Genomic DNA, 56532 nt, shown 5'->3' with positions numbered 1-56532 from the left:
CTGCCGATGCCGGTGATCCGCGACCTCGCCCGCAAGCACCGCGTGCGGGTGACGGACGTGGTGCTGTGCGCGCTGGCCGGCGGGCTGCGCCGGGTCATGCAGCCCGCGGGCGGGCCGGAGGGCGGGCGCGTCCTGCGGGTCGCGGTGCCGCTGATGACGGGCGGCCCGGTGGTGCCGCCCGAGGGCAACCACACCTCGGCGGTCATGGTGGACCTGCCGTACGGGCCGATGCCGGAGGTCGAGCGGCTGCGCGCGCTGGCCGCGGCGACGCGGCGGCTGCGGTCCGGGACCCGCGCGCTGGCGTCGGCCTTCGTGATGCAGCGGGCGTCGCGGGCGCTGCCGCCGGTGCTGCACGACGCGTTCGCGCGGGCCGTGTACGGCGGCCGGACGTTCCAGGCGATCGCCACGAACCTCCCCGGCTCGAACACGCCGACGCGGCTGGCCGGCGCCCCGCTGATCGCGGCGCACCCGATCGTCCCGACCGGGCCGGGCGCGCCGCTCGCGGTCGGCGCCCTCGGCTGGACCGGGATGCTGAACATGGGCGTCAGCACGGAGGCGACGCTGGTCGCCGACATCGACGCGCTGTGCGGGGCCATGCGGGACGTGATCGAGGAGCTGGGCGCCGCGGAGGCGCCGGAGCCGGCGGAGGCCGCCGACGCGCGGGCGGCCCGCCGCGGCCGCGGGCCGTCCGTCCGCGGCTGAGACGGGTTTTTGCGGCCGGGATGCCCGCGGCTTCCCGGCCGTTTGCCCGAAATGGATACGTATCAGGAATGGCCGAGATCGACCTGTCGGCGGTCTTCGACGCGTTGCCCGTCGGCTGCGCGGTGCTCACGCCCGATCTGCGGTACGTGATGGTCAACTGCACCTATGAACGGCTCTCGGGGCAATCCCGTGAGCACCTGATCGGCCGCCTGTTCTACGAGGTGTTCCCCGGCGGCCCCGCCGCGCAGGGTGTGTCCGAGGTGCGGACGTCCCTGGAACGGGTGCTGGCGGAGCGCGAGACCGACATCATGCCCCTGCAGCGTTACGACGTCGAGGCCGCCGACCGGCCCGGGGTCTACGAGGAGCGGTACTGGAGCATCCGGAACGCGCCGCTACTCGGCCCGGAGGGCACGGTCACCGCCCTCCTGCACCGCGTGGAGGAGGTGACCTCCTACATCCAGCAGCTGCGCGCCGCGCGGTCAGGGAAGACACCGTCGTCCGAGGCCGCGATCGAGGGAGTGGAGGCGGAGCTGTTCGCCCGGACGCGCGAGCTGCAGGAGGTCAACGACCGGCTGCACCGCGCGCGGCAGGACGAGCACCGGGCGACGGCCGCGATGCACGAAGCCCTGCGGCGGCAGCAGCAGGTGGTCGCCGACACCTCGCACGACCTGCGCGGGCCGCTCACCGGGCTGCAGACCCGGCTGCAGCTCGCGCTCGCCGACCCGGAGTCCGACTCGCGCGCGATCCTGCACGCGGCGCTGGACGACGCCGAGCGGCTCGGCGCCATCGTCTCGGACCTGCTGGAGCTGGCCCGGCTTGAGGCGGGCGCGCCGGTCAGGACCGGCACCGTGGACCTGACCCGGCTCGTGGAGGACGAGCTGGCCGGTCGTGAACCCGGCGTCGCCGTCACGTCGCGCCTGGAGCCCGGCCTGGAGGTGGAGGGGTCGGCCGTCCGGCTGGCGCGGCTGCTGCGCAACCTCGTGTCCAACGCCGAGCGGCACGCGAAGAGCCGGGTCGAGGTGCTGCTCGCCCGCGAGGGCGGCCAGGCGGTCCTCCAGGTCGTCGACGACGGGCCGGGCATCCCGCCGGAGGAGCGGGAGGCGGTCTTCCACCGGTTCTACCGCCGCCCCGACGCGCGCAGCCGCGAGCCGGAGGGCACCGGCCTGGGGCTCGCGATCGCCCGCCAGGTCGCCGCCGCCCACGGGGGGACCCTGAACATCGCCGACCGGCCGTCCGGCACGTGCATGGTCCTGCGCCTCCCCCTGTGCGGCCCGTAGTGGCGGCCTTCCGCCGAGCCCCGCACCCGCGATGGAACGGGACGGGGCGAACCCGGGATCAGGCCGCGTTACGGACGCGTCTGTGCGGGCACTCCTCCTTGACCGAGCCGGTAGGAGGACGGTGATGAAGTACGGGATCGACGAGGACAGCGTCGTGGTGATAACCGGCGCCAGCGGGGGCATCGGCCGCGCGGCCGCCCGGGCGTTCGGCGGGCGCGGCGCCAAGGTCGCGCTGCTGGCGCGCGGCGAGGAGGGCCTGGAGGGCGCCGCCGAGGACGTCGGCAAGGCCGGCGGGCGCGCGCTGCCGATCAGCGTCGACGTCGCCGACGACGGCGGGGTGGAGGCGGCGGCGCAGCGCGCCGAGGAGGAGCTCGGGCCCATCGACGTGTGGGTGAACGTGGCGTTCTCCTCGGTGTTCGCGCCGTTCTGGGAGATCGAGCCGGACGAGTTCAAGCGCATCACCGACGTCACCTACCTCGGCTACGCCAACGGCACGCGGGCGGCGCTCAAGCGGATGATGCCGCGCGGGCGCGGCGTGATCGTCCAGTGCGGGTCGGCGCTGGCCTACCGCGGGATCCCGCTGCAGAGCGGGTACTGCGGCGCCAAGCACGCCGTCCAGGGCCTCCACGACTCGCTGCGGGCCGAGCTGCTGCACGTGTGCCCTGGCGTGAAGGTGACGATGGTGGAGATGCCGGGCGTCAACACCCCGCAGTTCAGCTGGGTGCTGTCGCGGCTGCCGCGCCGCGCGCAGCCGGTCCCGCCCATCTACCAGCCGGAGATCGCGGCCGACGCCCTGCTGTACGCGGCGGAGCATCCGCGGCGCCGGGAGTACTGGGTCGGCGGGAGCACGGTCGGCACGCTGATCGCGAACAAGTTCGCCGCGGGGCTCCTCGACCGCTACCTGGCGAGGACCGCGTTCTCGTCGCAGCAGACCGAGCAGCCGCGCCCGCCGGACCAGGCCGCGAACCTGTGGGAGCCCGCGGACGGCACCGGCGGCCGCGACTACGGCGCGCACGGCCGGTTCGACGAGGAGGCCCATCCGCGCAGCCCGCAGCTGTGGGCGGCGAAGCACAAGTACCTGGTCGGAGCGGCGACGGCGGGCGCGGCCGCCACGGGAGCGGCCGTCGGCGCCGCCAGGCTGCTGCGCCACTGATCCCCTAGGGTTCCGGGGGAAGGGATCGGAGGTTGAGCGCATGGGGGCCGCTGGTGGCGCGCAGCGCGACGGCGCGAGTTTCGACGTCGCCGAGCACGAGGGCTGGACGGTGGTGTCGGTCGAGGGAGAGCTGGACCTCGCCACCGCCGGGACCTTGGACGAGCAGTTGTCGAAGGCGATCGGCGCGGAGGGGCGGCCGCGGATCGTCGTGGACGTCACCCGCATGACGTTCTGCGACTCGTCGGGGCTGAACGTCCTGATCCGGGCGAGCAAGCGGATCGCCGCGATGAAGGGCCGGTTCGTGCTGGTGCGCCCGACCGAGCGCGTCCGCAACGTGCTGCGGGTCACGGGGCTGGAGCGCGTCTTCGACATCCGCGACGAGCCGCCCGAACCCGCGTGACCGGGCCCGCGTGACCGGGCCCGGTGACAAGCCCGGGTGACCGTGGCCGGGCGCGGCCGGGGGCCGCGCCCGGAGGGACGGTCAGCCGACGCGGAGGGGCAGGGTGCGGGGGCCGCGGACCTGCCCGGCGGACCACGTCACCGCCGACGGGTCGTCGAGCGTGAAGCGCGGGAACCGCTCGAGCCAGACCTCGAGGGCGACGCGCAGCTCCATGCGGGCCAGGTGCGAGCCCACGCACCGGTGGATGCCGAGGCCGAACGCGGCGTGCCGGTTGACCTCGCGGTCGATGACGACCTCGCCCGCGCGGTCGAACTGCTCGGGGTCGCGGTTGGCGGCGGGGAACGACAGCAGGATCCAGTCCTCGGCCCTCATGTCGGCGCCGCGCCAGTGCATGTCCTGCTTCACCAGCCGCGCCATGGTGACCGGCGCGTAGGCGCGCAGGAACTCCTCCATCGCCGTCGGCAGCAGCTCCGGTTCGGCGACCAGCCGCTCCCGGTCGGCGGGCGTCCCGGCGAGGTGCCACAGCGACGCGCCGATCGCGCTCCACGTGGTGTCGATGCCCGCGATCAGCAGCAGCGCCATCGTCCCCGAGACGTGCGACGGGTCGAGCCTGCGGCCGTACAGCTCGGCGTTGATCAGGTAGGTGGTGAGGTCGTCGCGCGGGCGGTCGACGTGGTCGCGGATCTGGTCGAGCAGGTAGTCGAACAGCTTCTCCATCCGCGCGATGCGCTCGTCCGGCGGCCGGTTGACGCCCTCCAGCGCGTTCTCCACGAACTCGCGGAACTTCGGGCCGTCCTCCGGCGGGAACCCGAGCATGTCCGCGATCACCCGCATCGGGATGTGCTGGGCGTAGTCGCGGGCGGCGTCGACGACCTCGTCCCCCTGGAGGCCGTCGAGGAGCGAGTGGCAGAACGCGCGGGTCGCCGGCTCCAGCCGGGAGACGGCCGTCTTGGTGAAGGCCGGCAGCAGCAGCTTGCGCGCGTCGTGGTGGAACGGCGGGTCGGACGAGATCGGCGGCACCCCGCCCACCGGCGCCGCCTCCAGCGGCGGCCGGAAGTTGCTCATGACGATCGACCGGGACGAGAAGCGCTCGGTGTCGTAGGCGATCGCGCTGACGTCCTCGTAGCGCGTCGGCAGCCAGCCGCCGCCGAACCGGCCGGTGTGCGCGATCGGGCAGCGCCGCCGCAGGTCGTCCTGGATCGGGTAGGGGTCGGCCGCCCATTCGGGCTCCATGTGGGAGAAGTCGGTCGCCCAGTCCGCCACGGGGCCGGTGACGACCTCGTTGCGCGTGCCGAGCGGCCGGCTCTCGCGCATCTCCTCGAAGCCCTGGGTGAAGCGGTCGTCCTCGGTGGTCATGCCTCCGCCTCCTTCACGACGGTGATCGCGCGCTCGGGGCAGTTGGCCGCCGCGCGGCGCGCGTCCTGCTCCCCGTCCGCCGGGACGGTCCCGTCGCCGAGGACGGTGCCGTAGCCCTCGTCGTCCTCGCCGAACAGGCCGGGGGCCAGGTCGTAGCAGCGGCCGTGCCCCTGGCAGCGCCCGGGATCGATCCGCACCTTCATCGCGTTCCTCCTGTCTCCGCTTCGGAACCGGCCGGCTCCCCCGGTGCGGGACGGGCCGGCGCGGGATCGGCCGGCGCGGGATCGGCCGGCGCGAAGGCCGCCACCACGCGGGTGAGCAGCGCGGACCACTCCTCGTCGCCGACGCCGTGCATCTCCGGCGGGACCAGCACGCTGCCCATCGCCAGCAGCAGGCAGAAGTGCGCGACGGCCTCGGGCGAGAGCGCGCCGTCCATCTCCCCGCCGGCCTGCGCCGCGCGCACCAGCTCCTCCAGCACGGCGGCGCGCTCGCCCATGTAGTCGTGCATCGGCCGCGCCACGTCGGCGTCGCGGCGGGCCGCCACGAGCGCCTCGACGACGAGGTGGCCGCGCGCGTCCCGGCGCTTCGGCAGCCACCGCCCGATGATCAGCAGCGACTCGGTGATCGGGCGCTCCGGGTCGGCGGCGACGAGCTCGGCCAGCATCCGCCGGCCGTGCGTGCGCAGCGCCGCCACCAGCAGCTCGCCCTTCGAGCCGAAGTGGGCGTAGAGCGCGCCGTTGCTGACTCCGGCGGCGGCCGCGATGTCGGCGACGCGCGTGCCGTCGTAGCCGCGCTCGGCGAAGACACCGGCCGCCGCGCGCAGCAGCCGCTCCCGCGTCTCGGCGGCCGTGACGCCCGCGATCCGGCCCATGGACGAAATTAAACGACCGTTCATTCAGTACCGTCAAGGACTGGATTCTCGAATCAAGTTCTAGTATCAAGATCTAGAAAGAGGTTCGTTCCCTCGTCGGCCGGGAGGCCCGCATGGGCGACGACGGCGCACCCGCGTGACCGGGACGACGCCCGCCGTCCGGTGCCCGGAGCCCGCCGCCGGGCGGCCCGGCGACCCCTGGTGGACGCTGTCCGCGGTGAGCATGGCGAGCGTGCTGACCGGCCTCGGCGGCAACACCCTCAACGTCGCGCTGCCCTCGGTGGTGCGGCACTTCCACGCCGGGCCGCTCGCCGCGAACTGGATGCTGCTGGCGTTCCTGCTGGCCAACACCGTCCTCATCGTGGTGTTCGGGCGGTTCGCCGACATGTTCGGCCGCCGCGCGATGTACCTGTCCGGCCTCGGCGCCTACACCCTCGCGAGCCTGCTGCTCGGCTTCGCCCCGACCGCCTGGACGGTCGTCGGCCTGCGCGTACTGCAGGCCGCGGGCGGCGCGATGCTGCTGGCCAACAGCGCCGCCATCGTCACCGACGCGTTCCCGCGCGAGCGGCTCGGCCGCGCCATGGGCGTCTACACCGCCTCGTTCTCCATCGCGCAGCTGGCCGGGCCCACCCTCGGCGGCTACCTCACCGACGCCTTCGGCTGGCGCTGGGTGTTCTGGTACAACGTCCCGTTCGGCGTGCTGTGCCTGGTCTGGGGCGCCGTCGCGCTGCGGCCCGTGGAGGCGGCCTCGCGCGAGCGCGGCGTCGACGTGCCCGGCAACGTGCTCGTCCTCGCCGGGCTCGGCGGCCTGCTGTTCGGGCTGTCGCAGGTCAACGAGCGGGGATGGAGCAGCCCGGTCGTGCTCGGCGGCGTCGCCGCGTTCGCGGTGCTGCTGCCGGTCTTCCTCGCCGTCGAGCGGCGCTCCTCCCGTCCCGTCGTCGACATCGCGCTGTTCCGGGACGCGCCGTTCGCGCTCGGGCTGCTCGCCACGTTCCTCAACGCGACGGCGCGGATGGGCGCGGTCGTGCTGCTCGCGCTGTTCTTCCAGTCCGTGCAGGGCGACGACCCCGTCACGGCCGGGCTCAAGGTGCTGCCGATGTCGGCGGTCGCGGTCCTGGCGTCCACCGGCGCGGGCTTCCTCGAGAACCGCGTCGGCGCCCGGACCATGACGGTGCTCGCCGCCGCGCTGACGACGCTCGGGCTGCTCGAACTGCTGGCGGCGCTCGGGCGGGACGTCCCGTACGCGCCGGTGGCGGCGGGCCTGATGCTGCTGGGCGCCGGGTCGGGCGCGTTCCTGCCCTCCAACGCGACGGCCCTGCTGAGGGGCCTGCCGTCGCACCGGCTCGGCGTCGTCAACGCGATGCGGCTGATGGTGCAGAACACCGGCATCGTGGTGAGCACCGCCCTGGCCTTCTCGATCATCGCGGGCCCGGTGCCGGCGGCGCTGCGGGCGCACGTCTTCGCCGGGGACCTGTCGCGGGTGTCGGGGCAGGGCGTCCAGCAGCTCGTCACCGGCTACCGGTACGCGCTGGCCTGCATGGCGGCGCTGTCCGCGCTCGCCGTGCTGGCCTGCCTCGGCACCCGCCGCGCGGAACGGGCCCGCTAGGCGATGGCCTCCACCTCCTCGCGGGTCAGCTCGGGGTCGGGCGCCGACGGCGCGGTCACCGCGACGGGCGCCGAGGCGCCGCCGGCGACCCGGGCCTCGGCCTGCCGGAACTCCGGCAGCGGGCCGGTCGCGTCGTGCAGCCCGTTGAGCGCGACCCAGAGGGCGCTGCGGCGCATGCGCAGCACCAGCGGGTTGGGCCGCTGGTAGAGGGCCAGCTTCTGCGCCCATTCGGGGAGCATGTCGCGTGCGGCCCAGTCCATGAACGGGCTGCCCGGCTCCCACGGCTTGGTGCCGTTGCCGCGCAGGTTCGGGCCCGTCGCGAACGCCTTGATCGGCGTGACGGCCAGGCGCGGCAGGTAGGACTCCAGGCACTCGGCGACCTCCGCCTTCGTGGCGGGCAGGTCGGTGCCGCCGAGCGCCTCCCCCACCCGGACGAACTCGCCGTAGTAGCGCTCCAGGTCGGCGCCGCGCAGCGGCCTGCGGTGGTAGCGCTCGTGGGCCGTCGCGAGCCCCCACACGACGGTGGCGTAGTTCCAGCGCAGCCAGTCGGGGTCGTCGGCGTCGTACGGCAGGCCGTCCGGGCGGGTGCCCTTCACGGTGTGGTGCATCGCGCGGACCGTTCGGGCGAGCCGCTCGGCGGTCTTGGTGGAGCCGTAGGCGGTGCCGATGAAGAACGACAGCGAGTGGCCGAGCCGGACGGCGGCGCCCTCCGGGTCGACGCCGCCGGTCGGCACGCCGTCCACCCGCTCGGGGATGCGGGAGTGGTCGTAGGCCATCCAGCTGATGCTGGGGTCGAGGCCCTCGATGTAGGCGGCGCCGACCAGGCCGAGGACCAGGGTCGGCAGGTGCGAGTGGACGTACCAGACCGCGCTGTCCGGGCCGAACCAGCCCGGGTCGCCCTCGGGTCCGGCGAACTCCAGGCCCCGGAAGAACCGGGACCGGATCTCGGCGTCGAAGGCCCGCTCGAATCGTGCCGCGAGGATGTTCGTCCTGGGTGCCATCCCGGCGCTCCCGTCAGATTCTGGATACGTCTGTGTCCAGACCTCAGCGTAAGTGTTTGGGTACATGCGTGTCCAGACTTGGTATCGTGACGGCCATGGCGAACGCCCGGACGGCCGCGAACACCCGGTGGGCCGGGGTCCCCGCCGCCCGGCGCCGCGACGAGCGGCGCGACATGCTCGTCCGGGCCGCGTACCGGCTGTTCACCGCGGGCGGCGAGGCCGCCCTGGCCGTCCGCGCGGTGTGCCGCGAGGCCGAGCTGCACACGCGCTACTTCTACGAGAACTTCGCCGACACCGCCGAGCTGCTCGCGGCCGTGTACGACCAGCAGGCCACCGCGCTCGGCGACGTCCTCGCCCGCGCGGTCGAGGACGCCGCCCCGCGCCCCGACGCGCGCACCCGCGCCGGCATCCGCGCCGTCCTGCGGTTCATCAGCGACGACCCGGGCCGCGGGCGCGTGCTGTTCGCCGAGGCGCGCGGCAACGAGATCCTCGCCGCCCGCCGCCGCGCCGCGCAGACCGCGCTGCTGGAGGGCGTCCTCGCGATGACCCGCGAGCAGGACCCGCCGCTCCCCGTCGTCATCGCCGCCACCATGTTCACCGGTGCCATGACGGAGCTCGCCCAGCAGTGGGCCGACGGCCGGCTCGGCACCGACCTCGACGCCGTCGTCGACGGCGCCGTGACGCTCTCCCTCGCCCTGCGCTGTTAGATCTCAGGCCCGTGCGCCTCGGCGGGCCGCCGCCGTCCGGCGAAGGGCGAGGGCGGCCGTGCCGGTCGTCAGCGTGACCGCCAGCCCGGCCAGGACGTGCCGCTGCCGCCGTGTGCGCCGTTCGACCCGCGCATAGGGCTCCGTGGTGAACGAGACGAGTTCGTACCGGGACATCCAGCGGCCCGGCAGGGCGCGCTCCATCGCGTGGTCGGCCTTCCGCGCGAGCTTGAAGGCCGGCGAGGCGACCTTCTCCCGCATCTCCGCGAAGTTCTCGAGCGCCATCCTGCCGATGGCGCCCGCGTTGTCCTTGCGGCGCTCCTCGTACAGCGGCAGCGCACGGTCCCATCGGCCGGCGGTCTCGGTGAGGCAGCGATCGAGCTCGACGACGTCCTCGAAGGCGCAGTTGGCGCCCTGCCCGTAGAACGGGACGATCGCGTGGGCGGCGTCGCCGATCAGGGCGGCCGTGCGGCCCGGCACCAGCCACCCGTCGCAGTGCACGGTGCCGAGCCTGCCCACCGGGTTGCGGAGGTAGTCGTCCACCAGGCCGGGCGAGAGCGGCGGCACGTCGGGGTAGCGGGTGCGGAAGTGCCGTTCCACGGCCGCCGGGCCGTCGAGTGCGGCGAACCCGGACGCGCCGTCCCGCGGCCAGAACAGCGTGCAGGTGAACGACCGGTCGGGGTTCGGCAGCGCGATCATCATCGAGCCGCCGCGCGGCCAGATGTGCAGCGCACCGGGGTCGAGGGCGAACTCGCCGCCGACCGCGGGGATGGTCAGCTCCTTGTACCCGTGGTCGAGGAACGCGACCTTCTCCCGGACGGCGCCCGACGCCACCATCTCCGCCCGCACCGCCGATCCGGCGCCGTCGGCTCCCAGAACGATCGGCGCGTCGGCGTGCACCGTGCCGCCGGGGGTCGCGAACCGCAGCGCGCCGGTCGCGAAGTCGGCTCCGGTGAGCCGGTGGCCGAAGCGCACCCGCACTCCGGGCGCGGCCTCGGCGGCGTCGAGCAGCGCGGCGTTGAGCGCGCTCCGGCTGATCGAGTGGATCGCCTTGCCGCCGCCCCGGCTGTAGGGCTGGAAGTCCAGCCCTCCGGTCACGGGGTGGATCATCCGGCCGCTCATCGGCAGCGCGCCGGCCATGACCCGCCGTTCCAGGCCGATCCGGCGCAGCGCGTCCAGCCCTCGCTCGGACAGGGCGAGGTTGATGGAGCGGCCGCGCTCGCCGCCACCGGCCCGGGGGTCGGGCCGGCGCTCGTACAGGGTGACCCGGTGCCCACGCCTCGGGAGGTAGCAGGCGAGGAGGGAGCCGGTGAGACCGGCCCCGACCACGGCGATCTCCGGTGGTGTGCTCATCCGACCGCTGACCTTTCTAGATGTGGGTGCGCGCCGACCACAGCTCCGGGAAGACCTCGCGGTCCATGCTGCGCCGGAGCCACCGGACGCCGTTCGAGCCCCCGGTGCCGGCCTTGGCGCCCATCGCCCGCCGGACCGAGGCCAGATGGTGGCGGCGCCAGTCGCCGAACCCTTCGGAGATCCCGGTCAGCGCCTCGCCGAGCAGCCGCAGATGGTTGCCGGGTCCCGCGTCGCCGTAGATCTCCACCCAGGCGGCCTCCACCGCGGGGTGCGGCCGGTGCTCGTCCGAGAAGTCCCGGCCGAGGAGGTCCGCCGGGATGTCGTGCCCCGAGCGGGCGAGCAGCGCGACCACGTCGTCCCAGAGGCTGGGCGACCGCAGCGCCTCGGCCAGTTCGCCGTGCACGGCGGGTTGCCCCCGGAAGGGCCGGATGAGCGAGGCCGTCTTGAGCCCCAGGACGAACTCCAGCCGCCGGTACATCGCGGACTGGAAGCCGGAGCCCTCGCCGAGCAGGTCGCGGAACCGGTTGAAGTCGGCCGGTGTCATCCAGCGCAGGCACTGCCAGCCGGCGTTCAGCCCGTCGAGGTGCAGCGCCGCCCGGCGCGACGGCAGGAGGGCGCCCCACACGTCGTCGGCGCGCAGCAGGCGCTGGACCTCGCGCAGTTCGTGGTGGACGAGCCCGAAGTAGAGCTCCATCACCTGGCTGATCACCAGGAACGACATCTCCCCGGGGTCGTCGCTCAGCGTCCGCTGGAGCGTGTGCAGGGTGTCGGCGCGCACGTAGGCGTCGTAGGGGACGCGTTCCGCGAAGGCGAGCGTGGGCTCGCCCCCGCTCGCGGCGGCGCGGCCGGCGCGCTCCCGCTCGGACGCGGGCCGGATCGATGATGCGAGATCGGTGCTCCTCACCGCTGCCCCTCCTCGTGGCTCAACGATGTGACGTGGCGTTAATGATCTGATAGGAGATAGGCCGTAGTACATGCCGATTCAAAGGCATACAGCCAGATTCTGCATTGCATCAGACTCACTTCACTGGCTTGGCTTTCATATCGAGAGGATCGTGATGGACGAGACCGACTGGCTGCTCCTCGCGCAGCTCCAGGCGGACGCGCGCCTGTCGTTCAGCGAGCTGTCCCGGCGGGTCCACATGTCCCCGCCCGCGGTCGCCGAGCGCGTGCGCCGGCTGGAGGAGTCGGGCGTGCTGACCGGCTACCGGGCGCAGGTGGACCCGGCCCGCGTCGGGTGGTCCGTCGTCGCGTTCATCCAGATGTCCTGCTACGGGCCGCGGTGCGTGCTGCGCGCCCCCGAGGTGGCGGAGTGGCCCGAGATCCGCGAGATCCACCGCGTCACCGGCGCCGCGTGCAGCCTGCTGAAGATCGCGGCGGCCTCCATGGACGCCTTCGAGGCCCTGATCGACCGGCTCGCCCCCTTCGGGCAACCCACCAGCACGATGGTGCTGTCCACGCCGCTGGCCTGGTCGCCGATCACCTCCCCCGACGCCCCGGTGGCTCCCTGACCGGGAGCGGGAAGCGCGCCCCGGTGCGCGGTGACCTCGCGCACCGGGGCGCGCGGGGCGCCGCGCGGGCAGAGGAGTCACACGGCCCGCGCGGCCGGCTCGGGCTCGGGTTCACGAAGCGGGAAGTGGCACGCGGCGACGTGGCCGGGACCGAAGTCGCGCAGCAACGGCTCCTCCTCGGCGCACCTGGCCTGCGCGCGCGGGCAGCGCGTGCGGAAGCGGCAGCCGGACGGCGGGTCGAACGGGCTGGGCATCTCGGTCGCGCCGGGCTGGTCGGCGGCCCCGACGCCCGCCTCCCCCGCGTGTTCCGCGCCCGGCTCAGGCACGGGGATCGCGGCGATCAGCCCCGCGGTGTAGGGGTGCGCGGCGCGCAGGTAGACGTCGTCCGGCGAGCCGATCTCGACCAGCTTCCCCAGGTACATCACCCCGACCGTGTCCGCCAGGTAACGCACGACGGTGAGGTCATGGGAGATCACCACGAAGGTGAGGTCGTGCTTGGCCTGGAGCCGCCGCATGAGGTTGAGCACCTGCGACCGGATCGACACGTCCAGCGCGCTCACGGGCTCGTCGGCCACGATCACCCGCGGGTTGAGCGCCAGCGCCCGGGCCAGTGCGATGCGCTGGCGCTGACCGCCGGAGAACTCGTGCGGGTGCCGGTCCAGGACGTCGTGGGGCAGCCCGACCTCGTCCAGGAGGCCGCGGATCGCCGTGAGCCGCTCACCGGCCGTCCCGACGCCCTGCGCCGCGAACGGTTCCGCCAGGACGGCGCCGACGCGCATCCGCGGGTCGAGTGCGTCGAGGGAGTCCTGGAACATCATCTGCAGGTCGCGGCGGTGCCGGCGCAGCTCCCGCCCGCGCAGGCGGGCGAGGTCGCCGCCGAGCGCGGTGACGCCGCCGGACGAGGGCCGCTCCAGCGCGACGAGCATCCGGGCCAGCGTGCTCTTGCCGGAGCCGGACTCGCCCACGAGCCCGAAGGTCCGGCCGCGGGGCACCTCGAACGACACCCCGGAGACGGCCTTGACGCTCCGCGCCGGGCCGCGCAGCGACCGGCCAGCCGGATACTCCTTGACCAGGTCCGCGACGACCACCACGGGGTCGGCGGGGCCGGCCGCGGGCTCGTCCCGCGCGGTGCCCGCCGCGGGCCCGGGCGCCTTCGCGGGCCCGGCCGCCGCCGCGGGGAGCGGGCCGTCGACCGGGTTCCAGCACGCCACCGTGTGCCCGGGCCGCCGCTCGGTGAGCGCCGGCGCCTCCGTCCGGCAGCGGTCGTCGGCGCGCCCGCAGCGGGCGGCGAACCGGCACCCGGCGGGCGGGGCGGCCAGGTCCGGCGGGGAGCCGGGGATGGAGTACAGGACGTCCTCGCGCCGCTGGGTCAACCGCGGCGTGCACGCGAGCAGGCCCTGCGCGTACGGGTGGCGCATGCCCGTGAACAACTCGGCCGTGGAGGCGCTCTCGATGACGCCCCCGGCGTACATGACGCCGACCCGGTCGACCCACTGCGCGACGACCCCCATGTCATGGGTGATCAGCAGCATGGCCATGCCGAGACGCTCCTTGAGGTCGTGCAGCAGCCGCAGCACCTGCGCCTGCACGGTCACGTCGAGCGCCGTGGTCGGCTCGTCGGCGATCAGCACCTTCGGCTCGCAGGACAGCGCCATGGCGATCATGACCCGCTGCCGGAGCCCGCCGGACAGCTCGTGCGGGTACTGGCCGAGCCGTTCGGCGGGGCCGGCGATGCCGACCATCGCGAGCATCTCCAGGGCCCGGTCCCGCGCCTCCCTCCGGCTCGCACCGCGGTGCAGCCGCACCGGTTCGGCGATCTGCTCGCCGATGGTCTTGGTGGGGTTGAGGGACGTCATCGGGTCCTGGAAGACCATCGCGATCTCGTTGCCGCGGATCCGCTGGTAGCGCCGCTCCGGCAGGCCGGCCAGCTCGCGGCCCTCCAGCCTGATCGACCCCCCGGTGACCTGCCCGCCGGGCGGCAGCAGCCCCATCACCGACAGACCGGTCATCGACTTGCCGGAGCCCGACTCCCCCACCAGCCCGAGCGTCTCGCCGCGGCGCAGGGTCAGGTCGACCCCGTCGACGGCGCGGACCGCCGACCGGCTCGTCCGGATGCTCGTGCACAGCCCTTCGACCGCCAGCAGGGGCTCCTCGCCGGTCCTCACATCGCCACCTCTCGCGCCGGCGGCCATCAGCGCCGCCTCAGCCGTACGTCGATCGAGTCGCGCAGCGCGTCCCCGACGAAGTTGAACGCCATGACCACCAGGACCAGGCAGCCGCCGACCGGGTAGATCAGCCACCAGGAGCCGTCGAGCAGGGAGCTCACGCCCTTGGACAGCTGCGTGCCCCATTCGACCGCCGGGTAGTTGAGGCCGAATCCGAGGAACCCCAGCAGCGACACCGCGATGATCGCGTCGGCGACCTGGAAGGTGATGTTCACGATCACCACGCCGAGCGCGTTCGGGATCAGATGCCGGACGATGATCCGGGCCTTCGTCGCCCCCATCACCGTCGCGGCCGCGACGAACCCGCGCGAGCGCAGCGCCAGCACCTCGGCCCGCACCAGCCGGGCCGGCGCGAGCCAGGAGAACGCCCCGAGGGTCAGGCTGAGCGACAGCACCGTGGAGCTGAACCGGGTCGCGATGATCAGCACGATGAACAGGAACGGGATCGACAGCAGCGTGTCGACCACGCGCATCATGACCGCGTCCGCCAGGCCGCCGGCGAGGCCCGCGACCGTCCCGTACAGGGTGCCGATCGCGGTGGCGATCAGCGCCGCGAACAGACCGATCTGCAGGGACGCCTGGCCGCCCTTCATGATCCGTCCGAGCACGTCGAAGCCCTGCGCGTCGGTGCCGAGCGGGTGCCCGCCGCCGGGCGGCAGCATGCTGTTCACCGGGTCGACGGCGGTCTGCTCGGTGACGTAGAGGTGCGGCCCGACGAAGCAGAAGAGGACGAAGAACACGATGATGCCGCCGCCGAGGACGGCGAGCCGGTTCCCGGTGAACTCCCGCAGGGTGAGCCGCCCGCCGCGCGTCCTGCCCGGCGGGGGCGTCCCGCGCTCGTCGGGCGCGATGGGCGCCGCGGTCCGGTCGGCCGCCGATTCGGTCATGCCCGCCGCGTCCTCGGGTCGGTGACCGCCACGAGCAGGTCGGCCACGAGATTGCCCAGGACGGTCAGGGTCGCCGCGATCAGCGTGTAGCCCAGCAGCACCGGATAGTCCTGGTTGTTCAGGGCGTTGAAGAACAACAGCCCAAGCCCCGGGTAGTTGAAGACCGACTCGACCACGAGGTTGCCCGCGAGCAGCAGCGGGATCGACATGCCGATCAGGGTCACCAGCGGCGCGCAGGCGTTGCGGAGCAGGTGCCGGGTGAGGACCATGCGCATGGACAGGCCCTTCGACCGCGCCACGGTGATGTAGTCCTGCGCGAGCTGGTCGAGCGCCGCCGACCGCTGGTACCTGGAGAAGAGCGCGACCGTCACGCCGGTCAGCGTCAGCACCGGCAGCAGCATGGCGCGCGGATCGGTGAAGATCACGAGGGCGGAGCTGGACTGGGACGCCTGCGCGGGAAGGACGCCCAGTCCCATCGCGAAGACCTGGATCAGCAGCATCGCCAGCAGGAAGACGGGCATCGAGTAGGCGACGAAGGTGAGGGTCGTCAGCACGGTGTCGCCGACGCCGCCGCGCTTCACCGCCTGGAAGACGCCGAGGGGGACCGCGATGCCGATCGCCAGGATCAGCGCCACGGCGGACAGCAGGGCCGTCCGTCCGGCGTTCTCGGCCACCAGCGCGTTCACGCTCTGGTTCAGCTTGTAGGAGTACCCGAGGTCGCCGTGCAGCAGCTGCCCGAGGTAGCTGAGGTACTGCACGACGATCGAGCGGTCGTAGCCGTGCTCGTGCTCGAACGCGGCCACCGCCCCCGGGCTCGCCTGGACGCCGAGGATGGCGCGGCCGGGCGAGCCGGCCATCCCGTGCAGCAGGACGAAGGTGATCACCGAGACGCCCAGGATCACGATCACCGACGTCGCGAGCCGCCGCAGCACGTACTGGATCACGTTCCGCCTCCTTTCCCGTGTCGTGGTCCCGGGCGCGCCGGGACGCCGGCTAGTGCGTGTACCAGTACTCGGGGGTGAGCACGTTGGCCGGCAGGTTGGCGAAGGACGCGGTCGGGCCGGACAGCGTCTTCTTCCAGGCCCAGATGGTCTGCGCGGCCGGCAGCCACAGCACCGGCAGCTCGGTCCGCAGGTGCTCGACCTCCGCCTGGACGGCCTTGCGGTCCGCACCGTGCACCGAGGCGTCGATCAGCTTGTCGGTCTCAGGGTCGCTGAAGGCGCCCACGTTGCCCGAGCCCTTGGTGTCGAAGATCCCGGACGCGGTCGGGTAGGGCGGGGTGCTGAAGCCGCCCCAGGTCGACATGGCCCACTCGCCGGCCTTCGACGGCGCCGCCGGGACGTTGTAGTTCTGGATCAGGAAGCTGAAGGTCTTCGGCGCGACGGTGATCGTGATGCCGAGCTTGCGGGCCTCCGAGGCGAACGCGGTACTGACCGCGCTGTGCAGCTGCGGGCCGCTCCGGTAGAAGAGGTTGAACTTCATCGTCTGGCCCTGCGGGATCCCGGCCCCGCACTGCGAGGGTCCGGTGCCGGGGCGCACGCAGGTCGTGGCGCCGTTCGGCACGACCTTCCAGCCGTGGTCCTCCAGCAGCTTGCGGGCGGCGGCGGGGTCGTAGGGGTAGGGGGCGGTGGCGGTGCTTCCGGAGACGTAGGGCGACGTCGCGGGGGCCGTGCCGTAGCTCTCGACGGCCGCGCCGTTGTAGATGCCCTTGCTGGCGATGTATCCGGGCTGGTCGATCAGCCGCTGCAATGCCTGCCGTATGTAGAGCTGGGCGTAGAGCTTGCCGACGTTGTCGGTGGTGTCCTTGAAGTTGAGCATGATGAAGTTGAAGCCCAGGGCCGGAGCGCCGTAGACGTTGTAGCCCGCGGCCTTGAGCGCCGACACCTGCCCGACGTTGCTCTGGTCGACGGTGGCCATCGCCAGCCTGCCGCTGAGCAGCTGGTTGAACTTCGCGCTCTCGGAGGTGAACGGCCGGAAGTTCAGCGTCGCGAGGTGCGGCTTCTGCGGGCCGCCGTACGCCTTGTTGGCGGTCATCGAGTAGGCGTTCGTCGTCACGTCGAAGCTGCTCAGCCTGTACGGGCCGTCGACCGTCCGCCAGAGCGGGTCCTTGGCGAACGAGGCCGGCTTCCGCGACGCCTTGTCCAGGTAGGCGTAGATCTCCGCGGCGTCCTTCGGGGAGGCGTGGTCGAGGTTCCGGCCGCCGCCGGCGGCGCGCGACCACTGCTCGGCCGGCAGCGGGACGAGCGAGGTCAGCTCGTTGGCGGTGAACCACTCGGGGTTGTACGCCTCCTTGAGCTTCAGCGTCACCGTGTTCCGCGACGTCGCCTTCGCGTCGGCGACGTTGTCGGGGAACTGGCCCGGCGTGTAGCTGCCCCAGTTCGCCGGGCTCTTCTTCAGCGCGGCCTTCAACAGGTCGATGAAGAACACGACGTCGTCGGCGTCGACGGGCGTGCCGTCGGACCAGGTGTAGCCATCGCGCATGGTGATGGTGACCGTCTTGTTGCCCTCGGAGAACTGCGGCGCCGACGCCAGGCTGAGGCTCTCGTCGATCTGGGGGCTGCCGCCCTGCGGGAACCAGTAGAGCGGCCGGTACATGAGCCGCTGGAACTCGTACGTCACGTAGGTCGAATTGAAGGCGCCGGGGACGATCGGCAGCATGTAGAACGGCCCGGCTCCCGGCTGCTGCGCTATGTCGATGGCGCCGCCGTCCTTGGGCGTCCCCGCCTGGGCGGGGATGGAGCCGAAGGTCGGCGACCCCGACTTGTGCTTCGTGGCTCCACCGCCACCGCCGCACGCCGCCAGCGGCAGCACGGCGGCCAGTGCCCCGGCGAGCAGCGCGTACCGTGCCCGTCCGCCCCCGGCGCGTGCCGTGCGGCGGCCCGGTGTCCGTGCGCTGCCCCTGTCGATGCAGGTGTTGATGCCCATGCGCGCCCGCTCCTGTGTCGTGTCCGTGGCGGGGGGAATCGCGTGACTCCGCGTCTCGGCGGCCGTCAACTCCCCCAGACCGCCTTCGCGTAGTTGTGGAAGTTCAGGCCGAGGATCTTCTCGATCCGGGTAGAGGAGTAGCCGCGCTCGTCCAGCAGCCGCGCGAGCTCGCGGAACTGGTCGACGCCGCGCAGGTCGACGACGAAGGGGAAGGTGTCGGCGCGCTCGCCCGCGGCGGACGCGCCGGCGGCCTGCCGTCGCGCCACCTGCTCGGCGAGGAGCGCCCGGTAGCCGTCCAGATCGTCGATCGCCGTGATCGTCCCGTCGGTGCCGATGCCGACGTGGTCCTCGCCGCAGACGTCGACCGCGTGCGCGATGTGCTCCACCACGTCCGCGGCCGTGGCGTGCCCCGAGGCGTTGACGAACGGCATGAAGTAGATGCCGACGAACCCGCCCTTCGAGGCGACCAGCCGCAGCTCCTCGTCGGTCTTGTTGCGCGGCAGGTCGACCAGCGCGCGGCAGCCCGTGTGGTTGATCGAGATGGGCTGCGCGGACGCGCGCGCGGCTTCCAGACAGGTCCTCTCGCCGCTGTGGGAGAGGTCCACCATGACGCGGTGCTCGTTGAGCGCCTCCACGACCTGGCGTCCGAGCGGTGTCAGGCCCCGGTTGCCGGGCGCCATCGAGCCGTCGCCGATCTGGTTGGCCTGGTTGTAGGTGAGCTGGATGATCCGCACGCCCAGGCCGGCGAACTCGGCGACCCGTTCGGGGCGGTCCTCCACGGCGGCGGCGTTCTGGAAGCCGTAGATGATGCCGATCCTCCCCTGCCGCTTGGCCTCGGCGATGTCGGCGGCGGTGCCGATCCGCATCAGGTCGCGCGGATGGGCGTCGATGATCGCGTCCCAGGTGCGGATCTCGTCCAGGGTGTGCCGGTAGGGCGGGAAGTCGCCGAGGGTGTACCCCAGGGTCACGTTGATGGCCGTCACGCCGGAGGCGTGCGCGTCGGCGAGGGTCCGCTCGTCGATGGTCAGCCGGTCGCTGGTCGGGGCGAGCGCGCCGGACGCGGAGGCCGACGCCGGGGCGTTCGGGTTGTCCAGCCCGCCGAGCGCGTTGACGACGATGAGGTCCTCGATGTCAGCGCTCACGGGGCGCTCCTTCCTGGGTGCCGGCGCCGGCCCGGTCGTAGTCCGCCCGGTCGTAGCGGCGGCCGTGCTTGACAGTGGTGACGATGCGGCGCAGGTGGTCGATGTCCTCGCACGGGTCCGCCTCGACGATCACGAAGTCGGCCCGCCTGCCCGGCTCGACGGTGCCGGCGACCTCCTGGAGCCCGGCGGCGGCGGCGCCGGTGGAGGTGGCCGCGCGGATCACCTCGTGCGGCGGCATCCCCATGGCGTGGACGAGGAAGCGCAGCTCGTCGTGGAGCGAGGGCAAGGGGTCCGCCGGCCCTGTCTCGTAGTCGGTGCCGGCGCAGATCGCGACGCCCGCGTGCCGGGCCCGGTCGATGAGCCTTCTCAGCACGTCGGGGGCGAGCTCGGCCGCGCCGGGCGCGCTCGACGGCAGCCGGGTCACGAGGCTCGCGGTGGCGTCGAGGATCGTGCCGCGGCGCCGCATGTCGGCGAAGAGCGCGTCGAGGGCGTCCACCGGCGCGTCGAGGAGGCGCCGGTAGGTGTCCGCGAGCTGCCCGCGCTGCCGCCGGTACTCGCCGGGCCGGTCGCCGGGAATCTCGTGGGCCAGCATGTGGGCGTGCGAGACCACGTCGGTGCCCGCCGCGACGACCTCGCCGGGCATGGCGGGGAACACCGCCGCGTGCGCCCAGACGAGCATCCCCTGCCGGTGGGCCTCCTCGGCGATCCGGGTGACCGTCGCGGCGTCGAGGTCGGCGTAGATCTTGATGGCGACGGCGCCGGTGCCGCGCGCCGCGGCGACCGCCAGCCGCAGGTCGGTGTCCGCGTCGACCGCCTGCATCCAGGGGACGGTGCCGGGCGTCGCGCCCTGGGTCACCTGCCATGTGCGCGGGTCGTCGAAGAACCCCGGGCCCGCCATCAGCGCCGCGCAGCGCACGTCCGGGCCGGGGATCTCGCCGACCAGTGACGCCCGCGCGAGGTCGGCCATCTGCCGCAGGTCACCGGCCATCTCGCGGATCGCGGTGACGCCGCCGTAGATCTGCCGCCGCATGAGCGCCTCCGCCTGCGCGCGGTTGGGCGGGGTCGACAGGTGCTGGTGCGCGTCGACCAGCCCGGGAAGCAGGAACGCGCCCTGCAGGTCGACCGTCTCCGCACCGGACGGCACCGAGGCGCCGAGGTCGGCCTCGGGAACGACCGCGATGATCGTCGGCCCGTCGGTCACCACCGCCATGCCGTGCCGGACGGGGCCGCCGGTCCCGTCGATCAGCGAGACGCCGCGGTAGGCCGTCGCACGGCCGGGTTCGGGGGCGGCGAAGGGGGCGGGGGCGGGGTCGTTGCCCGCGACCGGTGGCTCGTCCTTGTCCGTCATGGCGATCGCACGGTCTCCGTTCTCGGTCCCGGGTGGCTGGCCCACCCCGCAGACCAGGTGTGTTACATACAGCGCAACAAGTGTTACAACATTAGCAACGTCTGCTAATGTGCGTCAAGAATCGGAAAACCCGCCCAGCGACCGTGGAGGGAAGTTGTCCAGACCGGCGAGCTCTGCCGTGGACAAGGCTCTGGATCTCATCGAGTCCGTCGTGCGGGCCGACCGCCCGCTCCGGCTGAGCGAGGTGGCGAACGAGGCGGGGATGCACCGCGCCACCGCCTACCGCATCCTGGTGGACCTGGTCAGGCGCGGCTGGATCATGCGCAGCGAGGACCACTACCTGCCGGGGCCCGTGGTGCTGCAGTTCTCCGAGGCCGCGGCCGCCAACTCGCTGGTCGTGCTGGGCCGGCCCGTGCTGCAGGAGCTGGCGGACCGGACGGCGATGATGGTGAACCTGCAGGTCCTCGAGCCCGAGGGCGCCCGGGTGATCGACGTCGTCCGGCCGCCCCGGCTGGCGATGATCAACGACCTGCTGGGCGAGCTGCTCCCCGTCCACAAGTTCGCCGGGCCCATGGCGCTCGTCTCCGCACTGGACGAGGCCGCGCAGATCCCCTACCTGCGCGCCGCAGAGCAGCAGGGGCATCCGCCGGCGCGCCGGGCCGAGCTGCTGGCCGACATCGAGCGGACCCGGCGCACGGGCTTCGCGCTCGAGCGCGGGCGCAACGAGGAGGTGATCGCCTCGCTCGGCCGCGCGGTGCTGGCCGGCAACGGCCGGCCGCTGTGCGCGATCACGATCGTCGGCCTGGACAGCGAGTTCGACGATCCCACGCTGACCAGGCTCCAGGACCACCTGACCGCGGCCACGGCGGAGCTTCAACATGCCCTGACCGGTCCGGCCGCCGGAGCCGACGTTGGCTGACCCCGCAGGCGGCGTGCTCGTCCTCGACCGGGAGGCGACCAGAGCGGCCGCACCGCCGGAGGCGGTGCTGGAGGCGGTGCGCACCGCCCTCATCGCCGTCGCCGCCGGCGAGGTCTCCGCGCCGCCGCGCGTCGCGGCCCGCTCGGAGCACGGCCTGCTCGGGGCGATGCCGGGCTACGTGCCCCGGCTGGGCCTGTCCGCCAAGCTCGTGTCGGTCTTCCCGCCCGCCGCGGCGGGCGGCCACGGCTCCCACCGCGGCATCGTCGCCCACTTCGACGCCGAGACCGGGCGGCCGCTGGCCGTCATGGACGCCGAGGCGATCACCGCGGTGCGGACGGCGGCCGCCGCGACGGTCGCCATGCGCGCGCTCGCGCGGCCGGCCACGTCCCGGATCGCCGTGATCGGCACCGGTGTTCAGGCCCGCGCCCAGATCGCTCTCATCGCGCCGATGGACGGCGTGGACCTCGTGGTCGGCGCACGCGATCCCGGCAAGGCCGAGCGACTCGCAGCCGACCTGCCCGGTGCGTCCGCGGCCGAGATCGAGGCGGCGATCCGGTCGGCGGACGTCGTCTTCTGCTGCACGTCCAGCCGGGAGCCGGTCCTCCGGCGCTCGTGGCTGCGCGAGGGGGCCCATCTCAGCTCGGTCGGCGGCTCCGACGGCCCGGAGTTCGGCGCCGGGACGCTGGAGGACGCGTCGCTGTTCGTCGAGTGGCCCGGCGCCGTGACCGAGCCGCCCCCGGCCGGCGCCTGGGAGCTGCAGGGGACCGACCCGGCACGCGCCCGGCTCATCGGCGACGTCCTCGCGGGAAGGCGTCCGGGCCGCCGCTCGGCGGCGGAGCTGACGCTCTTCAAGTCCACCGGGCACGCCGCCCTCGACGTCGCGGCGGCCTCCGTGGTGTACCGCGCGGCCCGCGAGCGCGGGCTGGGCATCGCCGTCGACCTCTAGCCGGGACCGACCACCCGTCTCGGGCGCGGCGCCGGCCCGGCACATTCGGATGGGCGCGCGGCGCATAACAGTCGTCCCGTTTCCGGGTGCGCTCGTTCGCGCCCGCAGCCGCACGGAAGGACGGGGCGCCCCCCTTCTCCCCCGCGTTCGACGTGCGCCGGGAGGCGCTCCTCCTCGCTTTCGGAACGCGCCTCCCCACGGCCCGCGCCGTACCCGGAAATGTGTTCGCCCGCCCCTGAGGGTTCGGGGCAGCATGAAGTCCGCGGCGGCGTGGGGAGGGCGCGTGGTTCTGGCAGATGCACGGAGCGGTCTTCAGGACGGACGGGCGCCCCGCAGGCGGGCGGTGCTGCTCGCGTTGCGGTACTACACCGCCGTGCTGCGCCGCGACTGGCGGGTCTCGATCCCGGCGATGGTCTTCCCCGCCCTCGGGAACACCTGCCTGTACTACCTGACGCCGCTGGTGGTGGCCGCCCTGATCGGGCACCTGGCGGGCGGCGGGGACGGCGCCCTCGGCACGATGCTCCCCTTCCTGCTCGGTTTCGCCGGCCTGATGGCGGCGGGCGAGGCGTTCTGGCGGGCCGGCCTGCACTGCCTGAACCGGACGGACGGCCGCGGCATCGAATGGCTCGGCATCGTCGGCATGGACGAGCTGCTCGCCAAGGAGACCGCCTTCTACCACGACAACTTCGCCGGCGCGCTCACAAAGCGGATCCTGAACTTCTCCAGCGGGTTCGAGGACTTCGCCGACACGCTCGCCTTCTCGATCATGGCCAACGTGATCCCGCTGTCGTTCGCCTCGGTGGTCCTGTGGCGGTACCACCCGCTGCTGGTCCTGGTGCTCCTCGGCATGATCGTCCTGACCGGCCTGCTCGTCGCGCCGCTCATCCGCCGCCGGCAGGCGCTGGTGGACGCGCGCGAGGCCGCCAAGGTGCGGGTGTCGGGCCACGTCGCCGACGTGGTGACGAACATGGAGACGGTCCGCGCGTTCGCCGCCGAGGAGCGGGAGGCCGCGGAGTACCGGACCCGCGTCGTCGAGCAGCGCCGGCTGTCGCTGCGCTCCTGGGACTACGCCAACCTGCGGGTCGACATGATCGTCGCGCCGATGTCGATCCTGACGAGCGTCCTCGGCCTGCTGGCCGCGGTGGCGCTGCGCGGCGGGCTCGGGGTGGAGGCCGTCGTGGTGACGTTCACCTACTACACCAACGCCACCCGGATCATGTTCGAGTTCAACCAGGTCTACCGGCGGATCGAGAGCACGCTCACCGAGGCCGCGCAGTTCACCGAGCTGCTCCTGGCGCCGCCGGCCGTCGTCGACCCGCCCGATCCGGAGCCGCCGGCGCCGGCCGACGCCTCGGTCCGCTTCGAGGGGGTGCGGTTCGCGCACGGCGACGGCCCGCCCCTGTTCGACGAGCTGGACCTGGAGATCCCCGGGGGCGCCCGGATCGGGCTGGTGGGACGGTCCGGCGGCGGCAAGACCACCCTCACCCGGCTGCTGCTGCGCCTGATGGACGTCGACGGCGGGCGCATCCTGGTCGGCGGCCAGGACATCGCGCGGCTGCGCCAGGCCGACCTGCGCGCCCTGATCGCGTACGTGCCGCAGGAGCCCGCGATGTTCCACCGGTCGGTGCGCGACAACATCGCCTTCGCCCGGCCGGACGCCACCGAGGACGAGATCCTCCGGGCCGCGCGGGCGGCGCACGTCACCGAGTTCACCGACGGGCTTCCGGACGGGCTCGGCACCCTGGTCGGCGAGCGCGGGGTCAAGCTCTCCGGCGGGCAGCGGCAGCGCGTCGCGCTCGCCCGCGCCATCCTCCGGGACGCGCCGATCCTGCTGCTGGACGAGGCCACCAGCGCCCTCGACTCCGAGAGCGAGATCCTCGTGCAGGAGGCGCTGTGGCGCCTGATGCGCGACCGCACCGCCCTGGTCGTCGCGCACCGCCTGAGCACGGTCGTCCGGATGGACCGGCTGGTCGTCCTCGACCGGGGCCGCGTCCTGGAGCAGGGCTCGCACCGGGAGCTGCTCCAGGCGAACGGCGCGTACGCCCGGCTGTGGCACCACCAGTCCGGCGGCTTCCTCACCGACGACGACGCGGACGCCGAGGCGCTCGACCGCCGTCCGGCCTGAGCGGGCGCCGTCCGGCCCGAGCGCGCGGCGGCGAACACCTCCCACGATAAGCGCCAGAATTGTTGACAATTTGGGCGACAGGTTTCAGGATCGTGGTGATCGGCCCTGGTTCGGGGGTGGTTCTGTGTGTCGATGGAGGAATCTGAATGAGCACCGATGCCGTCGGTCCGCTGCTCGTCGTGAGCGCGCACGCCGGTGACTTCGTGTGGCGGGCGGCAGGGGCGATCGCGCTGGCCGCCGAGCGCGGGGACCCGGCGAAGGTCGTGTGCCTGAGCTACGGCGAGCGCGGTGAGTCCGCGCGGGCCTGGCGCGAGGGCAAGGGCCTCGACGAGATCAAGGCGCTGCGCCGCGGCGAGGCGGAGGCCGCGGCGGCCGAGCTGGGCGCCGAGATCGAGTTCCTGGACGCCGGCGACTACCCGCTGCGGGAAACGCCTGAGCTGGTGGACCGCCTCGTCCGGGTGTACCGGGAGTTCGAGCCGGCGGTGGTGCTGACCCACACGCTCGCCGACCCCTACAACGGCGACCACCCGGCGGCGGCGCGGATGGCGATGCAGGCGCGCGTGCTCGCGCAGGCCATCGGGTACGACGCGCCGGGCGAGCCGCTGGGCGCGCCGCCGGTGTTCCTCTTCGAGCCGCACCAGCCGGAGCAGTGCGACTTCAAGCCGGACGTCCTGCTGGACATCACGCCGGTCTTCGAGCGCAAGCGCAAGGCGATGGAGTGCCTGCCCGCACAGGTGCACATGTGGGACTACTACACCGAGCTGGCGAAGCGGCGCGGCGTCCAGCTGAAGCGGAACGCGGGCCCGAACCTGGGCCTCCCCCACGAGACGATGGCCGAGGCGTACGTCCGCGTGTACCCGCAGACGACGGGGGTGCTGGCGTGAGGACCGTGGTGGTGACGGACCCGCCGCGCGCGGACGCCGCGGCGGTCGACCGGCTGGGCGGCTTCGGCGTCGCGACCGTGCACGAGGCCATGGGGCGGACCGGCTACCTCGGCCCCGCGATCCGCCCGGTGCACTTCGGCGCGCGGATGGCGGGGACGGCGGTGACGGTGCTGTCGTGGCCGGGCGACAACCTGATGATCCATGTCGCGGTCGAGCAGTGCCGCCCCGGGGACGTGCTGGTGGTGGCGACGACGTCGCCGTCGACCGACGGGATGTTCGGCGAGCTGTTCGCGACGGCGCTGCAGTTCCGGGGCGTGCGCGGGCTGGTGATCGACGCCGGGGTGCGCGACGTCGCCGACCTGCACGCGATGGGCTTCCCGGTGTGGTCGGCGGCGGTCAGCGCGCAGGGCACGGTGAAGGCGACGCCGGGCGCGGTCAACGTGCCGGTGACCATCGGAGGGCAGGTCATCAGGCCGGGCGACGCGATCCTCGCCGACGACGACGGCGTGGTGCGCGTCCCGCGCGAGCAGGTCGCCGACGCGGTGGAAGCGGCGCGCACGCGTGAGGAGAAGGAGCAGGCGACCCGCGCGGCGTTCCAGAAGGGCGAGCTCGGGCTCGACCGCTACGGGCTGCGCGACCGGCTGCCCGGGATGGGCGTCGAGTACGTCCCCTACAGCGAGTACGGCGGGTCATGAGCGCCGGGATCCGCTGCATGATGATGCGGGGCGGGACGTCCAAGGGCGCCTACTTCCTCGCCGACGACCTGCCCGCCGACCCCGCGGAGCGGGACGACCTGCTGCTGCGGGTCATGGGCACGCCGGACCCCCGGCAGATCGACGGGATCGGCGGCGCGCACCCGCTCACCAGCAAGGTCGCGGTGGTCTCCCCCTCGACGCGGCCGGACGTCGACGTCGACTACCTGTTCCTGCAGCTCGGCGTCGAGGAGCCGGCCGTCTCCGACCGGCAGAACTGCGGGAACCTGCTCGCCGGGATCGGCCCGTTCGCGGTCGAGCGCGGCCTCGTCGCAGCGGGGCCCGACCGCAGCGGCGTGCGGATCCGGATGGTCAACTCCGACAGCGTCGCGACCGCGACGTTCGCGACGCCGGGCGGCGCCGTCGACTACGACGGGGACACCGCGATCTCGGGGGTGCCCGGCACCGCCGCCCCGATCGTCCTGGACTTCGAGGACACGGAGGGGTCGGCGTGCGGGGCGCTGCTGCCGACCGGCAACGTCCGGGACGTCGTCGACGGCGTCGAGGTGACGTGCGTCGACAACGGGATGCCGGTCGTGGTCGCCGCCGCGTCCGACCTCGGCGCCACCGGCTACGAGGACCCCGCCGACCTGGCCCGGCTGCGCGACCGCGTCCAGTCGCTGCGGCTGGCCGCCGGGAGGCTGATGGGCCTCGGCGACGTCTCGGACGCGTCCGTGCCGAAGACCACGCTCGTCGCGCCGCCCCGCGACGGCGGCGCGATCTGCACCCGGACCTTCATCCCGCTGCGCGTGCACGCCTCGATCGGCGTGCTGGGCGCCGTCACCGTGGCGACCGCGCTGCTGATGGACGGCGCGGTCGGCCACGACCTCGCCGACCTCCCGGCGCCGGGCGCGCCGATGGGCATCGAGCACCCCACCGGCCGGCTGGACGTCGCGGTCGAGCTCGACGGCGCGTCCGTGCGCCGGTCCAGCATCGTCCGCACCGCCCGCAAGCTCTTCGACGGAACCGTCTTCCCCCGGAGGTCCCTTTGATCACGCATGAGATCGCGCACGTCGGGAGCGTCGAGCTGCTGACGCCCGTCCCGGACGAGAGCCTGCGGTTCTTCACCCGCGTCATGGGCCTGACCGAGGTCGGCTCCGAAGGCGACTCGGTGTACCTGCGGACGTGGGACGACTACGAGCACCACACCGTCAAGCTCACCGCGCACGGCACGTCCGGCATCCGCCGGACCGCGCTGCGGACCTGGTCGCAGGAGGCCCTCGAACGGCGCGTCAGGGCGATCGAGGAGGCGGGGCTCGGCGTCGGCTGGCGCGACGGCGATCCGGGGGTCGGCCCGACGTACGTGTTCCGCGACCCCGACGGCCACGAGCTGGAGCTGTACTGGGAGAGCGAGTGGTACGAGGCGCCGCCGGAGCTGCGTCCGTCGCTGAAGAACCAGGCGCAGGCGTACCCGGCGCGCGGCGTGTGCGTCCGCCGCCTCGACCACGTGAACTTCCTGTCCGCCGAGGTGGAGCCGAGCACCGAGTTCCTGATGGAGACGCTCGGCGGGCGCACCACGGAGCAGATCCGGCTCGACAGCGGCGACATCGCCGGACGCTGGCTGCACTTCACCAACAAGTCCTACGACATCGTCTACACCCGCGACTGGACGGGCGCCAACGGGCGGCTGCACCACGTCGCCTTCGCCACCGACACCCGCGAGGACATCCTCCGCGCCGCCGACATCTTCCTCGACCACGGCGTCTTCATCGAGACGGGGCCGCACAAGCACGCCATCCAGCAGACGTTCTTCCTGTACGTCTACGAGCCGGGCGGCAACCGGATCGAGCTGTGCAACCCCTGCGCGCGGCTGGTCCTGGCGCCCGACTGGAAGCCCATCACCTGGACGGAGGCGGAGCGCGCCAAGGGCCAGGCGTGGGGCCTGAAGACCATCGAGTCCTTCCACACCCACGGCACCCCGCCCCTCTGACGGGAGGGTCAGGGGGCGAGGCGGCGGAGGAGGTCGCGGCTGGCGGCGGCCATCGTGGGCGGGACGTCCAGTTCGACCAGCATGTCCGCCGCGGCGGCCATCTCGGCGGCGCGGCGGACGGCGTGCCGGTGCGTCCCGGCGACGAGGCGGTCCACCGTCGGCTCCCCCGCCGCCACCAGTTCCTCGACGATGTTGGCGCGCAGCCAGTCCTCGCAGCCCGCCGCGCGCGCCGCCTCCAGCGCCTCCACGACCGACGCGGCGAGGCCCTTGAAGAAGACGCTGCGCAGCAGCTTGCGGGTCGCGGCGGCGCCCGCCCCGGCGTCCATCACCTCGACGGAGGCGCCCAGCCCGGTGAGGATCGCGGCGGCGTCCGCCGCCGCGTCCCCGCTGGCCAGCATGGGGGTGGACAGACCGCGGCCGGGCACCGGCGCCATGATCGCGATGTCGGCGAACCGCACGCCGGCCGCCGCCGCGGTCGCCGCCAGCTCCCGCTTCAGGCCGGGCGAGGCGGTGTTCATCTCAGCCCAGACGGCGCCGCCCGCGCCCGGGATCCCGGCGCGCAGCGCGGCGGCGGCGTCGTGCGCGCTGTTCACGCTGAGCACCAGGTCGGAGCCGGCGGCTGCGTCGGCCTCGTCGGCGGCGGCGACCGTCCCGTCCGGTGCCGGGACGGCGGGATCGTAGGCCCGGACGGCGGCGCCCGCGGCGACCAGGTCGCGCGCGATCGCCCCGCCGGCCTCCCCCAGCCCGAGCACGGCGACGACGGGCGGCCGCCCGGTACCCTGCGACATTCGAGCCTCCTCGGCCACGGGGGCGCGGCCCCACCGCTAGACTGGGGATCGCGCCAAAATTGGCGACAATATCTTCGCACGGGTTCCACGGGAGGGACAGTGCCGACTGCCGACGACCAGGACACCGGGCGCCCGGTGGCGACCGGGATCCGGGACGCGATCCTCTCCGGGGAGTTCGTGCCCAACCAGCGGCTGGTCGAGGCGGACCTCGCCGAGCGGTTCGGCGCCAGCCGCGCCGCGGTCCGCGCCGCGCTGCTGGAGCTGGCCAACGAGGGGCTGATCGAGCGGGTCCAGAACCGGGGCGCCCGGGTCCGGGCGATCTCCCTGGAGGAGGCCATCGAGATCAGCGAGCTGCGCATGGTCATCGAGGGGCTGTGCGCCGCCAAGGCCGCCGAGCGGGTCACCGAGGACGGCGTCCGGCTGCTGACCGGGATCGCCGAGGACATGCGCGCCGCCGTCGCGTCCGGCGACGTGTTCGGCTACTCCCGGCTGAACGAGCGGCTGCACCGCGAGATCCGCGAGATCAGCGGCCAGCGCACCGCCGCCGAGGTGCTGGAGCGGCTGCGCGCGCAGAGCGTCCGGCACCAGTTCAAGCTGGCGATGCACCCCGGCCGGCCGGCGGTGTCGCTGCCCGAGCATCTGGCGATCATCGAGGCGATCCGCGCCCGCGACCCCGAGGCCGCCGAGCGGGCCGCCCGCGAGCACCTGCGCAGCGTCATCCGCACCCTGCCCGAGGCGGACCGCACCCGGCCACACGGCAACGGCCTCGCGCCCTGACCCCGGCAGCCGTCGCCGGGACGGCCCCGCACCCGCCCCCGCGCCGTGGCGGTGGGCCCTCGCGCGGCCGGCGGTCGCGGCCGGTCAGGGGCATTCCTGGGCGTCCGATTGATCGCCGTCGCCGGAGTGCCTAGGGTTGGCGGTGGAGCCCGTTCCGGCAGCACCGTCTCGGTCAGGGAGCCGCCATGTCCCCGCGCACACGCCCGCCCTTCCGCGCCGACCACGTCGGGAGCCTGCTGCGCCCGCCCGACCTGCTGGCCGCGCGCGACGACCACGCCCGCGGCCGCATCGACGACCGGCGCCTCGCCGAGGTGGAGGACGCCGCGATCCGCGACGCCGTCGCGATGCAGCGCCAGGCCGGGCTGCGGACCGCCACCGACGGCGAGTTCCGCCGCACGTCCTGGCACATGGACTTCATCTACCGGCTCGGCGGGATCAGCCCGGCCGACGAGCAGATCAAGGTCAGGTTCCGCAACGAGTCGGGCGACCTGGAGTTCAGCACGGCCGCGCTGCGGGTGCACGACCGGGTCCGCCTCGAGGAGACGATCTTCGCCGACCACTTCCGCTTCCTGCGGGACGCGGCGGGCGACGGCGCGACGCCGAAGCTGACGATCCCGTCGCCGAACATGGTCCACTACCGGGGCGGGCCCGCGGCGATCGACCCGGAGGTGTACCCGGACGTCGAGGAGTTCTGGTCCGACCTGGCCGCCGCGTACGCCGAGCAGGTGCGGCGGATCGCCGATCTCGGCTGCCGGTACCTGCAGCTCGACGACACCAGCCTGGCCTACCTCAACGACCCGAAGCAGCGCGCGATGATCGCCGAGCGCGGCGACGACCCCGACCACCTCCACCTGCGCTACATCAGGCAGATCAACGCGGCGCTGGCGGGCCGTCCCGCGGACCTCGCCGTCACCACGCACATGTGCCGCGGCAACTTCCGCTCGTCGTGGACGGCCGAGGGCGGCTACGACTTCGTCGCCGAGGCGCTGTTCTCCGAGCTGGACGTGGACGGGTTCTTCCTGGAGTACGACGACCCGCGCTCCGGGGGCTTCGAGCCGCTGCGGTTCGTCCCGCCCGGCAAGACCGTCGTGCTCGGGCTGGTCACGACCAAGCGCGGCGCGCTGGAGTCGAAGGACGAGCTGAAGCGCCGCATCGACGAGGCCGCCCGGTTCGTCCCGCTGGAGCAGATCTGCCTGTCGCCGCAGTGCGGGTTCTCCTCCACCGTCGAGGGGAACGTGCTCACGGCGAGCGAGCAGTTCGCCAAGCTGCGGCTGATCGCGGAGACCGCCGAGGAGGTCTGGGGCTGAGCCCGGCGGCTCGGCGGGCTAGCCGGGCCTGGCGGGGGCGGCGGGCTAGCCGGGCCTGGCGGGGGCGGCGGGCTCGGCCATGAGGTGTTCGAGGGCCGTGACCGCGTGCGCGCGGTGCACGTCGAGGACGCGGACGGCCTCGTCGGCGTCCCCGGCGCGCAGCGCCGCGAGGGCCGCGCGGTGCTCGCCGACGACGCGTTCCCGGTTGACGCCCTCGCCGTAGTAGATGGAGCGGTAGGCGTCGGTGGCGTCCCACAGCGTGCGGATGAGCCGGACGAGCCGGGGCATCGCGGCGTACTCGTAGAGCGCCATGTGGAACGCCCGGTTCGCCGCCGCCATCGCGAGCACGTCGCCGCCCCCCGCGGCGCGCTCCACCTCGTCTTCGGCGCGGTCGAGGGCGGCGAGGTCGGCGGCCGTCATCAGGGCGGCCGCGCGGCGCACCGCCTCCTCTTCGAGGAGGGTGCGGATGCGGTACACCTCGCGCAGGTCGTCGAGGGACAGCTCCTCGACGTAGTAGCCGCGGTGCGCGCGGTAGGTGACCAGTCCCTCGCCCTGCAGGGTCTTCAGCGCCTCGCGCAGCGGGACGCGGCTGACGCCGAACTCCTCGGCCACCACGTCCTGCCGGATCGGGGCGCCCGGGCGGAGCCGGCCGCTGGTGATGGCGCGCCGCAGCTCGTCGAGGACGAACTGCTGGGCCGTCGGCGGCCGGCTGCGCTGCACGGTCATCGGGCCACCATCTCACGCGGGGGTCACTGGATCACGGATATTGGATCCAATACTAGACTCCCGCGCATGACGACCTCACCGCGCCCCAGGACCGTCCACCCCACCGCCCTGTTCGGCATCGACGGCCTCCTCGGCGACGAGGAGCGCGAGATCCGCGCCACGGTCCGCAAGCTCTGCGACAAGGAGCTGCGCCCGCACCTCCCCGAGTGGTTCGACAAGGGCGCCATCCCGGCGCGGGAGCTCGCCAGGCGGTTCGGCTCCATCGGCGTGCTGGGCATGCACCTGGAGGGCTACGGCTGCGCCGGGATGGGCGCCGTCTCCTACGGCCTGGCCTGCCTGGAGCTGGAGGCCGCCGACTCGGGCCTGCGCAGCCTGGTGTCCGTGCAGGGCTCCCTCGCGATGTTCGCGATCTGGAAGCACGGCAGCGAGGAGCAGAAGCGGCAGTGGCTGCCCGCGATGGCGCGCGGCGAGGCGATCGGCTGCTTCGGCCTCACCGAGCCCGACTTCGGCTCCGACCCCGCCGGGATGCGGACCCGGGCCCGCCGCGACGGCGCCGACTGGATCCTGTCCGGCACCAAGATGTGGATCACCAATGGGTCGGTCGCGGACGTCGCGGTCGTGTGGGCCCGCACCGACGACGGGATCCGCGGCTTCCTCGTCCCCGCCGGCACCCCCGGCTTCCAGGACCGCGACATCGAGCGCAAGCTGTCGCTGCGCGCCAGCGTCACCAGCGAGCTGGTGCTGGACGAGGTGCGCCTGCCCGCGGACGCGGTGCTGCCGGAGGCGCGCGGCCTGTCGGGGCCGCTGAGCTGCCTGAACGAGGCGCGCTTCGGCATCGTGTTCGGCGCGGTCGGCGCCGCCCTGGACTGCCTGGAGACCACCCTCGACTACGTCGGCGAGCGGCGGGTGTTCGACCGCCCCCTCGCCTCGTACCAGCTCACCCAGCAGAAGCTGGCCGACATGGCGCTGGAGGCGGGCAAGGGGCTGCTGCTGGCGATCCACCTCGGCCGTCTGAAGGAGGCCGGGACGCTCACGCCCGAGCAGGTCAGCGTCGGCAAGCTCAACAACGTTCGCGAGGCGATCGACATCGCCCGCACCTGCCGGACGCTGCTCGGCGCCAACGGCATCACGCTGGAGTACCCCGTCATCCGGCACGCGGCCAACCTGGAGTCGGTGCTGACCTACGAGGGCACCTCCGAGGTGCACTCGCTCGTCATCGGCCGCGCGCTCACCGGCGAGTCCGCCTTCCAGTAGCCGCGGTCGCGGGCGTCAGTGGGCGGCGGCCGCCCAGTCGGCGCCGATGCCGATCGCCACGTCCAGGCCGACCGCGAGCGGGTACGCGGCGCTCATCTGCGCGCGCACGAGGTCGCGGACGGCGTCGTGCTCCCCGGGCGCGACCTCCAGGACGATCTCGTCGTGGAGCTGCAGCAGCAGCCGGCTGCGCGCCCCGGCGCCGGTGAGCGCCGCGTCCACCCGCAGCATCGCGATCTTGACGATGTCGGCGGCCGAGCCCTGCACCGGCGCGTTCAGCGCCATCCGCTCGGCCGTCTCGCGCCGCTGCCTATTGTCGCTGGTCAGGTGCGGCAGGTAGCGGCGGCGGCCGAGGAGCGTGCGGGTGTAGCCGGTGACGCGGGCCTCCGCGACGACCTCCTCCAGGTAGTCGCGGACGCCGCCGAGCCGCGCGAAGTAGGCGTCCATCAGCGGCCGCGCCTCCGCCATCGGGACGCCGAGCTGCTTGGCCAGCCCGAACGCCGACAGCCCGTAGGCCAGCCCGTACGACATCGCCTTGATCTTGCGGCGCATGTCCGGGGTCACCGCCTCCGGGGCGACCTGGAAGACCCGCGCCGCCATCGTGCCGTGCAGGTCCTCCCCCGACGCGAACGCGGCGAGCAGGGTGGGGTCCTCGGACAGGTGCGCCATGACGCGCAGCTCCAGCTGCCCGTAGTCGGCGGTCAGCAGCGCGTCGAAGCCGTCGCCGGGCCGGAACGCGCGGCGGATCCGCAGCCCCTCCTCGGTGCGGACGGGGATGACCTGGAGGTTCGGCTCGGCGGAGGTGAGCCGCCCGGTCGCCGCGACGGTCTGCTGGAAGGTGGTGTGGACGCGCCCGTCCGCGCCGATCTCCCGGACGAGCCCCGCGACCGTGGCGCGCAGCCGGGCCTGGTCGCGGTGGTACAGCAGGATCTCCGGGAGGCCGTTGTCGGTCTGCGTCGCCAGCCAGGTCAGCGCGTCCAGGTCGGTGGAGTGCCCCGACTTGATCTTCTTGGTCCTCGGCAGCCCCAGCTCGCCGAACAGCACCTCCTGGAGCTGCTTGGTGGAGCCGGGGTTGAAGCGGTGCCCGGCGATCCCGGCGGCGTCGTCGGCGGCGCGCTCCATGCCGTCGGCGAAGTGCCGCTCCAGCTCGCGCAGGAGCCCGGCGTCCACGGCGACGCCGGTGCGCTCGGCGCGGGCGAGCAGGCCGGACAGCGGCAGCTCGACGTCCCTGAGCAGCTCGTCCATCCCGGTGGACGCGAGGTCGGGGGCGAGCCTCTCGGCCAGGTCGAGGACGGCGCCGGCCTGCAGCATCAGCCCCTCGGGGCCCTCCTCGGGCGGGCGGCGGCCGAGGTAGCGGGCCGCGACGTCGGCGATCCCGTACGCGGCGAGGCCGGGCAGCAGCAGGTAGGCGGCCATGGCCGTGTCCGTGGTGACGCCGCCGAGCCGCCATCCGCGCTCGGGCAGCACGCGCAGCAGCGCTTTGACGTCGTGCACCGCCTTGGGACGGTCCGGATCCGCGAGCCACCCCGCGAACGCGGCCTCGTCGGCGGCGGTGAGGGCGTCCGGCTCGAACGCGGCGGCGAACCCGTCGGCGGTGGCCAGCGCGATCCGGTGGACGTCGCCGGAACCGCGGGCCCATGTGCCGTCCGCGGCGAGCCCGACCAGGCCGGTCGCCCTGGTGGCGAGCCACGGGGCCAGCTCGTCCGGGCCGGGTTCGTGGCCGCGCAGCACGGGCCCGGCGGGTTCCGCGGAGCGGCCGCCGCCGGGGTCGGCGGCGAACAGGCGCTGCCGCAGGCTCGCGTTGCGGAACTCCAGGTCGTCCAGGAGCGAGGTGAAGGCGGCGATGTCGTAGGGCCGGCGCCGCAGGTCGCCGACGTGCACGGGGAGGTCGACGTCGCGGACCAGCTCGGTGAGCCGCCGGTTCAGCCGGACGGTGTCGAGCGCGGCGCGCAGCCGCTCCCCCGCCTTGCCCTTCACCTCGTCCGCCCGCTCCAGCAGCGCGGCGAGCGACCCGTACTCGCGGATCCACTTCGCGGCGGTCTTCTCGCCGATGCCGGGGATGCCCGGCAGGTTGTCGGACGGGTCGCCGCGCAGCGCCGCGAAGTCGGGGTACTGCGCGGGCGTCAGCCCGTACTTCGCCTCGACCGCCTCCGGCGTGTACCGGATCATCTCCGACGCCGTCCGGTAGAAGTACAGGACGGTCACGTCGTCGCCGACGAGCTGGAGCGCGTCGCGATCGCCGGTGACGACCAGGACGTCGAGGCCGTCCGCCACGGCCTTCGTCGCGAGCGTGGCGATGACGTCGTCCGCCTCGTAGCCGGGCGCCCGCAGCACGGGGACGTTCATCGCGCCGAGCAGCTCGTCGAGGACGGCGAGCTGGCCGCCGAACTCCTCGGGCGAGCGCGCCCGCGTTGCCTTGTACCCGGGGAACGCCTCGGTGCGGAACGAGCGGCGCGAGACGTCGAACGCGACCGCGAAGTGCGTCGGGCGCTCGTCGCGCAGCACGTTGGCCAGCATGTTCGCGAACCCGTAGACGGCGTTGGTGGGCTGTCCCGCCGTCGTGCTGAAGTTCTCGACCGGCAGGGCGTAGAACGCCCGGTAGGCCAGCGAGTGGCCGTCCAGGAGCAGCAGGCGGGGCCGGTCGGTCATGCCCCCATCCTCGCAGCCGCGCGCGCTCGCCAGCGGCGCGGCCGGGCCGGGCCGCGGGAAGCGGAGGCTCCTTCCGCGAAGCCCTTGCGGCGACCGCCGGGCGCGCGAAATGATCATGTCTGTACGATTCAGCGCCCCTCGTCACGATTCACCGAGCGCCCTCGGGAGGCGGAGGACGTGAACGCCGAATCCGAGCCCGCCCGGCTCCGGCTGCTGAGCGCCGCGAGCACCCGGATGGCCGGCGTCCTGGACATGGAGCGGGTCGCGCGGCACCTGGTCGCGGTCGCGCTCGGCGGGTTCGCCGACACGGTCGGGGTGTACGTCGCCGAGCAGCTGATCGTCGGGGACGAGCCGCCCCGCCCGCCCGGCGGCCGGGCCGTGGAGGCGCGCCGGATCGCGGTCGGCGCGACCGGCGCCGACCTGGAGCCGCTGTTCCCCGCCGGGGAGATGGTGGTGTTCGCGGCCGGCAGCGCCTACGCCGCCTGCATCGCCGACGGGGCGCCGCAGCGGTTCGGCGAGCCGGACCGGCACCTCGTCCTCGAGCCGCGGGTGCCGCCGCCGCGCCCGGCCCGCGAGCGGCTCGCCGACCTGGCGGACTTCCTGCTCGTCCCGCTGCGGACGGGCGAGGCCGTGCTCGGGCTCGTCGGGTTCGCGCGCGGGTCGGCGGCGGGGCCGTTCACCGACGCCGACGCCGCGCTGGCGAGCGAACTGGCCGCCCTCACCGCACGCTGCCTGGACGGCGCGCGCCGCTACCAGCGCGAGCACGCGGCGGCGCGGACGCTGCAGGCGGGGCTGCTGCCGCTGCCGCCGGGCGCCGTCCCGGGCGTGCGGGTCGCGCACCGGTCCGTGCCCGCCGGGCGGGCCAACCTCGTCGGCGGCGACTGGTGCGACGTCGTCCCGCTGCCCGCCGGGCGGCTCGCGCTCGTCATCGGCGACGCCATGGGCCACGGCTCGGCCGCCGCCGCGGCCATGGTGCAGCTGCGCGCCGCCGCGCGCACGCTGGCGATGCTCGGGAAGGACCCGGCGCAGATCCTCACCTGGCTGGACCGCATCGCGCCCGACATCGGGCCCGTCCAGTTCGCGACCTGCGCGTGCGCCGTCCTCGACCCCGCCGCGGGCACCGCCGAGATCTGCCGCGCCGGGCATCCGCCGCCGATCCTGCTGCACCCGGACGGCGGCTGCGACGTCCTCGACCTGCCGCCGGGCCTGCCGCTCGGCCTGGACGGCGCCGACTACGAGAACACCCGGGTGGCGGTCCCCGACGGGTCCACCCTGGTGCTCTACACCGACGGGCTGATCGAGACCCGCACCCGCGACCTGGAGGCCGGGATCGCGGCGCTGCGGTCCGCGCTCGCGGGCCGGGCGGACCCGCTGGAGGACGCCTGCGCCGACGTCGTGGCGAAGCTGGTCGTCCCGCCGAACCACGACGACGTCACCGTGATGCTCGTCCGGACCGGCACCTGACCGGCGCGGGCGCGCGACCGCACGACGAGAGGGGACCCGTTGAACGACCCGGACTGGGCGACCGGCATCGACCCGAGCCAGGCGAGCGTCGCGCGCGTGTACGACTACCTGCTGGGCGGCGCGCACAACTTCTCCGCCGACCGCGACATCGCCCGGACGCTGGAGGCCATCGAGCCGCAGGCCCGCGCGATCGCGGCGGCGAACCGGGCGTTCCTCGTGCGGGCGGTCCGGTACCTCGCCGCCGAGGCCGGCGTCCGGCAGTTCCTCGACATCGGCTCGGGCATCCCCACGCAGGGCAACGTGCACGAGATCGTCCGCCGGGTGGACCCGGCGGCGCGGGTCGTCTACGTCGACCGCGACCCGGTGGCGGTCGCGCACAGCACCGCCCTGCTGGACGGCGACCCGAACGCCGCCGTGATCCAGGCGGACCTGACCCGCCCGGCGGACGTCCTCGGCCACCCGACCGTGCGGAAGATGATCGATTTCGACGAGCCGGTGGGGCTGCTGCTGGTGGCCGTCCTGCACTTCGTCACCGACGCGCAGGACCCGGGCGGCGTGCTGGCCGAGCTGACCGCGCCGCTGGCGCCCGGCAGCCACCTCGCCGTCAGCCACGGCACGCACAAGCGGGAGACCGGCGAGGCGGTCGCGAAGGTGTACCGGCGGGCCGTGGCGCAGGGCGAGCCGACGCTGCGCACCGCCGAGGAGATCGGCGCCTTCTTCACCGGCTTCGACCTGGTCGAGCCCGGTCTCGTGCACGGCCCGCTGTGGCGCCCCGACTCGCCGGACGACGTGCCGGACGACCCGTCCCGCTTCTGGTTCCTGGTCGGCGTCGCCCGCAAGCCCTGACCCCGTCGGCCTTTCGGCGGCGTGCGGCGAGCCGTCGTCGAATTCCACGAAGCGTGACATGTGGGCTTACCTCCAACAAGATCGAGAGTTGCCAATCCGCGGCCGTTGCCGGAAGCGGCCAGCGCCGCCCGCGCTCCCCCGTTTCCGCCCATTTCCGCGCCGATGTCGAGGTCACCACGTGTACACATCCGATAAATAACAGTTGATACCCCTGGTCAGCGATAAATCCGACTCAGTATGCTGCGGGCCTTTGCAGCTCGGCGACGGAGCGAGCTCCACGACGCACGACACAGGGAGTGAACCGGTGACGCGACCCGACCAGGCGCCCGCGACGCCGCGGCGTCCGGGCATCCGGACCGGCCGGCCGCGCACCCGCAGCATCAGGCGCCGGATCGCGCTGCTGCTGGCCGTCCCGCTGGCCTCGCTGCTGGTCCTGTGGCTCGTCCCGACCGGCGTCACGCTGTCGAACGCCTTCGAGCGGTACGACTTCGCGACGGTCTACGACAAGGTCGGGCTGCCCGCCACCACCGTCATCGAGGCGATGCAGCAGGAGCGCTCCGCGGCCGTCGCGTCGCTGGCCCACCCGAAGGCCGCGAACGAGACGCGGTTCCAGGGGCAGGCGGCCCGGACGGACGCGATGGTCGCGGCGTTCCGCAAGTCGGCCTTCTCCTCCGGCGCCGCGGACGCCATGGACGACGCCGTCGAGCGGCGCGTCCGCACGCTCAGCGGCGCGTTCGACGCGCTGGACTCGCTGCGCGCGCAGATCCGCGTCGACGGCACCACCCCGCTCGGGGCGATCGGCGGCTACAGCAAGATCATCGACGGCACGATCCGGGTGCTCACCACGCTGGTCAGCGTCAACGCCGTCACGGTGTACCAGCAGACCAACGCGCTGCTGGACAACTACTGGGCGCGCGAGTTCATGCTGCGCGAGGCCGACCTCGTGTCCGGGCTGCAGCGCGGCACGCTGGGCTCCGACGAACGGACCACGTTCGCCGGCTGGGCGAGCACCCGCGCCCAGTTCTTCGAGCTCGGCCGCGCCGCCGGGAACGGCCCGATCGCCAGGATCATGGACGGCCTGGCGAACTCGTCGCAGTACACCGCCTACACGGCGCTCGAGAACGCCGTGGTCGACAACGGGTTCGCCCCGTCCCAGCGCGAGTGGCGCACCACGATCGCGGCGCTGTCGCCGGTCTGGCTCCAGGCCGCGGCGAAGGCCGGCGACCAGGTGAGCAACAAGGACGTCAAGCCCGCCGGCCGCCGGATCATGCTCACCTTCTACCTGATCGGCGGGCTCGGGCTGCTGGCCGTGGCGGCCTCGGTGGTCCTGTCGCTGCTGTTCGCCCGCCGCCTCACCGAGGAGCTGCGGCACCTGCAGCGGACCGCGCAGGAGCTGGCGCACGAGCGGCTGCCTCGGGTAGTGGCCCGGCTGCGGCGCGGCGACGCCGTCGACGTCGAGGCCGAGGCGCCGCCGCCGGTCATCGGCGGCACCCGCGAGATCGCGCTCGTCGGCGAGGCGTTCGACGCCGTCCAGCGGACCGCGGTGAGCACCGCGGTCGGCGAGGCCGACCTGCGCGCCGCCATCAACCGGGTGTTCGTCAACCTGTCGTGGCGGAGCCAGTCGCTGCTGCACCGCCAGCTCCGGCTGCTGGACCAGATGGAGCGCCGCGCCGCCAGCCCCGAGGAGCTGGACGACCTGTTCCGGCTGGACCACCTCACCACCCGCATGCGCCGGCACGCCGAGGGCCTGGTCATCCTGTCCGGGTCGCCGACCGTCCGCGCCTGGGACCACCCCGTGTCCGCCGAGGACGTCATCCGCGCGGCGATCGCCGAGGTCGAGGACTACACCCGGGTCGAGGTGACCGGCGCGTCGTCGGCCGCGGTGACCGGCACCGTCGTCGCCGACGTGATCCACCTGCTCGCCGAGCTGATCGAGAACGCCGCGTCGTTCTCCCCGCCGACCACCGAGGTCACCGTCAAGCTCGACACGGTGGCGAACGGGCTGGCCGTCGAGATCGTCGACCGCGGCGTCGGGCTCGACCCGGACGAGCGCGACGAGCTGAACCGGCGGCTGTCCAGCACCGTGGAGTTCGACCTGGTCGACACCGAGCGGCTCGGGCTGTTCGTCGTCGCGCGGCTCGCCGACCGGCACGGCATCGGCGTGTCGCTGCAGCCGTCCCCGTACGGCGGGACGACCGCGATCGTGCTCGTCCCGCACTCGCTGGTGGTGCTGGACGAGCCGCACGAGCTGCTCAGCGGCGCCGAGCCGCCGCTGGTCGCGCACCCGGTCGGGTCCGCCACGGGGGCGCCGCGCGGCCTGGCCCGTCCGGGGCGTCCCGCGCTGCCGGGCCCGGCGTACCCGGCGCCCGGCGAGCCGCCCGCCGGACCGGCCGGTCAGGAGCCGCACGAGCCGAGCGGCGGCCGGGCGGGGCCGTCCGCCGCGGACCCGGAGGCGGTCGCGGCCGAGTCGAGCGAGGTGACGGGCCGGCTCCCCCGCCGGGTGCGGCAGCGCAACATGGCGCCGCAGCTGCGCGCGCGGCCCGCGCCGAGACCCGCCGACCCCGGCGGGGCGTGGGACGGGCCGGCCGAGGAGTACGAGGAGCCGAGCCCGGAGGTCAACCGGGACCTGATGTCATCGCTACAGTCGGGATGGCTTCGGGGCAGGGACGACGACGATCCGGACGATCGCGATCCACGCGATGAATGGGGGCAGGGATGACGCAGCAGGGCCACGCCACCGGAGAGCTGGACTGGCTGCTGGACGATCTGGTCGAGCGGGTCGGAGAGGTCCACCAGGCCGTGCTGCTGTCGCGGGACGGGCTGGTCATGGGCGCCTCCGGCGGGGTCACCCGCAAGGACGCCGAGTTCCTCGCCGCGCTGTCGTCGGGCTTCCACAGCCTGGCCAACGGCGCCCGCGAGCACTTCCAGGCCAAGCAGGTCCGGCAGACCGTCGTCGAGCTGGACGGGCTGCTGTTCTTCGTGATGCCGGCCGGCAACGGGAGCTGCCTGGCGGTGCTGAGCGACGCGGGCGGCAACGCCGGGCTGGTCGCCTACGAGACCACCATGCTGATCAAACGGGTGCGGCGCCAGCTGGGCACGGCGCCGCGGGCGCAGGACGCGGCCGACCCGTCGCAGGCCGGCGCCCCGGGCTGAGCCGGCCGTGGAGACTCCGAGAGAGCGCTGGGTCGGCGCGGACGCCGGCCCGATCGTGCGTCCCTACGCGGTGACGCGCGGACGCACCCGTCCCCACGGGATCGCCGTCGACATGGTCACGCTGCTCGTCGCGACCGGCCGCACGCCCGGCGAGCGGGTGTGGCTGTCGCGCGAGCAGCGGCGGCTGCTCGAGCTGTGCCAACGCCCCTCCACCCCCGCCGACCTGGCCTCCGACACCGACCTGCCGCTGCGGGTCGTGCAGATCCTGCTGACGGACCTGCACCACTACGGCCTCGTCGAAGAAGTCCCGCAGGCCGGTCCGTCCCGGCAGGGCACCGGCCGTCCCGACCCGAAGATCCTGATGAGAGTGCTCGATGAACTCCGCCGCCTATGACCCCACCGCGCCCGCCGAGGACCTCCCCGCGCACACGCTGAAGATCCTGGTGGCGGGGGGGTTCGGCGTCGGCAAGACGACCCTCGTCGGCGCGGTCAGCGAGATCCGCCCGCTGCGCACCGAGGAGGTCCTCACCGACGCGTCCGTCGGCGTGGACGACCTCGGCGGCGTCGAGCGCAAGACCACCACGACCGTCGCCATGGACTTCGGCCGGCTCACCTTCACCGGCGGCGTCCGGCTGTACCTGTTCGGCACGCCGGGGCAGGAGCGGTTCTGGTTCATGTGGGACCAGATCGCCTACGGCGCCGTCGGCGCGATCGTGCTGGTCGACACGCGGCGGCTGCCGACGAGCTTCGCCTCCATCGACTTCTTCGAGAACCGGGGGATCCCGTTCGTCGTCGCGGCGAACGTCTTCGAGGGCGCGCGCCGCTACACCCCCGAGCAGATCGCCGACGCCCTCGACCTCGACCCGGACGTCCCGGTCGTGCTGTGCGACGTCCGGCACTACGACTCGGCCAAGAACGTCCTGATCCGGCTGGTCGAGCACGCCCTGCAGTCGGCGACGGCCTGATCAGGCGGTCGTCCGGGCGACGATGAGGGAGGCGAGCGCCGCGTAGGCGGCGGAGTCGTCCAGGCCCGTCTGCGCCTTGATCTCGCCCCGGTGGATCGACTCCATCACCTGGCCGGCGACGGCGCCGACGAACGCGGCGTCCGCGCCGGGCGCGGCCTCGCGGACGAGCTCCTGCACGCGCCGCGCGGCGATCAGGGTGTTGCGCTTGTAGATCTCGCGGGCGGGGGCGAAGGCGTCCAGGTCGGCGAAGAAGGCGGGCGAGGCGGGCGCGAGCTCGGCGGAGATGGCCCGCAGGTAGGCGCCGACCCGCTCGCGGGGCGCGGCGCTCGCGTCCACGACCGCCTCGACGCGCTCGGTGGCGCGGCGGAAGAACGCCCGCACCACGGTCACGATGATCTGCTCGCGGCTGGCCGCGACGGCGTACAGGGTGCTCTTGGAGCAGTGCAGGACGGCCGCCAGCTCGGCGACGCTCAGCTCGGCGAACCCCCGGTCGAGGAACACCTCGATGAGCCGGTCGACCAGCTCCGCGCGCCGCCGCGCCGCCCGGGTCTCCGTCATCCCGTGACAGTACCAAAAAGGGTTCCTCGGTACCCGTTCTGGTACCGTGCAGGTGGCGAAAGGAGTCGCGCATGCCCGCCACCCGGCACCTGCCCACGTCCGAGTCCGAGGACCTCCTCGCGCTCACCCGCGAGATCGCCGCCAAGGAGCTGGCGCCGCGCGTCGCGGACGCCGAGCGCGCCGGCGCCTTCCCCCGCGACGCGTTCACCACGCTCGGCCGGGCGGGCCTGCTCACGCTCCCCTACCCCGAGGAGTTCGGCGGCGGCGACCAGCCGTACGAGATCTACCTGCAGGTGCTGGAGGAGATCGGCGCGGTGTGGGCCAGCGTCGGGGTCGGCGTCAGCGTGCACGCGCTGTCCTGCTTCCCGCTGTTCGCGTTCGGCTCCGACGAGCAGCGCGCGCGGTGGCTGCCGGACATGCTGTCGGGCGAGCGGCTCGGCGCGTACTGCCTGTCGGAGGCGCACGCCGGGTCCGACCCGGCCGCGATGCGCGCCAAGGCCGTCCGGGACGGCGACTCCTACGTCCTCAACGGCGCCAAGGCGTGGACGACCCACGGCGGCAAGGCCGACTTCTACACCGTCATGGCCCGCACCTCCGACGAGGGCTCGCGCGGCATCTCCTGCTTCCACGTCCCGGCGGACACCCCCGGCCTGGAGTTCGACCAGCCCGAGGACAAGATGGGCCTGATGGGCTCCACCACCGCGACCGTCCGGCTGGTCGACGCGCGGATCCCCGCGGACCACCTCATCGGCCGCGAGGGGCAGGGCCTGTCCATCGCGCTCGCCGGCCTGGACGCGGGCCGCCTCGGCATCGCCGCCGTCGCCACCGGCCTCGCCCAGGGCGCCCTCGACCACGCGGTCGCCTACGCCAAGGAGCGCGAGGCGTTCGGCAGGCCGATCATCGACCACCAGGGCCTGGCGTTCGTCCTCGCCGACATGGCCGCCGCGGTCGAGTCGGCCCGCGCCACCTACCTGGCGGCCGCCCGGCTGAAGGACGCCGGCCGCCCCTACGGCCGCGAGGCGTCCATCGCCAAGCTGGTCGCCACCGACAACGCGATGAAGGTGACCACCGACGCCGTCCAGGTCCTCGGCGGCGCCGGCTACACCCGCGACTTCCCGGTGGAGCGCTTCATGCGCGAGGCCAAGGTCATGCAGATCTTCGAGGGCACCAACCAGATCCAGCGCCTGGTGATCTCCCGCCACCTCGCCCGCTGAGTCCGCCTGTCTCTGGACGGAGTTCCCGTTCTGTACGACGTGTCACAGTCCGTCCCCGCGTGGGCGCCTAGCGTCGGAGCATGTGGCAGTTCGTCCTGTGGGGACTCATGGGATCCGTGGCGAACCGCACGCTGGCCTTCCTGGAGGCGAACCGGCGCGTCGCGCGGCCGCCGTGGAAGTACCCCGGCGGGCCGGGCGGCGGGTACTACCTGTTCGCCTGCGCGCTGCACTGCATGCTCGCCGCGATGGTGACCTCCGCCGCCGCCGCCAGCGACATGATCACCGCGCCCTGGGCGGCGTTCGCGCTCGGCGCGGGGGCCCCGGCGGTCCTGGCCAAGCTCGGCCGGTACGCGCTGCTGGCCTTCCCGCCCGGGCGCGTCGACGAGGCCGGCGAGGACGGCGGCCACGAGGACGACGACGGGCCTGACCGGGCCGGACTGACTGGGGGACGCAATGCCGAGTCCTGACCGTGCCTGGCGGCGGCTGCTGGAGGCCTTCTCCGACGGTCCGGGCGGCACCGCCGCCCGGCGGGCCGCCGCCGTGCCCGCCGGGGAGCCCGCCGTCGGGCGCGGGCCCGGCCGCCGCCTGCTGGAGGCGTTCTCCGACGCCTCCCCGGCCTTCGCCGCGGCGGGTCCGCCGCCGGTCTCGGCGGGCGGGCCCGCCGCAGGCCGCGCTCTCGTGTGGGGCCTGGTGGTGGTCGGCGTCCTCGGCGCGGTGTGCACGGCGTGGGCCGCCGCCGCGACGGGGACGCTCGCCGCCGCGCTGGTCGCCGCCCTCACGCTCGCGGTGCTCGCCCTGTTCGCCGCACCGCTGGTGGAGCTCGCGCGCGCACGGGCGGCGTCGGCCGCCGGGGCGCGGGACCGCGACGCCGCGGCCGCCGAGCAGCGGGACAGCTTCTGGCACGCGCTCGCCCCCGACGACCGGCGCGCCGTCCGCGCCGCCGCGCGCCCGCGCACCTACGGTCCCGGCACGCCGATCCTGCGGCAGGGGCACACGGCCGACTACGTCGTCGTCCTCCGGTCCGGCTGGACGAAGGTCCGCGTCGACCGGGCGGGCGAGGAGCGGATCGTCGCCGTCCGCGGTCCCGGCGACCTCGTCGGCGAGCGGGCGCTGTTCGCCGACGACACCTGGTCCGCCACGGTCATCGCGCTGGACACGGTGCGGGCCCTCGTCGTCGCGGCGGAGGACTTCCGGCCGCTGGTGGAGAGCCGTCCGGGCGTGCAGTCCGTCCTGGAGAAGCAGGCGTACGACCGCGCCGCCGAGGAGGCCGGCCGCGCGACGAGCACGGAGCTGGCCGACACCCAGCGGCGGCTGGCCGCTCTGTTCACCACGCTGTCGCGGGCGCGGGGCCGCACGCTCCCGGTGACGGGCGGGGAACTGGCCGGCTGGACGTCGTCGTCGCCGGCGGCCGTCGACAGCGTGCTCGCCCGGTGGGACGGCGAGGGCCTCGTCCGCGCCGGGTCCGCGACGATCGACGTCCTCGCCCCGGACCGGCTGGAACGCCTCACCGAGGCGGGCGCGCCCCCGGGCCCGCCGTCCGGCGCCCCCTTCCTGACCGGCCAGGACTGCACGGTGCTGTTCGCCGACGTGGTGGGCTTCGGCTCGCCGGAGCGGACCGAGTCGGACCGCGCGGCCATCCGCAGCGTCCTGTTCCGGTCGCTGGAGGACGCGTTCGCCGCCGCCGGGATCCCGTGGGCGGCGTGCCATCACGAGGACCGCGGGGACGGCGCGCTGCTCGTCATCCCGCCGGGCGTTCCCGCCGCGGCGCCCGCGGGCCCGCTGGCCAGGGCGCTCGCCGACCGCATCGCCCGGCACGACGGCGGGGCGGACGCGCCCCGGCGGTTCCAGGTGCGGGTCGCGGTGGACACCGGCCCGGTGCACGCGGGGCCGGGCGGGATCACGGGGGCGGTGCTGGGCCGCGCCGCCCGGCTGCTGGACGCGGACGTGCTGCGGCGGCGGCTGTCGCCGGGCGCGGCCGTGCTCGGGGTGATCGTCTCGCCGCTCGTGCACCGCGCGGCGGGCGGGACCGCCCCGGGCTTCGAACCCGTCGAGGTGCGCGGGGCGAAGGACGGCGGTACCGCCACGGCCTGGCTGCGGCTGTTCCCGGCTCCCCCCGGGGCGGCGGCGACCTGACCCGGACCGCCTGCGGGACAATGGCCGGGTGGTACGTGACTCCGTCCTGACCAGGGCGGTCCGGATCTTCGACGCGTTCGATCCCGACCATCCGTCGCTGTCGGTGTCGGAGATCGCGCGGCGCACCGGCCTGCACGTCGCGACCGCGTCGCGGCTCGTCGAGGAGCTGGTGCGGCACGGGCTGCTGGCGCGCGACGAGCGGCGCCGCGTCCGGGTCGGCATGCGCATGTGGGAGCTGGCGTCGCGGGCCGCGCCGACGCTAGGGCTGCGCGAGTCCGCGATGCCGTTCATGGAGGACCTGCACGCGGTGACCGGCCACCACACCCAACTCGGGGTCCTCGACGGCCGCGAGGTGCTGTTCGTGGAGCGGCTGTCGATGCCGAACGCGGTGATCAACGTGACGCGGATCGCGGGGCGGCTGCCGCTGCACGCCTCGTCCAGCGGCCTGGTGCTGCTTGCGCACGCCCCGGCCGAGGTGCGGGAGGACGTGCTCGCCGGGGACCTCGCCGCGTTCACGCCGGGCACCGTGGTGGACCCGCGCCGGCTGCGCGCGCTGCTCGCCGACGTGCGCCGCGGCGGCGTCGCGTTCTGTCCCGGCCACATCGACGAGCGCGCGACCGGCATCGCCGTGCCGGTCCGCGGAGCGGGCGGCGAGGTCATCGCGTCGCTGTCGGTCGTCGTCCCCAACGACGGCAACGCGCGGGCGCCGATCCCCGCGCTGAAGGCGGCGGCGCGGGGCATCTCACGGGCCCTGGGCGCCGGCGCGCCGTGAGCGGAGGCGCATTCGTCTCTCATCAGATGAGAAGGCCGTGGCCGGGGCGCCGCGCCGGAGGCGATTCTCGAGGCCGTATCCGGACCTTGAGGAGGCCCCATGGCGGACACGGCCCTCGAACTCCGCGTCGCCGCCAAGGACCGGGCGGCCGACGGCGTCGTGACGCTGACGCTCGCCCGTCCCGACGGCGGCCGGCTGCCGGACTGGGCGCCGGGCGCGCACGTCGACCTGATCCTCCCGAACGGCCTGACCAGGCAGTACTCGCTCTGCGGCGACCGCTGGGACGCGCGGACGTACCGGGTCGGGGTGCTCCGGGAGCCCGGCGGGCGCGGCGGGTCGGCGTTCGTCCACGACGAGCTCGGCGTCGGCGACCCGGTCGGGATCGGCGGGCCGCGCAACGCCTTCCGGCTCGTCCCGTCGGACCGGTACCTGTTCATCGCGGGCGGGATCGGGATCACGCCGCTGCTGCCGATGGTGCGGCAGGCGGAGATGCTCGGCGCGGACTGGCGGCTGCTCTACGGCGGCCGGTCGCGGGCGTCGATGGCGTTCCTGGACGAACTGGAACCGTACGGCGCGAAGGTCGCCGTCGTCCCGCAGGACGAGCAGGGCCTTCTCGACCTGCGCGCGTGGCTGCCCGGCGAGGACCCGGCCACCAAGGTCTACTGCTGCGGCCCGGCACCGCTCCTGGAGGCGGTGGAGGAGCGCTGCGCGGGCTGGCGGCGCGGGCTGCTGCGCACCGAGCGGTTCGCCGCCCGCGAGAGCGGCGCCGTCCGCGACGAGCCGTTCGAGCTGGAACTGCGCCGCACCGGGGTGACGGTCGCGGTCCCGCCGGGCCGGTCGGTGCTGGACGCCGCCGGCGCCGCCGGGGCGAGCGTGCTGTCGTCCTGCCGCCAGGGGCTGTGCGGGACGTGCGAGACCGCCGTCCTCGACGGTGTGCCCGACCACCGCGACTCGATCCTCGACGACGACGAGCGGGAGGCCGGCGACTGCATGTTCGTGTGCGTCTCCCGGTCACGCAGCGAACGCCTCGTCCTGGACCTGTGAGAGGAAACGCCATGAGCACCGTGCAGGCTCCGCCCGCGATCGACGCCGACCCGTTCGGGCACGAGCACCTCGAAGACCCGCTGCCGCTGCACGAGGCGCTGCGGGAGGCCGGTCCCGTCACCTATCTGACCAGGTACGACGTGTTCGCGCTGGCCCGCTACGAGCACGTGCACGCCGCGCTGACCGACTGGCAGGGCCTCCAGTCCGCCGCGGGCGTGGGGCTCAGCAACTTCCGGCACGAGAGGCCGTGGCGGCCGCCGAGCCTGCTGCTGGAGGCCGACCCGCCGCGCCACGACGCGCCGCGCGCCGTCCTCGCCAAGGTCCTCGGCCCGCGCGCGCTGCGGCGCCTGCGCGACGGCTGGTTCGCCGACGCCGAGCGGCTCGTCGACGAGGTCCTGTCCGACGCCGAGTTCGACGCCGTGCCGCGCCTGGCGGAGGCGTTCCCGCTCCGCGTCTTCCCCGACGCCGTCGGCCTCGGACGCGACGGGCGCGAGAACCTCCTCCCCTACGGCGACCACCTGTTCAACACGTTCGGCCCGGAGAACGACCTCGTCGTGCAGGGCCGCCCCCGCATGACCGACGTGTCGGGCTGGGTGAACGCCCAGTGCGCACGCGACCGGCTGTCACCCGACGGGTTCGGCGCGCAGATCTGGGCGGCGGCCGACCGGGGCGACATCACGCCCGAGCAGGCCCCGCTGATCGTGCGGTCGCTGCTGTCGGCGGGCGTCGACACGACCGTCCACGGCCTCGCCGCCGTCCTCTACGCCTTCGCGGTGAACCCCGGCCAGTGGCGGAGCCTCCGCGCCGAACCGCACCTGGCCCGCACCGCGTTCGACGAGGCCGTCCGGTGGCAGTCGCCCGTCCAGACGTTCTTCCGGACGGCCGTGGGCGACCAGGAGATCGGCGGCGCGGTGATCCCGGACGGCCGCAAGATCCTCATGTTCCTCGGCGCCGCCAACCGCGACCCGCGCCGCTGGCACGCCCCGGACGCGTTCGACCTGTCGCGCGACCCGTCCGGCCACGTCGGCTTCGGCATGGGCCTGCACCAGTGCGTCGGCCAGCACGTGGCCCGCCTGGAGTCCGAGGCCCTCCTGACGGCCCTGGCCCGCCGCGCGGTCCGCATCGAACCGGCCGGAACGCCGATCCGCCACCACAACAACACCCTCCGCGCCTGGAAGTCCCTCCCCCTCCGCGTCCAACGAGCCTGACCGAACTTCCGGCTGAACAAACGCACGGAGGGCCAGACCCCAGCCCCCGCTCACGGGCAGGCACGCGGAGCGAGCCCCAGCGAGCGCAGCGGGCCTGCCCGCCGGTCGGGAGGCCGTTTCACGCGGAGCTCTAGCGGAGCGGGAAACGGCCTCCCGACCGTGACGGGGGTTCCAGGGGGTCGCCCCCCTGGGAAGACACGGGCAGGCACGCGGAGCGAGCGCCAGCGAGCGCAGCGGGCCTGCCCGACGACTGGCGGGCTGTTTCGCCGCGGAGCGCCAGCGGAGCGGGGAAACAGCCCGCCAGTCGCAACGGGGGTTCCAGGGGGTCGCCCCCCTGGAAAAATGGGTCAAGCGAGCCGAACGTACTCGTAGTCGAAGGGCTGGCCGTTGATGCCGTTGCGGGGCGGGGCGATCCAGGAGGCGATCTTGCCGCGCTCGTACACCGGCCGCATGAGGGAGCGGACGTGCGTCTTGTCGACCTCGGTCGGCAGCCAGGCGCCCTTGCGGGCCTCCCATTCGTCGGCGGTGAGGCGCTCGCCCCGCGGGGTGGCCTCGATGCCGGCGAAGGCGCCGACCTTGCGGTTGAAGGCGACGCTGGGGAGGTAGAGGCGCTGCGGGAGCCCGGCGTCGGCGAGGATGCGGTTCCAGCGGTTGACGCCGCTCTGGCAGTCGGAGACGTACTCGCGGCGCAGGTCGGTGTTGAGGCCGACGAGGGCGGCGACCTCGGTCCGGCCGATCTCGCCGTCGACGAGGGCGTCCACCATGATGGAGTCGTCGGTGAGGCGGTGGTCGTCCTTGCGGCGGCTCTCCATCCAGCGGCCCTTGAGCCCGGCGGTGTAGTAGTTGGCGACGTTGCTGGACGTCTCGGAGCCGAACAGGTCGAGCGACACCGAGTAGTGGAAGTTCAGGTACTTCTGGACCATGTCCAGCGGGATCGCGCCGTAGGGGGCGACGTCGTCGGTGTCGTGCTCGATCATCAGCTGCGCGGTGCGCTCGACGACGCGGTCGATGCCGGTGGTGCCCACCATCATGTGGTGGGCCTCCTCCTTGAGCATGAACTCGCAGGTGCGCGACAGCGGGTCGAAGCCCGACTCCTTGAGGGTGCCGAGCTGGTACTTGCCGTCCCGGTCGGTGAAGTAGGTGAACATGAAGAAGGAGAGCCAGTCGGGCGTCTCCTCGTTGAAGGCGCCGAGGATGCGCGGCGACTCCTCGCTGCCGGAGTTGCGGTGCAGCAGCTGCTCGGCCTCCTCGCGGCCCTCGCGTCCGAAGAAGGCGTGCAGGAGGTACACCATCGCCCACAGGTGGCGGCCCTCCTCGACGTTCACCTGGAACAGGTTCCGCAGGTCGTAGAGGCTCGGGGCGGTGGCGCCGAGGTTGCGCTGCTGCTCGACGGACGCGGGTTCGGTGTCGCCCTGGATGACGATGAGCCGCTGCAGTTCGGCGCGGTACTCGCCGGGGACCTTCTGCCAGGCGGGCTCGCCCTTGTGCGCGCCGAAGCCGATGCGGCGGTCGCCGTCGCGTTCGGCGAGGAAGATGCCCCAGCGGTAGTCCTTCATGGCGACGTGCCCGAAGTGCGCCCAGCCCTCGCGGCCGACGTTGACGGCGGTGCGCAGGTAGACGTCCTGGGTGGGCAGGGTCGGGCCCATCGACTCCCACCAGGACAGGAAGTTCGGCTGCCACGACTCCAGAGCCCGCTGCAGGCGCCGGTCCTCGTGCAGGTCGACGTTGTTGGGGATCTTCTCGGAGTAGTCCGCGGAGACGGGCATGCTCAGACTCGCTTTCGGTCGAAGTCGGCGCGCCGTCCGGTGCCGTAGCGGCGCAGCGCGCCGTCCGGGCCGGACGCGTTCGGCCGGTTGAAGATCCAGTTCTGCCAGGCGGTGAGCCGGCCGAAGATCTTGGTCTCCAGGGTCTCGGGGCCGGGGAAGCGGTAGTTGGCCTCCAGGCCGGTGAGGGCGTCGGGCGAGAATCCCGCGCGCTCCTCGACGGCGATGCGGACCTCCTCGTCCCAGTCGATGTCGTCGGGCGCGAAGGTGACCAGGCCGAGGCGTTCGGCGTCGCCGGCATCGAGGGGCTTGGCGGCGGCGTCGCGGACGGCGGCCAGGCCCTCGTCGTCGCCGAGGAAGCGGGTCTCCAGGCGGGTGAGGCCGTTGCCCATCGGGAGGGGCCCGAGGTTCATCGCGTCGACGGCGACGGTGGCGGGCTCGGCGTCCGGGTCGACGTCCTCGAAGACGCCTTCCAGCTGGTAGGAGCGGTCGGCGGCGAGCGCGAGCTCCAGGAGGGAGCCGGCGAAGCAGCTGCCGGGCTCGATCAGCGCGATGAGGCTGCGGCTGGTGACGTCGAGGCGCTTCAGGGTCCGCTTGAGGTACAGGACGATCTCGTTGGCGAGCCAGTCGGCGGCGTTGTCGAGCAGCAGGCGGTCGTGGTCGAGGACCTTCAGCGGGTCGCCGGCGGTGCGGAGGATCCAGGTGCCGAGGGACGGCTCGTTGGTGCGCAGGTCGAGGATCAGGTCGTCCAGCTCGCGGGTCGTCGCGAGCGTCCAGAGCTCCGCGCCCTGGGCGTGGACGCCGGCGATGTCCTCGGGGGCGTCGGCGGCCGGGCCGTTGACGGTGATCTCGACGGCGGCGGCCTCGCGGTCGAGCTTCGCCGTCACGTACCGGTAGGCGATCTCGTCGCCGGTGCGGGTCTTGTCAAGCGGGGTGAGCGCGACGCCGCGCGCGGCGGCGGGACGGGTCGAGCGGGCGGCGAGCTCGCGGGCGCGTTCCGCGACGGTCGTGTCCCACGCGGTGCGGGACACGGCCTCGTCGACCAGCCGCCACGCGACGGCCTTCCTGCCGCCGAGCCCCTCGGCCTTGGTGGCGAAGTAGTCGGCGCGGTCGCGGCGGACGTGCCGCTTGTCGGTGACGCGGGTCAGCCCGCCGGTGCCGGGCAGCACGCCGAGCAGCGGCAGCTCGGGCAGCGAGACGGTGGACGACCGGTCGTCCACGAGCATGATGTGGTCGCAGGCGAGCGCCAGCTCGTAGCCGCCGCCGGACGCGGTGCCGTTGCACGCCGCGAGGTAGGTCTGGCCCGAGTTGGCGGTCGCGTCCTCGATGCCGTTGCGGGTCTCGTTGGTGAACTTGCAGAAGTTCACCTTCCACGCGTGCTCGGACGCGGCCAGCATCCGGATGTTCGCGCCGGCGCAGAAGATCTTCTCCTTGCCGCTGGTCACCACCACCGTCCGCACCCCGGGGTGCTCGAACCGCAGCCGCTGGACGGCGTCGTACAGCTCGATGTCCACGCCGAGGTCGTAGGAGTTGAGCTTCAGCTCGTAGCCGGGGACCAGGCCCCCCTGTTCGTCGACGTCCATCGTCAGCGTGGCGACCGGACCGTCGACCTCGACCCTCCAGTGCCGGTAGCGGGCCGGATCCGTCCGGAACTCGACGTGCATGGGGTGCTCCTCCAGTCTGTCCGTTGCTCCCATGCTCCACAGAACACGGTCATCACGTCAAGAGTTTGTAGCATATCGGCGCGCGGCGGGCCGCCGCGGGGCCCGGGGCGCGCGGGTCAGTCGCGGCCGAGCAGCGCGGCGGCCAGGTCGCGGACGGCGAAGCGGCGCAGCTTCCCGCTGGCCGTGGTCGGCAGCACGTCCATGATCAGCACCTCGCGGGGGCGCTTGAACGCGGCGAGCCCGGCCCGGCAGAAGTCGATCAGCTCCTCCGGCTCGGCCTTCGCGCCGTCCGCGAGGACGACGCAGGCGATCGGCTTGTCCAGGCCGTCGCCGTCCGGCAGTCCGACGACGGCGACCATCGCGACCGCCGGGTGCTCCAGGAGCCGCGCCTCCACCTCGGCGGGCGACACCCAGATGCCGCCCGCCTTGAGCATGTCGCCGGTGCGGCCGAGGCAGGTGTAGTAGCCGTCCTCGTCCACCACGTAGGTGTCGCCGGTGCGCAGCCACGCGCCCTGGAACACCTGCCGGGTCGTCTCCGTCCGGCACCAGTAGCCGGTGGCGATCGACTCGCCCTTCACGAGCAGCGAGCCGGGCGTGCCGGGCGGGACGTCGGCGCCGGCGGAGTCGACGACCCGCAGCTCGTAGCCGGGGACGGCGACGCCGGTGGTGCCGGGCCGCACCTCCCCCGGGCGGTTCGACAGGAAGATGTGCAGGCATTCGGTGGAGCCGATGCCGTCGATGATCTCCACGCCGTACCGCTCGGTGAAGCGGCGGCACAGCTCGGCGGGCAGCGGCTCGCCCGCCGACACCGCGAGCCGCACCGACGCGAACGCGTCGGCCGGCACGTCCGCGTTGAGCAGCGCGGCGTAGAAGGTGGGGACGGCGAAGAACAGCGTGGGCCGGTACTCGCGCAGCCGCTCGGCGACGGACGCGGGCGTCGGCCGGTCCGGGTCGAGGATCGTCGCGGCGCCGACGGCGAGCGGGAAGAACAGCGAGTTGCCGATGCCGTACGCGAAGAACAGCTTGGCGACCGAGTAGCAGCGGTCGTCCGGGGTGATGCCGAGGACCTGCCGGCCGTAGGTCTCCACGACGTGCCGGATGTTGGCGTGCCGGTGCATCGCGCCCTTGGGCTTGCCGGTCGTCCCCGACGTGTAGAGCCACAGCGCGCTCGAGTCGCCGGAGGTGGCGTACGGGTCGCGGACCTCCCCGCCCTGCGCCGCGCCCTCCGCGACGAGGTCGGCGAAGCGGTTCAGCCGGGCGCCCTCCGGCACGCGCGGCGCCGCGTCGCCCTCGACCGCGACGCGCCGGACGCCCGGCGCGAGCGCGAGGGCCTCCTCGGCGGGCCCGGCGAACCGGTCGCTGACGATCAGGACGCGGGCGCGCGCGTCGTTCAGCAGGGCGGCCAGTTCGGCGCCGGTCAGCATCGTGGACACCGGGACGGGCACGGCGCCGAGCCGCATCGCGCCGAGGACCGCGCCCGCCATGGCCGGGCCGTCCGCCATGAAGAGCACGACCCGCTCCTCGGGACGCAGCCCCCACGCCTCCAGCCCGGCGGCGACGTTCCCGGCCAGGGCGTCGAGGTCGGCGTAGGTAAGGTCGCCGTTGGGGCCGGTGAGGGCCGTCCGGCCGGCCGTCTCGGGGTCCCGCGCCGCCCGCAGCAGATAATCGGAGGCGTTGAACGTGTCCGGCCGCGCCTGGCCGGTCGCCGCGTCAGCGGTCATCGGGGGCTCCCCTCGCCGTGAACCGTGGCACATATGTTCTACAGTCTCAAAACGCCAGTCAATAGTTATGTGGAATGATGAGGGACCGGATGCAGACGCCCGCGGAGGGAGAGCCGATGAGCCGGACCGGCGGCGCGGACGCGGGGACGTCCGCGGACGCGGGGACGTCCCCGCGGGAGAAGGCGGACGGCGATGAGGGCCCGGCGGCGGGCCCCCGCTTCCGGCGGCGCCGCGAGCTCGGGGCGGCGAGCGCGCGCTCGCTGCTGCTGACGGTCCTCGGCGAGTTCGTCCTGCCCGCGGGCGAGCCGGTGTGGACGGCCGCGTTCCTGGAGGCGCTCGGACTGGTCGGGGTGGAGGAGAAGGCCGTCCGGCAGGCGCTCGCCCGCAGCGCGACCGAGGGCTGGCTCTCCGGCGAGCGGCACGGCCGGCGCACCGCCTGGCACCTCACCCCGGCCGGGCGGCGGCTGCTCACCGACGGCACGGACCGCATCTACGGCTTCGGCCGGCCCGGCGGCGAGTGGGACGGGCGGTGGCTGCTGGTGCTCGCCACCGTCCCGGAGACGAACCGGAGGCTGCGGCACCTGCTGCGGACCCGGCTGTCCTGGAACGGCCTCGGCAACCTGTCCCCCGGCGTGTGGGTCAGCCCGCATCCCGAGCGCGAGCCCGAGGTGCGCGAGGTGCTCGCCGAGATCGGCGTCGCGGACACCTCGACCCTGTTCGTCGGGAGCCTCGGCGACCTCGGCGAGGCGCGGCGCGTGGCCCGGCAGGCGTGGAACCTGGACGAGATCGAGCTGGCCTACGAGGACTTCCTCGACGCGGTCCGCGCGCTGCGTCCCGCCGACGAGCCCGGGACGTTCGCCGCGCACGCCCGGCTCGTCCAGGAATGGCGGCGGTTCCCGTTCCTCGATCCGGCGCTGCCCGCCGAGCTGCTGCCGGACGACTGGAGCGGCTCGCAGGCGTTCGCGCTCTTCCACGAGCGGCACGGCGCCTGGCGGCCGGTCGCCGACCGGCACTGGAAGGCCATGACCGCCGACTGACCGGCCTCCGGCGGGCCCGCCTCCGGCCGGTCGGCCGCCGGCTAACCCGCCGCCGATGACCCCGCCGCCCGTCCGGTCGCGGCCTCCGGCGCCTCCTGCGGGGTGAGCCGCAGCAGGTTGACGGTGCCCTCGGCGACCACGCGGTCCCGGTCGTCGGTGATGGTCGCCTGCCAGGTGACGTGGTCGTCGACCCGGTCGACGGGGCGGGCGCGGGCGGTCAGCCGGCCCTCCCGGACGGCGCGGATGAAGCGCGTGTGGTTGCTGACCCCGACGACCTGGTGCTCCAGCCCGACAGTGAGCGCGGCGCCCATGCTGCAGACGGTCTCGTTGATTGCGCAGTACACGCCGCCGTGGACGATCCCGTACGCCTGCATGAGCCTGCCGGTCACCTCGATCTCGGCGACGACCTCCCGGTCGGACGCCGCGGTCACCACCAGGCCGAGCGTGCGGTCCAGCGGGCCGGCGTAGCCGGACGGTTCCACCGCCATCGCAGCCTCCTCGACGATCTTCCGACGCTATCCAGCCGCCCGAAAGGTCGTCAATGCACGGCTACGTCGCATCGCGGCGCCGGCCCGTCCGCGCCGCCGAGGTGTAGGAGGCCGCCTGGCGGGAAGGGTCGCACCGCCTTGTCCACGGGCTGGAGGTGACCGCGGTGAGCGGGCTGGTCGGACGGAACCTGCTGGCGGGCGCGGAGCCCGACGTCGCCAGGGACGCCGGGTACCCCGACGCCCCGCCGCGCATGGGCTTCTTCACCGACACCTCCGTGTGCATCGGCTGCAAGGCCTGCGAGGTCGCCTGCAAGGAGTGGAACGCGGTCCCCGAGGACGGCCTGGAGTTCACCGGGATGTCCTACGACAACACGCAGGGGCTCGGCGCGGACACCTGGCGGCACGTCGCGTTCATCGAGCAGGACAAGCCCGTGGGCAACGCCGACTCCGGCGTCCGCTGGCTGATGGCGTCCGACGTGTGCAAGCACTGCACGCACGCCGCCTGCCTCGACGTGTGCCCGACCGGGTCGCTGTTCCGCACCGAGTTCGGGACCGTGGTCGTCCAGGAGGACATCTGCAACGGCTGCGGCTACTGCGTGCCCGCCTGCCCCTACGGGGTCATCGACAAGCGCAAGGAGGACGGCCGCGTCTGGAAGTGCACCCTGTGCTACGACCGGATCGGCGACGGCCTCGAACCGGCCTGCGCCAAGGCGTGCCCCACCGACTCCATCCAGTTCGGCCCGCTGGACGAGCTGCGCGAACGCGCCGCCGCCCGGGTCGACCAGCTGCACGACATCGGCGTCGAGGACGCCCGGCTGTACGGCCACGACCCGGAGGACGGCGTGGGCGGCGACGGCGCGTTCTTCCTGCTGCTCGACGAGCCGGAGGTGTACGGGCTGCCGCCGGACCCGGTCGTCACCACACGGGACCTGCCCGCCATGTGGAGGCACGCGGGCGTCGCCGCCGCCGCGCTCGCCGCCGGGGCCG

Annotated in this window: 51 protein-coding genes (2 of these 51 running past the window's edge); 31 read left to right on the top strand and 20 right to left on the bottom strand. The window is 73.9% G+C overall.

The window, feature by feature from the left end:
- The 4 genes from J4557_RS27645 to J4557_RS27630 all read left to right on the top strand — a co-directional run.
- Positions 1–702, top strand: partial view of a bifunctional phosphatase PAP2/O-acyltransferase family protein gene (locus J4557_RS27645; RefSeq protein WP_208269663.1) — the end only. It extends 1350 nt beyond the left edge of the window; 702 of the gene's 2052 nt are visible here — the last part of the coding sequence; its start codon lies beyond the left edge, outside the window; the stop codon is at positions 700–702.
- A gap of 68 nt (positions 703–770) precedes the next feature.
- Positions 771–1979, top strand: coding sequence for an ATP-binding protein (locus J4557_RS27640; protein WP_208269662.1), 1209 nt, complete (start codon positions 771–773; stop codon positions 1977–1979).
- Between the two features lie 124 nt (positions 1980–2103).
- Positions 2104–3132: an SDR family oxidoreductase gene (locus J4557_RS27635; RefSeq protein ID WP_208269661.1), complete on the top strand. Its 1029-nt coding sequence runs from the start codon at positions 2104–2106 to the stop codon at positions 3130–3132.
- A 40-nt stretch (positions 3133–3172) separates the two neighbouring features.
- Positions 3173–3532: an STAS domain-containing protein gene (locus J4557_RS27630; RefSeq protein WP_208269660.1), complete on the top strand. Its 360-nt coding sequence runs from the start codon at positions 3173–3175 to the stop codon at positions 3530–3532.
- 81 nt (positions 3533–3613) lie between these two features.
- On the opposite strand, the gene J4557_RS27625 is transcribed toward J4557_RS27630, so the two are convergent.
- Genes J4557_RS27625 through J4557_RS27615 form a run of 3 tightly spaced genes read right to left on the bottom strand, consistent with a single transcriptional unit; the run spans position 3614 to position 5759 of the window.
- Positions 3614–4888, bottom strand: a complete 1275-nt coding sequence (locus tag J4557_RS27625; RefSeq protein ID WP_208269659.1) for a cytochrome P450 — start codon at positions 4886–4888, stop codon at positions 3614–3616.
- Positions 4885–5091 carry a ferredoxin gene (locus tag J4557_RS27620; RefSeq protein ID WP_208252354.1) on the bottom strand — a complete coding sequence of 69 codons (207 nt, stop codon included), beginning with the start codon at positions 5089–5091 and terminating at the stop codon, positions 4885–4887. The genes J4557_RS27625 and J4557_RS27620 overlap by 4 nt, the downstream gene beginning before the upstream one ends.
- Positions 5088–5759, bottom strand: a complete 672-nt coding sequence (locus tag J4557_RS27615; RefSeq protein WP_208269658.1) for a TetR/AcrR family transcriptional regulator — start codon at positions 5757–5759, stop codon at positions 5088–5090. Before J4557_RS27615 ends, J4557_RS27620 begins: the two co-directional genes overlap by 4 nt.
- 136 nt (positions 5760–5895) lie before the next feature.
- On the opposite strand from J4557_RS27615, the gene J4557_RS27610 reads away from it, so the two are divergent.
- Positions 5896–7365 carry an MFS transporter gene (locus tag J4557_RS27610; protein ID WP_307800243.1) on the top strand — a complete coding sequence of 490 codons (1470 nt, stop codon included), beginning with the start codon at positions 5896–5898 and terminating at the stop codon, positions 7363–7365.
- Here J4557_RS27610 and J4557_RS27605 read toward each other — a convergent pair.
- Positions 7362–8366, bottom strand: coding sequence for an oxygenase MpaB family protein (locus J4557_RS27605; RefSeq protein ID WP_208269657.1), 1005 nt, complete (start codon positions 8364–8366; stop codon positions 7362–7364). The two genes, J4557_RS27610 and J4557_RS27605, sit on opposite strands and share 4 nt — an antisense overlap.
- A 95-nt stretch (positions 8367–8461) precedes the next feature.
- Here J4557_RS27605 and J4557_RS27600 point away from each other — a divergent pair, with 95 nt between their 5' ends.
- Complete coding sequence (locus tag J4557_RS27600; protein ID WP_208269656.1) at positions 8462–9073, top strand: TetR/AcrR family transcriptional regulator; 612 nt, start codon at positions 8462–8464, stop codon at positions 9071–9073.
- Between the two features lie 3 nt (positions 9074–9076).
- On the opposite strand, the gene J4557_RS27595 is transcribed toward J4557_RS27600, so the two are convergent.
- Positions 9077–10423 (bottom strand): FAD-dependent oxidoreductase, encoded by a 1347-nt coding sequence (locus tag J4557_RS27595; protein WP_208269655.1) that lies wholly within the window; start codon positions 10421–10423, stop codon positions 9077–9079.
- Between the two features lie 16 nt (positions 10424–10439).
- On the bottom strand, positions 10440–11327 hold the full coding sequence (locus J4557_RS27590) for a tryptophan 2,3-dioxygenase (protein ID WP_307800242.1): 888 nt from the start codon (positions 11325–11327) through the stop codon (positions 10440–10442).
- A gap of 154 nt (positions 11328–11481) precedes the next feature.
- Between J4557_RS27590 and J4557_RS27585 the strand changes: the two genes are divergently transcribed.
- Entirely contained in the window at positions 11482–11934 is a 453-nt protein-coding gene (locus tag J4557_RS27585; protein ID WP_208269653.1) for an Lrp/AsnC family transcriptional regulator, read from the top strand.
- A gap of 77 nt (positions 11935–12011) precedes the next feature.
- Here the strand turns inward: J4557_RS27585 and J4557_RS27580 are convergent, their stop codons facing one another.
- From J4557_RS27580 to J4557_RS27555, 6 genes are all read right to left on the bottom strand, one after another.
- Positions 12012–14099 carry a dipeptide ABC transporter ATP-binding protein gene (locus tag J4557_RS27580; RefSeq protein WP_307800241.1) on the bottom strand — a complete coding sequence of 696 codons (2088 nt, stop codon included), beginning with the start codon at positions 14097–14099 and terminating at the stop codon, positions 12012–12014.
- A gap of 26 nt (positions 14100–14125) precedes the next feature.
- Positions 14126–15046, bottom strand: a complete 921-nt coding sequence (locus J4557_RS27575; protein WP_208269651.1) for an ABC transporter permease — start codon at positions 15044–15046, stop codon at positions 14126–14128.
- The gene (locus tag J4557_RS27570) at positions 15043–15990 is read right to left on the bottom strand and encodes an ABC transporter permease (RefSeq protein ID WP_208269650.1); all 948 of its coding nucleotides are present in this window, start codon (positions 15988–15990) and stop codon (positions 15043–15045) included. The genes J4557_RS27575 and J4557_RS27570 overlap by 4 nt, the downstream gene beginning before the upstream one ends.
- 49 nt (positions 15991–16039) lie before the next feature.
- Positions 16040–17971: an ABC transporter substrate-binding protein gene (locus tag J4557_RS27565; RefSeq protein ID WP_208269649.1), complete on the bottom strand. Its 1932-nt coding sequence runs from the start codon at positions 17969–17971 to the stop codon at positions 16040–16042.
- A gap of 65 nt (positions 17972–18036) precedes the next feature.
- Entirely contained in the window at positions 18037–19113 is a 1077-nt protein-coding gene (locus tag J4557_RS27560; protein WP_208269648.1) for a dipeptidase, read from the bottom strand.
- Positions 19103–20461: an amidohydrolase family protein gene (locus J4557_RS27555; RefSeq protein WP_208269647.1), complete on the bottom strand. Its 1359-nt coding sequence runs from the start codon at positions 20459–20461 to the stop codon at positions 19103–19105. The genes J4557_RS27560 and J4557_RS27555 overlap by 11 nt, the downstream gene beginning before the upstream one ends.
- A 178-nt stretch (positions 20462–20639) precedes the next feature.
- Between J4557_RS27555 and J4557_RS27550 the strand changes: the two genes are divergently transcribed.
- The 7 genes from J4557_RS27550 to J4557_RS27520 all read left to right on the top strand — a co-directional run bounded on the left by J4557_RS27550 (position 20640) and on the right by J4557_RS27520 (position 28017).
- Positions 20640–21380, top strand: a complete 741-nt coding sequence (locus J4557_RS27550; protein ID WP_208269646.1) for an IclR family transcriptional regulator — start codon at positions 20640–20642, stop codon at positions 21378–21380.
- The gene (locus tag J4557_RS27545) at positions 21373–22326 is read left to right on the top strand and encodes an ornithine cyclodeaminase family protein (RefSeq protein WP_208269645.1); all 954 of its coding nucleotides are present in this window, start codon (positions 21373–21375) and stop codon (positions 22324–22326) included. Before J4557_RS27550 ends, J4557_RS27545 begins: the two co-directional genes overlap by 8 nt.
- A gap of 283 nt (positions 22327–22609) precedes the next feature.
- The gene (locus J4557_RS27540; RefSeq protein WP_307800240.1) at positions 22610–24451 is read left to right on the top strand and encodes an ABC transporter ATP-binding protein; all 1842 of its coding nucleotides are present in this window, start codon (positions 22610–22612) and stop codon (positions 24449–24451) included.
- 146 nt (positions 24452–24597) lie between these two features.
- Positions 24598–25335: a PIG-L deacetylase family protein gene (locus J4557_RS27535; RefSeq protein ID WP_208269643.1), complete on the top strand. Its 738-nt coding sequence runs from the start codon at positions 24598–24600 to the stop codon at positions 25333–25335.
- Entirely contained in the window at positions 25332–26030 is a 699-nt protein-coding gene (locus tag J4557_RS27530; RefSeq protein WP_208269642.1) for a 4-carboxy-4-hydroxy-2-oxoadipate aldolase/oxaloacetate decarboxylase, read from the top strand. Before J4557_RS27535 ends, J4557_RS27530 begins: the two co-directional genes overlap by 4 nt.
- On the top strand, positions 26027–27079 hold the full coding sequence (locus J4557_RS27525; protein ID WP_208269641.1) for a 4-oxalomesaconate tautomerase: 1053 nt from the start codon (positions 26027–26029) through the stop codon (positions 27077–27079). The genes J4557_RS27530 and J4557_RS27525 overlap by 4 nt, the downstream gene beginning before the upstream one ends.
- Positions 27076–28017: a catechol 2,3-dioxygenase gene (locus J4557_RS27520; protein ID WP_208269640.1), complete on the top strand. Its 942-nt coding sequence runs from the start codon at positions 27076–27078 to the stop codon at positions 28015–28017. The genes J4557_RS27525 and J4557_RS27520 overlap by 4 nt, the downstream gene beginning before the upstream one ends.
- Positions 28018–28025: 8 nt before the next feature.
- On the opposite strand, the gene J4557_RS27515 is transcribed toward J4557_RS27520, so the two are convergent.
- Positions 28026–28805 carry an NAD(P)-dependent oxidoreductase gene (locus J4557_RS27515; protein WP_208269639.1) on the bottom strand — a complete coding sequence of 260 codons (780 nt, stop codon included), beginning with the start codon at positions 28803–28805 and terminating at the stop codon, positions 28026–28028.
- 99 nt (positions 28806–28904) lie between these two features.
- On the opposite strand from J4557_RS27515, the gene J4557_RS27510 reads away from it, so the two are divergent.
- Positions 28905–29582: a GntR family transcriptional regulator gene (locus J4557_RS27510; protein WP_208269638.1), complete on the top strand. Its 678-nt coding sequence runs from the start codon at positions 28905–28907 to the stop codon at positions 29580–29582.
- 185 nt (positions 29583–29767) lie between these two features.
- Positions 29768–30889 (top strand): 5-methyltetrahydropteroyltriglutamate--homocysteine S-methyltransferase, encoded by a 1122-nt coding sequence (locus J4557_RS27505; RefSeq protein WP_208269637.1) that lies wholly within the window; start codon positions 29768–29770, stop codon positions 30887–30889.
- Between the two features lie 45 nt (positions 30890–30934).
- Here J4557_RS27505 and J4557_RS27500 read toward each other — a convergent pair whose 3' ends face one another.
- Positions 30935–31615, bottom strand: a complete 681-nt coding sequence (locus tag J4557_RS27500; RefSeq protein WP_208269636.1) for a GntR family transcriptional regulator — start codon at positions 31613–31615, stop codon at positions 30935–30937.
- 66 nt (positions 31616–31681) lie between these two features.
- Here J4557_RS27500 and J4557_RS27495 point away from each other — a divergent pair, with 66 nt between their 5' ends.
- Positions 31682–32869, top strand: coding sequence for an acyl-CoA dehydrogenase family protein (locus J4557_RS27495; RefSeq protein ID WP_208269635.1), 1188 nt, complete (start codon positions 31682–31684; stop codon positions 32867–32869).
- A 15-nt stretch (positions 32870–32884) separates the two neighbouring features.
- Here the strand turns inward: J4557_RS27495 and polA are convergent, their stop codons facing one another.
- Positions 32885–35515, bottom strand: a complete 2631-nt coding sequence (polA, locus tag J4557_RS27490; RefSeq protein ID WP_208269634.1) for a DNA polymerase I — start codon at positions 35513–35515, stop codon at positions 32885–32887.
- Between the two features lie 177 nt (positions 35516–35692).
- Between polA and J4557_RS51120 the strand changes: the two genes are divergently transcribed.
- The 6 genes from J4557_RS51120 (at position 35693) to J4557_RS27460 (ending at position 41943) form a co-directional block, all read left to right on the top strand.
- Positions 35693–36979, top strand: a complete 1287-nt coding sequence (locus tag J4557_RS51120) for a PP2C family protein-serine/threonine phosphatase (RefSeq protein WP_208269633.1) — start codon at positions 35693–35695, stop codon at positions 36977–36979.
- A 39-nt stretch (positions 36980–37018) separates the two neighbouring features.
- A complete protein-coding gene (locus J4557_RS27480; protein WP_208269632.1) occupies positions 37019–37825 on the top strand; it encodes an SAM-dependent methyltransferase in 807 nt (268 codons plus the stop codon).
- A 304-nt stretch (positions 37826–38129) separates the two neighbouring features.
- On the top strand, positions 38130–40544 hold the full coding sequence (locus tag J4557_RS27475; protein WP_208269631.1) for a sensor histidine kinase: 2415 nt from the start codon (positions 38130–38132) through the stop codon (positions 40542–40544).
- A complete protein-coding gene (locus J4557_RS27470; RefSeq protein WP_190867163.1) occupies positions 40541–40978 on the top strand; it encodes a roadblock/LC7 domain-containing protein in 438 nt (145 codons plus the stop codon). The genes J4557_RS27475 and J4557_RS27470 overlap by 4 nt, the downstream gene beginning before the upstream one ends.
- A gap of 7 nt (positions 40979–40985) precedes the next feature.
- Entirely contained in the window at positions 40986–41372 is a 387-nt protein-coding gene (locus J4557_RS27465; protein WP_208269630.1) for a DUF742 domain-containing protein, read from the top strand.
- A complete protein-coding gene (locus J4557_RS27460; protein ID WP_208269629.1) occupies positions 41353–41943 on the top strand; it encodes a GTP-binding protein in 591 nt (196 codons plus the stop codon). Before J4557_RS27465 ends, J4557_RS27460 begins: the two co-directional genes overlap by 20 nt.
- On the opposite strand, the gene J4557_RS27455 is transcribed toward J4557_RS27460, so the two are convergent.
- Positions 41944–42501 carry a TetR/AcrR family transcriptional regulator gene (locus tag J4557_RS27455; RefSeq protein WP_208269628.1) on the bottom strand — a complete coding sequence of 186 codons (558 nt, stop codon included), beginning with the start codon at positions 42499–42501 and terminating at the stop codon, positions 41944–41946.
- 71 nt (positions 42502–42572) lie between these two features.
- Here J4557_RS27455 and J4557_RS27450 point away from each other — a divergent pair, with 71 nt between their 5' ends.
- From J4557_RS27450 to J4557_RS27425, 6 genes are all read left to right on the top strand, one after another.
- A complete protein-coding gene (locus J4557_RS27450; RefSeq protein WP_208269627.1) occupies positions 42573–43715 on the top strand; it encodes an acyl-CoA dehydrogenase family protein in 1143 nt (380 codons plus the stop codon).
- Positions 43716–43795: 80 nt separating this feature from the next.
- On the top strand, positions 43796–44182 hold the full coding sequence (locus tag J4557_RS27445) for a hypothetical protein (RefSeq protein WP_208269626.1): 387 nt from the start codon (positions 43796–43798) through the stop codon (positions 44180–44182).
- Positions 44169–45848 carry a cyclic nucleotide-binding domain-containing protein gene (locus J4557_RS27440; protein WP_208269625.1) on the top strand — a complete coding sequence of 560 codons (1680 nt, stop codon included), beginning with the start codon at positions 44169–44171 and terminating at the stop codon, positions 45846–45848. Before J4557_RS27445 ends, J4557_RS27440 begins: the two co-directional genes overlap by 14 nt.
- Positions 45849–45876: 28 nt before the next feature.
- Positions 45877–46620 carry an IclR family transcriptional regulator gene (locus tag J4557_RS27435; protein ID WP_208269624.1) on the top strand — a complete coding sequence of 248 codons (744 nt, stop codon included), beginning with the start codon at positions 45877–45879 and terminating at the stop codon, positions 46618–46620.
- Between the two features lie 99 nt (positions 46621–46719).
- Positions 46720–47664 (top strand): PDR/VanB family oxidoreductase, encoded by a 945-nt coding sequence (locus tag J4557_RS27430; protein WP_208269623.1) that lies wholly within the window; start codon positions 46720–46722, stop codon positions 47662–47664.
- A gap of 11 nt (positions 47665–47675) precedes the next feature.
- Positions 47676–48872: a cytochrome P450 gene (locus J4557_RS27425; RefSeq protein ID WP_208269622.1), complete on the top strand. Its 1197-nt coding sequence runs from the start codon at positions 47676–47678 to the stop codon at positions 48870–48872.
- Between the two features lie 347 nt (positions 48873–49219).
- Here the strand turns inward: J4557_RS27425 and boxB are convergent, their stop codons facing one another.
- The 3 genes from boxB to J4557_RS27410 form a co-directional block, all read right to left on the bottom strand.
- Complete coding sequence (gene boxB, locus J4557_RS27420) at positions 49220–50638, bottom strand: benzoyl-CoA 2,3-epoxidase subunit BoxB (RefSeq protein WP_208269621.1); 1419 nt, start codon at positions 50636–50638, stop codon at positions 49220–49222.
- A 2-nt stretch (positions 50639–50640) separates the two neighbouring features.
- Entirely contained in the window at positions 50641–52299 is a 1659-nt protein-coding gene (gene boxC, locus J4557_RS27415; protein WP_208269620.1) for a 2,3-epoxybenzoyl-CoA dihydrolase, read from the bottom strand.
- 116 nt (positions 52300–52415) lie between these two features.
- A complete protein-coding gene (locus J4557_RS27410) occupies positions 52416–54020 on the bottom strand; it encodes a benzoate-CoA ligase family protein (RefSeq protein ID WP_208269619.1) in 1605 nt (534 codons plus the stop codon).
- Between the two features lie 116 nt (positions 54021–54136).
- Between J4557_RS27410 and J4557_RS27405 the strand changes: the two genes are divergently transcribed.
- The gene (locus tag J4557_RS27405; protein WP_208269618.1) at positions 54137–55057 is read left to right on the top strand and encodes a PaaX family transcriptional regulator; all 921 of its coding nucleotides are present in this window, start codon (positions 54137–54139) and stop codon (positions 55055–55057) included.
- Between the two features lie 41 nt (positions 55058–55098).
- Here J4557_RS27405 and J4557_RS27400 read toward each other — a convergent pair whose 3' ends face one another.
- Positions 55099–55545 (bottom strand): PaaI family thioesterase, encoded by a 447-nt coding sequence (locus tag J4557_RS27400; RefSeq protein ID WP_208269617.1) that lies wholly within the window; start codon positions 55543–55545, stop codon positions 55099–55101.
- 251 nt (positions 55546–55796) lie between these two features.
- Here J4557_RS27400 and J4557_RS27395 point away from each other — a divergent pair, with 251 nt between their 5' ends.
- Positions 55797–56532, top strand: the 5' portion of a protein-coding gene (locus tag J4557_RS27395; RefSeq protein WP_208269696.1) for a 4Fe-4S dicluster domain-containing protein. The gene runs 44 nt beyond the window's last position; only the first 736 of its 780 coding nucleotides appear in the window; it begins with the start codon at positions 55797–55799; the stop codon falls past the right edge of the window.

Origin of the sequence: Actinomadura nitritigenes, from assembly GCF_017573545.1 — a bacterium.
Classification (GTDB): Bacteria; Actinomycetota; Actinomycetes; order Streptosporangiales; family Streptosporangiaceae; genus Spirillospora; species Spirillospora nitritigenes.
The sequence above is the reverse complement of the archived record's forward strand: the minus strand, read 5'-3'. Positions and strand labels throughout refer to the sequence as shown.

What these genes read in the sequence shown, in the direction of transcription:
- J4557_RS27640 (WP_208269662.1), top strand. Translation starts at nt 771, where the DNA reads ATGGCCGAGATCGACCTGTCGGCGGTCTTCGACGCGTTGCCCGTCGGC.
- J4557_RS27635 (WP_208269661.1), top strand. Translation starts at nt 2,104, where the DNA reads ATGAAGTACGGGATCGACGAGGACAGCGTCGTGGTGATAACCGGCGCC.
- J4557_RS27630 (WP_208269660.1), top strand. Translation starts at nt 3,173, where the DNA reads ATGGGGGCCGCTGGTGGCGCGCAGCGCGACGGCGCGAGTTTCGACGTC.
- J4557_RS27625 (WP_208269659.1), bottom strand. Translation starts at nt 4,888, where the DNA reads ATGACCACCGAGGACGACCGCTTCACCCAGGGCTTCGAGGAGATGCGC.
- J4557_RS27620 (WP_208252354.1), bottom strand. Translation starts at nt 5,091, where the DNA reads ATGAAGGTGCGGATCGATCCCGGGCGCTGCCAGGGGCACGGCCGCTGC.
- J4557_RS27615 (WP_208269658.1), bottom strand. Translation starts at nt 5,759, where the DNA reads ATGGGCCGGATCGCGGGCGTCACGGCCGCCGAGACGCGGGAGCGGCTG.
- J4557_RS27605 (WP_208269657.1), bottom strand. Translation starts at nt 8,366, where the DNA reads ATGGCACCCAGGACGAACATCCTCGCGGCACGATTCGAGCGGGCCTTC.
- J4557_RS27600 (WP_208269656.1), top strand. Translation starts at nt 8,462, where the DNA reads ATGGCGAACGCCCGGACGGCCGCGAACACCCGGTGGGCCGGGGTCCCC.
- J4557_RS27595 (WP_208269655.1), bottom strand. Translation starts at nt 10,423, where the DNA reads ATGAGCACACCACCGGAGATCGCCGTGGTCGGGGCCGGTCTCACCGGC.
- J4557_RS27585 (WP_208269653.1), top strand. Translation starts at nt 11,482, where the DNA reads ATGGACGAGACCGACTGGCTGCTCCTCGCGCAGCTCCAGGCGGACGCG.
- J4557_RS27575 (WP_208269651.1), bottom strand. Translation starts at nt 15,046, where the DNA reads ATGACCGAATCGGCGGCCGACCGGACCGCGGCGCCCATCGCGCCCGAC.
- J4557_RS27565 (WP_208269649.1), bottom strand. Translation starts at nt 17,971, where the DNA reads ATGGGCATCAACACCTGCATCGACAGGGGCAGCGCACGGACACCGGGC.
- J4557_RS27555 (WP_208269647.1), bottom strand. Translation starts at nt 20,461, where the DNA reads ATGACGGACAAGGACGAGCCACCGGTCGCGGGCAACGACCCCGCCCCC.
- J4557_RS27535 (WP_208269643.1), top strand. Translation starts at nt 24,598, where the DNA reads ATGAGCACCGATGCCGTCGGTCCGCTGCTCGTCGTGAGCGCGCACGCC.
- J4557_RS27525 (WP_208269641.1), top strand. Translation starts at nt 26,027, where the DNA reads ATGAGCGCCGGGATCCGCTGCATGATGATGCGGGGCGGGACGTCCAAG.
- J4557_RS27515 (WP_208269639.1), bottom strand. Translation starts at nt 28,805, where the DNA reads ATGTCGCAGGGTACCGGGCGGCCGCCCGTCGTCGCCGTGCTCGGGCTG.
- J4557_RS27505 (WP_208269637.1), top strand. Translation starts at nt 29,768, where the DNA reads ATGTCCCCGCGCACACGCCCGCCCTTCCGCGCCGACCACGTCGGGAGC.
- J4557_RS27500 (WP_208269636.1), bottom strand. Translation starts at nt 31,615, where the DNA reads ATGACCGTGCAGCGCAGCCGGCCGCCGACGGCCCAGCAGTTCGTCCTC.
- J4557_RS27495 (WP_208269635.1), top strand. Translation starts at nt 31,682, where the DNA reads ATGACGACCTCACCGCGCCCCAGGACCGTCCACCCCACCGCCCTGTTC.
- polA (WP_208269634.1), bottom strand. Translation starts at nt 35,515, where the DNA reads ATGACCGACCGGCCCCGCCTGCTGCTCCTGGACGGCCACTCGCTGGCC.
- J4557_RS27470 (WP_190867163.1), top strand. Translation starts at nt 40,541, where the DNA reads ATGACGCAGCAGGGCCACGCCACCGGAGAGCTGGACTGGCTGCTGGAC.
- J4557_RS27460 (WP_208269629.1), top strand. Translation starts at nt 41,353, where the DNA reads ATGAACTCCGCCGCCTATGACCCCACCGCGCCCGCCGAGGACCTCCCC.
- J4557_RS27455 (WP_208269628.1), bottom strand. Translation starts at nt 42,501, where the DNA reads ATGACGGAGACCCGGGCGGCGCGGCGGCGCGCGGAGCTGGTCGACCGG.
- J4557_RS27450 (WP_208269627.1), top strand. Translation starts at nt 42,573, where the DNA reads ATGCCCGCCACCCGGCACCTGCCCACGTCCGAGTCCGAGGACCTCCTC.
- J4557_RS27445 (WP_208269626.1), top strand. Translation starts at nt 43,796, where the DNA reads ATGTGGCAGTTCGTCCTGTGGGGACTCATGGGATCCGTGGCGAACCGC.
- J4557_RS27440 (WP_208269625.1), top strand. Translation starts at nt 44,169, where the DNA reads ATGCCGAGTCCTGACCGTGCCTGGCGGCGGCTGCTGGAGGCCTTCTCC.
- J4557_RS27430 (WP_208269623.1), top strand. Translation starts at nt 46,720, where the DNA reads ATGGCGGACACGGCCCTCGAACTCCGCGTCGCCGCCAAGGACCGGGCG.
- J4557_RS27425 (WP_208269622.1), top strand. Translation starts at nt 47,676, where the DNA reads ATGAGCACCGTGCAGGCTCCGCCCGCGATCGACGCCGACCCGTTCGGG.
- boxB (WP_208269621.1), bottom strand. Translation starts at nt 50,638, where the DNA reads ATGCCCGTCTCCGCGGACTACTCCGAGAAGATCCCCAACAACGTCGAC.
- boxC (WP_208269620.1), bottom strand. Translation starts at nt 52,299, where the DNA reads ATGCACGTCGAGTTCCGGACGGATCCGGCCCGCTACCGGCACTGGAGG.
- J4557_RS27410 (WP_208269619.1), bottom strand. Translation starts at nt 54,020, where the DNA reads ATGACCGCTGACGCGGCGACCGGCCAGGCGCGGCCGGACACGTTCAAC.
- J4557_RS27405 (WP_208269618.1), top strand. Translation starts at nt 54,137, where the DNA reads ATGAGCCGGACCGGCGGCGCGGACGCGGGGACGTCCGCGGACGCGGGG.
- J4557_RS27400 (WP_208269617.1), bottom strand. Translation starts at nt 55,545, where the DNA reads ATGGCGGTGGAACCGTCCGGCTACGCCGGCCCGCTGGACCGCACGCTC.